Source organism: Alteromonas nitratireducens (assembly GCF_040812025.1).
Lineage (GTDB): Bacteria > Pseudomonadota > Gammaproteobacteria > Enterobacterales > Alteromonadaceae > Alteromonas > Alteromonas nitratireducens.
Genome location: NZ_JBFNPK010000012.1, coordinates 57672 through 106304 on the forward strand (window position 1 = coordinate 57672; position 48633 = coordinate 106304).

At 52.8% G+C, this 48633-nt stretch carries 51 protein-coding genes (1 of these 51 cut by a window edge); 35 read left to right on the top strand and 16 right to left on the bottom strand.

Annotated elements, in window-relative coordinates; genetic code table 11:
- A protein-coding gene (gene nadE, locus AB1N33_RS11500; protein ID WP_411271692.1) for an NAD(+) synthase crosses the window boundary here: on the top strand, positions 1–283 show its end. It extends 551 nt beyond the left edge of the window; 283 of the gene's 834 nt are visible here — the last part of the coding sequence; its start codon lies beyond the left edge, outside the window; it ends in the stop codon at positions 281–283.
- A 6-nt stretch (positions 284–289) separates the two neighbouring features.
- Positions 290–628, top strand: a complete 339-nt coding sequence (locus AB1N33_RS11505) for a P-II family nitrogen regulator (protein ID WP_411271693.1) — start codon at positions 290–292, stop codon at positions 626–628.
- A 52-nt stretch (positions 629–680) separates the two neighbouring features.
- Here the strand turns inward: AB1N33_RS11505 and AB1N33_RS11510 are convergent, their stop codons facing one another.
- Together AB1N33_RS11510 and ygfZ are read right to left on the bottom strand one after the other, a co-directional pair.
- Complete coding sequence (locus AB1N33_RS11510; protein ID WP_411271694.1) at positions 681–1163, bottom strand: FKBP-type peptidyl-prolyl cis-trans isomerase; 483 nt, start codon at positions 1161–1163, stop codon at positions 681–683.
- A 55-nt stretch (positions 1164–1218) separates the two neighbouring features.
- Positions 1219–2214, bottom strand: a complete 996-nt coding sequence (gene ygfZ / locus AB1N33_RS11515; protein WP_411271695.1) for a CAF17-like 4Fe-4S cluster assembly/insertion protein YgfZ — start codon at positions 2212–2214, stop codon at positions 1219–1221.
- Positions 2215–2372: 158 nt separating this feature from the next.
- Between ygfZ and AB1N33_RS11520 the strand changes: the two genes are divergently transcribed.
- The 3 genes from AB1N33_RS11520 to AB1N33_RS11530 are packed head-to-tail and all read left to right on the top strand — an operon-like array spanning position 2373 to position 3929.
- Complete coding sequence (locus AB1N33_RS11520; RefSeq protein WP_411271696.1) at positions 2373–2624, top strand: FAD assembly factor SdhE; 252 nt, start codon at positions 2373–2375, stop codon at positions 2622–2624.
- Positions 2602–3063, top strand: a complete 462-nt coding sequence (locus AB1N33_RS11525; RefSeq protein ID WP_411271697.1) for a hypothetical protein — start codon at positions 2602–2604, stop codon at positions 3061–3063. The genes AB1N33_RS11520 and AB1N33_RS11525 overlap by 23 nt, the downstream gene beginning before the upstream one ends.
- 17 nt (positions 3064–3080) lie before the next feature.
- Complete coding sequence (locus AB1N33_RS11530; RefSeq protein WP_411271698.1) at positions 3081–3929, top strand: MaoC family dehydratase; 849 nt, start codon at positions 3081–3083, stop codon at positions 3927–3929.
- A gap of 1 nt (position 3930) precedes the next feature.
- Here the strand turns inward: AB1N33_RS11530 and nadB are convergent, their stop codons facing one another.
- Entirely contained in the window at positions 3931–5613 is a 1683-nt protein-coding gene (gene nadB / locus AB1N33_RS11535; RefSeq protein ID WP_411271699.1) for an L-aspartate oxidase, read from the bottom strand.
- 195 nt (positions 5614–5808) lie between these two features.
- On the opposite strand from nadB, the gene rpoE reads away from it, so the two are divergent.
- The 10 genes from rpoE to AB1N33_RS11585 all read left to right on the top strand — a co-directional run bounded on the left by rpoE (position 5809) and on the right by AB1N33_RS11585 (position 14629).
- Positions 5809–6387, top strand: a complete 579-nt coding sequence (gene rpoE, locus AB1N33_RS11540; protein WP_411271700.1) for an RNA polymerase sigma factor RpoE — start codon at positions 5809–5811, stop codon at positions 6385–6387.
- Positions 6388–6461: 74 nt separating this feature from the next.
- A complete protein-coding gene (locus AB1N33_RS11545; RefSeq protein ID WP_411271701.1) occupies positions 6462–7064 on the top strand; it encodes a sigma-E factor negative regulatory protein in 603 nt (200 codons plus the stop codon).
- 7 nt (positions 7065–7071) lie between these two features.
- Entirely contained in the window at positions 7072–8121 is a 1050-nt protein-coding gene (locus AB1N33_RS11550) for a MucB/RseB C-terminal domain-containing protein (RefSeq protein ID WP_411271702.1), read from the top strand.
- Positions 8118–8570 carry a SoxR reducing system RseC family protein gene (locus tag AB1N33_RS11555; protein WP_411271703.1) on the top strand — a complete coding sequence of 151 codons (453 nt, stop codon included), beginning with the start codon at positions 8118–8120 and terminating at the stop codon, positions 8568–8570. The genes AB1N33_RS11550 and AB1N33_RS11555 overlap by 4 nt, the downstream gene beginning before the upstream one ends.
- A gap of 291 nt (positions 8571–8861) precedes the next feature.
- Entirely contained in the window at positions 8862–10658 is a 1797-nt protein-coding gene (gene lepA, locus AB1N33_RS11560; protein WP_411271704.1) for a translation elongation factor 4, read from the top strand.
- The gene (gene lepB / locus AB1N33_RS11565) at positions 10658–11563 is read left to right on the top strand and encodes a signal peptidase I (protein ID WP_411271705.1); all 906 of its coding nucleotides are present in this window, start codon (positions 10658–10660) and stop codon (positions 11561–11563) included. Before lepA ends, lepB begins: the two co-directional genes overlap by 1 nt.
- Positions 11563–12249, top strand: coding sequence for a ribonuclease III (gene rnc / locus AB1N33_RS11570; protein WP_411271743.1), 687 nt, complete (start codon positions 11563–11565; stop codon positions 12247–12249). The genes lepB and rnc overlap by 1 nt, the downstream gene beginning before the upstream one ends.
- Positions 12236–13153, top strand: a complete 918-nt coding sequence (gene era, locus AB1N33_RS11575) for a GTPase Era (RefSeq protein ID WP_411271706.1) — start codon at positions 12236–12238, stop codon at positions 13151–13153. Before rnc ends, era begins: the two co-directional genes overlap by 14 nt.
- A 42-nt stretch (positions 13154–13195) precedes the next feature.
- Complete coding sequence (gene pdxH, locus AB1N33_RS11580; protein WP_411271707.1) at positions 13196–13834, top strand: pyridoxamine 5'-phosphate oxidase; 639 nt, start codon at positions 13196–13198, stop codon at positions 13832–13834.
- Positions 13835–13846: 12 nt separating this feature from the next.
- Positions 13847–14629 (top strand): TatD family hydrolase, encoded by a 783-nt coding sequence (locus AB1N33_RS11585; protein WP_411271708.1) that lies wholly within the window; start codon positions 13847–13849, stop codon positions 14627–14629.
- Here AB1N33_RS11585 and AB1N33_RS11590 read toward each other — a convergent pair.
- Positions 14603–15259, bottom strand: coding sequence for a hypothetical protein (locus AB1N33_RS11590; protein ID WP_411271709.1), 657 nt, complete (start codon positions 15257–15259; stop codon positions 14603–14605). The two genes, AB1N33_RS11585 and AB1N33_RS11590, sit on opposite strands and share 27 nt — an antisense overlap.
- Positions 15260–15369: 110 nt before the next feature.
- Here AB1N33_RS11590 and serB point away from each other — a divergent pair, with 110 nt between their 5' ends.
- Positions 15370–16398 carry a phosphoserine phosphatase SerB gene (gene serB, locus AB1N33_RS11595; RefSeq protein ID WP_411271710.1) on the top strand — a complete coding sequence of 343 codons (1029 nt, stop codon included), beginning with the start codon at positions 15370–15372 and terminating at the stop codon, positions 16396–16398.
- On the opposite strand, the gene AB1N33_RS11600 is transcribed toward serB, so the two are convergent.
- The gene (locus AB1N33_RS11600; RefSeq protein ID WP_411271711.1) at positions 16399–18927 is read right to left on the bottom strand and encodes a PilZ domain-containing protein; all 2529 of its coding nucleotides are present in this window, start codon (positions 18925–18927) and stop codon (positions 16399–16401) included. It lies immediately after the preceding gene.
- Positions 18928–19096: 169 nt separating this feature from the next.
- Between AB1N33_RS11600 and radA the strand changes: the two genes are divergently transcribed.
- On the top strand, positions 19097–20464 hold the full coding sequence (radA, locus tag AB1N33_RS11605; protein ID WP_411271712.1) for a DNA repair protein RadA: 1368 nt from the start codon (positions 19097–19099) through the stop codon (positions 20462–20464).
- Here the strand turns inward: radA and AB1N33_RS11610 are convergent.
- Positions 20440–20853, bottom strand: a complete 414-nt coding sequence (locus tag AB1N33_RS11610; protein WP_411271713.1) for a PilZ domain-containing protein — start codon at positions 20851–20853, stop codon at positions 20440–20442. The two genes, radA and AB1N33_RS11610, sit on opposite strands and share 25 nt — an antisense overlap.
- A gap of 161 nt (positions 20854–21014) precedes the next feature.
- The gene (gene ettA, locus AB1N33_RS11615) at positions 21015–22685 is read right to left on the bottom strand and encodes an energy-dependent translational throttle protein EttA (protein ID WP_411271714.1); all 1671 of its coding nucleotides are present in this window, start codon (positions 22683–22685) and stop codon (positions 21015–21017) included.
- Positions 22686–22899: 214 nt separating this feature from the next.
- Between ettA and lpxD the strand changes: the two genes are divergently transcribed.
- The 10 genes from lpxD (at position 22900) to AB1N33_RS11665 (ending at position 31485) form a co-directional block, all read left to right on the top strand.
- Complete coding sequence (gene lpxD, locus AB1N33_RS11620; protein WP_411271715.1) at positions 22900–23931, top strand: UDP-3-O-(3-hydroxymyristoyl)glucosamine N-acyltransferase; 1032 nt, start codon at positions 22900–22902, stop codon at positions 23929–23931.
- 216 nt (positions 23932–24147) lie between these two features.
- Positions 24148–25407: a serine hydroxymethyltransferase gene (gene glyA, locus AB1N33_RS11625; RefSeq protein ID WP_411271716.1), complete on the top strand. Its 1260-nt coding sequence runs from the start codon at positions 24148–24150 to the stop codon at positions 25405–25407.
- 53 nt (positions 25408–25460) lie between these two features.
- Positions 25461–25910, top strand: coding sequence for a transcriptional regulator NrdR (nrdR, locus tag AB1N33_RS11630; RefSeq protein ID WP_411271717.1), 450 nt, complete (start codon positions 25461–25463; stop codon positions 25908–25910).
- 25 nt (positions 25911–25935) lie between these two features.
- Positions 25936–27054, top strand: a complete 1119-nt coding sequence (gene ribD / locus AB1N33_RS11635) for a bifunctional diaminohydroxyphosphoribosylaminopyrimidine deaminase/5-amino-6-(5-phosphoribosylamino)uracil reductase RibD (RefSeq protein ID WP_411271718.1) — start codon at positions 25936–25938, stop codon at positions 27052–27054.
- Between the two features lie 18 nt (positions 27055–27072).
- On the top strand, positions 27073–27735 hold the full coding sequence (locus AB1N33_RS11640; RefSeq protein WP_411271719.1) for a riboflavin synthase: 663 nt from the start codon (positions 27073–27075) through the stop codon (positions 27733–27735).
- 21 nt (positions 27736–27756) lie between these two features.
- The gene (gene ribBA / locus AB1N33_RS11645; protein WP_411271720.1) at positions 27757–28857 is read left to right on the top strand and encodes a bifunctional 3,4-dihydroxy-2-butanone-4-phosphate synthase/GTP cyclohydrolase II; all 1101 of its coding nucleotides are present in this window, start codon (positions 27757–27759) and stop codon (positions 28855–28857) included.
- 228 nt (positions 28858–29085) lie between these two features.
- Positions 29086–29559, top strand: a complete 474-nt coding sequence (gene ribH, locus AB1N33_RS11650; RefSeq protein ID WP_411271721.1) for a 6,7-dimethyl-8-ribityllumazine synthase — start codon at positions 29086–29088, stop codon at positions 29557–29559.
- 12 nt (positions 29560–29571) lie between these two features.
- Positions 29572–29994: a transcription antitermination factor NusB gene (gene nusB, locus AB1N33_RS11655; protein ID WP_411271722.1), complete on the top strand. Its 423-nt coding sequence runs from the start codon at positions 29572–29574 to the stop codon at positions 29992–29994.
- Between the two features lie 43 nt (positions 29995–30037).
- Positions 30038–31003, top strand: coding sequence for a thiamine-phosphate kinase (thiL, locus tag AB1N33_RS11660; protein WP_411271723.1), 966 nt, complete (start codon positions 30038–30040; stop codon positions 31001–31003).
- Entirely contained in the window at positions 31003–31485 is a 483-nt protein-coding gene (locus AB1N33_RS11665; protein WP_411271724.1) for a phosphatidylglycerophosphatase A family protein, read from the top strand. The genes thiL and AB1N33_RS11665 overlap by 1 nt, the downstream gene beginning before the upstream one ends.
- Before the next feature lie 41 nt (positions 31486–31526).
- On the opposite strand, the gene dxs is transcribed toward AB1N33_RS11665, so the two are convergent.
- The 3 genes from dxs to AB1N33_RS11680 are packed head-to-tail and all read right to left on the bottom strand — an operon-like array spanning position 31527 to position 34603.
- Positions 31527–33392: a 1-deoxy-D-xylulose-5-phosphate synthase gene (gene dxs / locus AB1N33_RS11670; RefSeq protein ID WP_411271725.1), complete on the bottom strand. Its 1866-nt coding sequence runs from the start codon at positions 33390–33392 to the stop codon at positions 31527–31529.
- A gap of 38 nt (positions 33393–33430) precedes the next feature.
- On the bottom strand, positions 33431–34321 hold the full coding sequence (locus AB1N33_RS11675; protein WP_411271726.1) for a farnesyl diphosphate synthase: 891 nt from the start codon (positions 34319–34321) through the stop codon (positions 33431–33433).
- A gap of 33 nt (positions 34322–34354) precedes the next feature.
- Positions 34355–34603, bottom strand: a complete 249-nt coding sequence (locus AB1N33_RS11680; RefSeq protein ID WP_411271727.1) for an exodeoxyribonuclease VII small subunit — start codon at positions 34601–34603, stop codon at positions 34355–34357.
- 274 nt (positions 34604–34877) lie between these two features.
- On the opposite strand from AB1N33_RS11680, the gene pomA reads away from it, so the two are divergent.
- Positions 34878–35639, top strand: coding sequence for a flagellar motor protein PomA (gene pomA / locus AB1N33_RS11685; RefSeq protein WP_411271728.1), 762 nt, complete (start codon positions 34878–34880; stop codon positions 35637–35639).
- Positions 35640–35641: 2 nt separating this feature from the next.
- Entirely contained in the window at positions 35642–36589 is a 948-nt protein-coding gene (locus tag AB1N33_RS11690; RefSeq protein WP_411271729.1) for a flagellar motor protein MotB, read from the top strand.
- A 23-nt stretch (positions 36590–36612) separates the two neighbouring features.
- On the opposite strand, the gene AB1N33_RS11695 is transcribed toward AB1N33_RS11690, so the two are convergent.
- From AB1N33_RS11695 to AB1N33_RS11715, 5 genes are read right to left on the bottom strand one after another with little or no spacing between them, the layout of a single operon-like run.
- Entirely contained in the window at positions 36613–37866 is a 1254-nt protein-coding gene (locus AB1N33_RS11695; RefSeq protein ID WP_411271730.1) for a class I SAM-dependent methyltransferase, read from the bottom strand.
- On the bottom strand, positions 37866–38603 hold the full coding sequence (locus tag AB1N33_RS11700; protein ID WP_411271731.1) for a DUF1365 domain-containing protein: 738 nt from the start codon (positions 38601–38603) through the stop codon (positions 37866–37868). Before AB1N33_RS11700 ends, AB1N33_RS11695 begins: the two co-directional genes overlap by 1 nt.
- A complete protein-coding gene (locus AB1N33_RS11705; protein WP_411271732.1) occupies positions 38600–39865 on the bottom strand; it encodes an NAD(P)/FAD-dependent oxidoreductase in 1266 nt (421 codons plus the stop codon). The genes AB1N33_RS11700 and AB1N33_RS11705 overlap by 4 nt, the downstream gene beginning before the upstream one ends.
- A 14-nt stretch (positions 39866–39879) precedes the next feature.
- Positions 39880–40599: an SDR family NAD(P)-dependent oxidoreductase gene (locus tag AB1N33_RS11710; RefSeq protein WP_411271733.1), complete on the bottom strand. Its 720-nt coding sequence runs from the start codon at positions 40597–40599 to the stop codon at positions 39880–39882.
- Entirely contained in the window at positions 40596–41027 is a 432-nt protein-coding gene (locus tag AB1N33_RS11715) for a nuclear transport factor 2 family protein (RefSeq protein ID WP_411271734.1), read from the bottom strand. The genes AB1N33_RS11710 and AB1N33_RS11715 overlap by 4 nt, the downstream gene beginning before the upstream one ends.
- A 152-nt stretch (positions 41028–41179) precedes the next feature.
- On the opposite strand from AB1N33_RS11715, the gene AB1N33_RS11720 reads away from it, so the two are divergent.
- From AB1N33_RS11720 to AB1N33_RS11730, 3 genes are all read left to right on the top strand, one after another.
- The gene (locus AB1N33_RS11720) at positions 41180–41755 is read left to right on the top strand and encodes an LON peptidase substrate-binding domain-containing protein (RefSeq protein WP_411271735.1); all 576 of its coding nucleotides are present in this window, start codon (positions 41180–41182) and stop codon (positions 41753–41755) included.
- A 117-nt stretch (positions 41756–41872) separates the two neighbouring features.
- Positions 41873–42484, top strand: a complete 612-nt coding sequence (locus AB1N33_RS11725) for a sigma-70 family RNA polymerase sigma factor (RefSeq protein WP_411271736.1) — start codon at positions 41873–41875, stop codon at positions 42482–42484.
- Positions 42477–43157, top strand: a complete 681-nt coding sequence (locus AB1N33_RS11730; protein ID WP_411271737.1) for a ChrR family anti-sigma-E factor — start codon at positions 42477–42479, stop codon at positions 43155–43157. Before AB1N33_RS11725 ends, AB1N33_RS11730 begins: the two co-directional genes overlap by 8 nt.
- Before the next feature lie 31 nt (positions 43158–43188).
- Here AB1N33_RS11730 and AB1N33_RS11735 read toward each other — a convergent pair whose 3' ends face one another.
- The gene (locus AB1N33_RS11735) at positions 43189–43956 is read right to left on the bottom strand and encodes an outer membrane protein assembly factor BamD (protein ID WP_411271738.1); all 768 of its coding nucleotides are present in this window, start codon (positions 43954–43956) and stop codon (positions 43189–43191) included.
- 169 nt (positions 43957–44125) lie between these two features.
- Between AB1N33_RS11735 and rluD the strand changes: the two genes are divergently transcribed.
- The 3 genes from rluD (at position 44126) to clpB (ending at position 48508) form a co-directional block, all read left to right on the top strand.
- Positions 44126–45109: a 23S rRNA pseudouridine(1911/1915/1917) synthase RluD gene (gene rluD, locus AB1N33_RS11740; RefSeq protein ID WP_411271744.1), complete on the top strand. Its 984-nt coding sequence runs from the start codon at positions 44126–44128 to the stop codon at positions 45107–45109.
- Positions 45106–45828 carry a peptidoglycan editing factor PgeF gene (gene pgeF, locus AB1N33_RS11745; RefSeq protein ID WP_411271739.1) on the top strand — a complete coding sequence of 241 codons (723 nt, stop codon included), beginning with the start codon at positions 45106–45108 and terminating at the stop codon, positions 45826–45828. Before rluD ends, pgeF begins: the two co-directional genes overlap by 4 nt.
- A gap of 103 nt (positions 45829–45931) precedes the next feature.
- Positions 45932–48508 (top strand): ATP-dependent chaperone ClpB, encoded by a 2577-nt coding sequence (gene clpB / locus AB1N33_RS11750; RefSeq protein WP_411271740.1) that lies wholly within the window; start codon positions 45932–45934, stop codon positions 48506–48508.
- Positions 48509–48633 lie beyond the last annotated feature (125 nt).

Here is a 48633-nt window from a genome sequence, read left to right on the forward strand (position 1 = left end):
CTGTGATCTTGCGCCGTTATTCGGGCTGAGCAAGCGTCAGGTCAGGCAGATTGCAGAACACCTCGGCGCACCGCAGAACATTATTACCAAAGCCCCGACTGCTGACCTTGAGTCTCTGAACCCGCAAAAAGCCGACGAGCAGGCGCTCGGTCTGACATACGACCAGATTGATGATTTTCTGGAGGGTAAGCCGGTGTCGGCAGAGGTGGAGGAAAAGCTGCTTTATATCTACCGTCGCACACAGCACAAACGTGTGCCTATTCCGACCATTTACGATGAGTAAACACCCATGAAAAAAATAGAAGCAATCATTAAGCCGTTTAAAATGGATGATGTCAGAGAAGCGCTGGCGGAAGTGGGTATCGCCGGTATGACGGTGACAGAAGTCAAAGGGTTCGGCCGTCAGAAAGGACACACTGAACTGTACCGTGGCGCTGAGTATCAGGTCGATTTTTTACCCAAAATTAAAATTGAGCTGGTGCTGGATGATGACCGCGTTGATGCGGCAATTGAGGCGATAGCGTCATCCGCGAAAACCGGTAAAATTGGAGACGGCAAAATTTTTGTTTATCCCGTAGAGCGGGCGATCCGTATTCGCACCGGTGAGCAGGACGAGGACGCAATCTGATTGGTTAGCTGGAAAGCCGGGCTGGCTGCCCGGCTAAGATCCGTTATGCTGACTAGTGGCCGCTGGTGCCATCTGGTCCGTGTGCATGACCGTGCTCTAGTTCTTCAGCGGTCGCCTCGCGAACATTGATAACTTCAATATCAAACGTCAGTGGTACGCCCGCCAATGGGTGATTACCGTCCACGACCACCTCGTCATCGGTCGTCTCCACCACAATCACAGACTGCTCACCCTGCGGTGTTGTGGCACGAAATGACATACCAACTTCGACATCCATGCCGTCAAACATGGATTTAGGCACGCGCTGTACCAGCGCATCAACGCGCTCGCCGTAGCCTTTTTCAGGTGCAACAGAGACACTGAAACTGTCACCTTTCTGGCGTCCTTCCAGCGCATCTTCGAGACCTTCGATCAAAAAGCGACGGCCGTGCAGAACCGTTAACGGATCCTTGCCTTCAGATGAATCGAGCAGCGTTCCGTCTTCTGCGGAGACTTTGTAATGAAGAGTGACGACGCTGTCGGCAGTAATTGTCATAATAAATCCTATCTTTTTGGCGGCACAGGCCGCGGTGAATGAGTAACGCGATACGTTACGCCTTTCTGACTGACGAAGTATGCTGCTCAATGGTGTAGGGCAGTGTATGTGGTGTCATCGTCACGTCAGGGGTACCGGCAAGCCGATGCGCATCGTGCTCGCCGGTATCGTTGGCCAGTACGGCCATCAACCACGTTTCCTCTCCCAGCGTAGCACATCGTATGACGTTCCCGCCACGTCGCCAGTTGTCGCCGAGCTGCTTTTCCAGTGTATCTCCGGCGTGTACAGCGAGGGCTGCAGGTACCCGGAAAATGTAGGCGGCCCGCTTGTTCTTGCCCAGAAAACGGGTTCTGGCAATGACTTCCTGCCCCATGTAACAGCCTTTATCAAAGTCTATGCCGTTAAGTGCCTGCACATTCATCATTTGCGGCACGTACTCGCTGATCGCAGGCTCACTGATTGCCGGGATACCTGCCTCAATGCCCAGTGCATGAAAAACCGGAGTGGCATATTCACTGATGCTGTCACCTCGCCCGGCAAAAAACGCGTCAGCTGCCGCCTGGCCCTGCGTGGTCAGGACAAACCGGTATGCACCACGCAGTCGCGTAGGATAGGCAAGGCCGTTTTTGCCCCGGATTATGTTGGCATGGTCGGCATTCGACGTGCTGCCAAACACGGCGTCAAGCAGCGCCGGTGCCAGCGCATGGCTGACCAGAAGCTGGCTATATCCCGCCTCCTGGGTCATCTCCACTTTTGAAAATACGCCGTATTTCTGAAGCTGGGCGAGACTGTGTTGTGCAGCATCCTGACCCGTCAGTAACAGTATGGCATCGTCATAACGAACCACGTCCATCAGCGCCCAGGTTTTGCCTTTATTATCGCAGTGCGCGCCGAACCGGACTTCATCGTCGGTGAGTTTATTGATGTTGACAGTCAGTTGTCCGTGCAGATACTCGTTACGCTGGTCACCCGTCACAGTAATACACCGCTGATCGGTCAGGCGAATAAAAAAGTGTTCCGATAGTGCATCCAGACGTAAAAGTGGGGTCATGACAACTCCTGACAATCAAACAATTATGATGACAGTTAACATGGGTGCCATCTCAGAAATTACAAGCATAGAAGCAAGGGCAACTGATAAAAAGGGCAGTGATCGTTATTGTTCTGTCATGGTATGCTATCGCGAAAATTAAGAAGGTTAATGCAGTTATGTTTACACCAAAGCGTCTTGCGCGACTGAAATGGGCCTGCCGCCGCGGCATGCTCGAACTGGATGTGTTGCTTGGGCCGTTCGTTGATGAAGCGTTTAACGACCTGAGTGACGAAGACAAAGAAATCTTTGAGCGCCTGCTGACCTGTGATGATCCCGACCTTTATGCATGGTTTATGGGGCATCAGAGCTGTCCGGATCCTGCACTGGCGGGCATGGTGCGCACCATTGTCGACCGGGTCAGGGTTTAGTTTTACGGTTAGCCCTGCGCCCTGGCGGCGTTATCTGCCGCTGATGCCCTGCGTCGCGCTGGTATTTGCCTGTGCCGGTCTGCCAGAAATGACGCTAACCTACATCAGTACAGCATGGCTGTGGAGCGGATGTCTGACTGTGGTGACCGCCTGCAGCGCGTGGGCATTACTTACCAGGGAAGTCCGTCCACGGCGCTGGCGTGTAAACCAGAGCGGATGGCTGCGATATCACAATAACCACTGCGTGCATGGAGTCTCTGACTGGTATCGTGTAGCCCCGGCTTCCCGCATCACCTCATGGGGGCTCTATGTCTCGCTGACCGGCGCAGAGAGTCCGCAGCGCGATGTCAGCCTGAGCTTCTGGCTGTTCCCTGGTGAGGTGCGCGAGCAGCACTTCCGTCGCCTGAGCCGAATGATATTGCATTCTACGCACCATTAATGGAAAACCTGTAACATATGATGTCGTTATATTTGCGTGCACTCACAAAGCGCGCCAATACCATTGAGTTAACTCAGTTTAAAAGCCCGCGCTTACCGCAGCGTATTTATACGCGCCAGTTCCGTTTTGACCCCTCGCATTACCAGCGTTACTGCAGGGTAACAGGCTGGACGCGCGAACAGGAGCTGCATCCCTGCTATCTGCAGGTAGCCACTCTGCCACAACAGCTGACCTGTTTGCTGGATAAGAAAAGCCCGTTTGCGCCGGTGGGGCTGGTGCATATTGAAAATGACATTACCCTGCTGGGGGATTTTGACCGTGCGCAGCCTGCTGAGGTGCGGGTCAGGTACCTCGATGTTAAGCCACACGCGTTGGGTTGGCTGGTCATGGTGGAAGTGGTAGTACTGCAGAATGAGAAAGCCGTTTATTGTGCCCAAAGTGGGTATCTCAACCGTGTGCGGGCGGCGCACGTGGCGCCGCGTCAGAAAAAGTCCGTGGCAGACAGGCGCCCGCTGCCGGATGGTCAGGCACTTGCAGAGATTGTCGCAGATACCGGAGCCGGGCGGCGTTATGCGGCGGTATCCGGAGATTACAACCCAATACACCTGTTTGGCGTGACCGCACGGCTGTTTGGTTTTAAACAGGCGATAGCACATGGTATGTGGACGCTGGCACGCACGCTGGGCGTGCGGTTATGTGCCGGTGATAGCGAACATGAGCCGCTGCCAAAGATCATACACTGTCAGTTTAAGCGTCCGTTATTCCTGCCTGGGCATGCCACCGTGATGCAGGCGGACAGTGACGCGGGTGAACACCTTGTGGTCATGTCCGGCAACACCGTTTATCTTGACGTGACCACACGCTGATTCAGGTGGTGAGCGTGCCTGGTTCAGGCAGCTTACGGGATTTTTCCGGAACCAGAATAGTCGGTGCCGGATCAGGCAGCTTGCCGGGGTGATCCAGATTGTAGTGCAGTCCCCGGCTTTCCTTTCTCTGCATCGCGCAGCGCACGATGAGTTCCGCAACCGTCACCAGATTGCGAAGCTCAAGCAGATTATTGCTGACCCGGAAATGCGCGTAGTATTCGTGAATTTCCTGTTCGAGCAGCAAGATACGCCGCATTGCCCGTTCCAGTCGTTTGTCGGTGCGAACAATACCGACGTAGTCCCACATGAACAGCCTCAGTTCATGCCAGTTATGCTGAATGATGACTTCTTCATCAGAATTGCTGACCTGACTTTCATCCCATGGTGCTACCGGTTCATCCAGCGTGACCTCAGGCAGGCGGCTGACAATGTCCCGGGCAGCAGCACAGGCAAATACCACACACTCCAGCAATGAGTTTGAGGCCATGCGGTTAGCGCCGTGCAGACCGGTGTAAGCACATTCTCCAATCGCGTAGACATTTTCCAGATCGGTTCTGGCGTTGAAGTCGGTCATCACACCGCCACAGCTATAGTGTGCAGCAGGCACAACCGGAATGGGTTCGCGGGTAATGTCGATACCCAGTGAACGACATTTACGGTAAATGTTCGGGAAATGTTTGACAATGAAATCCGCGGGTTTATGACTGATATCCAGGTACATGCAGTCTGCACCCAGTCGTTTCATTTCAAAGTCGATCGCCCTGGCAACCACATCACGGGGTGCCAGCTCTCCGCGCTCATCAAAGCGGTGCATAAAGCGCGTGCCATCTTCGTGACACAGGTAGGCACCTTCTCCGCGCAGTGCTTCAGTGATCAGGAAATTTCTGGCCTGGGGATGATACAGACAGGTTGGATGGAACTGGTTGAATTCCATGTTAGCGACACGGCAGCCTGCCCGCCAGGCCATAGCAATTCCGTCACCGCTCGATACATCCGGATTTGATGTGTACTGATACACCTTACTGCCACCCCCGGTTGCCAGGGCAATGAAGCGGCTGCGAATGACTTCGACATGTTCGCGCTGCCGGTTCCAGACATACGCGCCGGTACAGTAGCCTTTCTGTGATTTGGACGGGATCAGATCAATCGCATTGTAGCGTTCAAAAATATGGATGTTCGGGTGTGCTGAGACTGCGTCGTTAAGGGTTATTTGCAGGGCCTCGCCGGTCGCATCTGCAGCATGCAGAATACGACGGTGGCTATGGCCGCCCTCGCGGGTGAGATGGAAGCGTTGCTCGCCGGCCTCGTTGGTCTCGGTATCAAATGGCACGCCGAAGCTAATCAGCCAGCTCAGCGCCTCTTTAGCGCGTTCTGCGGTGAACCGCACCGCCGCCTCGTCGCACAGCCCGGCACCTGCATTAAGGGTATCCTGAACATGCGCATCAATAGAGTCCTGCTCGTCGAAGACAGCAGCAATGCCACCCTGGGCATAGCGTGTTGAGCCCTCGTTGCGGTCACTTTTGCTCAGAACAATTACCTGACAGTGGTCTGCCAGCCGAAGCGCAAGGCTGAGGCCTGCTGCACCGCTACCAATGATGAGCACATCACAGCGATGTTCTACAGCATGGTCGTGGTCGCCGGTTGTCTGCGAGTGTGAAGATAGTGAAGACGGCGCTGATTTCATGTATTTTTATAACAATCTACTATTGCAACGGTTCGGCAAGTCTAAAGGATGGGCGCTAAAACACAATGTTCCGCGCTATTCTGAGTAAAACTTTTAATTTTTTTAATAAAAAATCGAACTTTCCTGAATCAAGAACGTCTACACCACTGCTTGCGAGGGCTATTGTGTGGTGGAAGTAAAGGAGTAATGGCTCGAATGAGCGAGCAGATAAGCGACCAGCAGCTGGTTGAGAAAGTACAAAAAGGTGACAAAAACGCATTTAATCTGCTGGTAACCCGCTATCAACACAAGGTCATGCATCTGGTGTCGCGGTATGTAAAAAATACCGGCGATGTTGCTGATGTGACGCAGGACGCGTTTATCAAAGCGTACCGTGCGTTGCCCAACTTTCGTGGTGACAGCGCGTTTTATACCTGGCTTTATCGCATTGCTGTGAACAGTGCGAAAAATTATCTGGTTGCGCAGGGCAGAAAGCCGCCAGCCAGTGACGTAGATGCTGACGAAGCCGATTATTATGAAGGCAGTGACGCGTTGAAGGAGCAATCGACGCCCGAACGTAGTCTGCTGTCAGATGAATTACAGGAAACCCTGTTTCGTGTGGTTGAAAAATTGCCGGACGATTTACGTATGGCAATTACCCTGCGCGAAATCGAAGGGCTGAGTTATGAGGAAATCGCCAGTGTAATGGCGTGTCCGGTCGGGACGGTAAGATCACGTATCTTCCGTGCCCGCGAAGCAATTGATAAAGTAATACAGCCGCTGTTGGAAAGTTGAACTTTATAAAAATGAAGCTGACTAATAGCTGTGTTAGGGTTGGTAATGATCATATGCGATCAGGAAAGTAAAATATGACGCAACAGCAAGAAAAATTGTCCGCATTCATGGATGGTGAAATCGATGGTGATCACATCATCGACGACATTTCCGCTAATGAAGCGTTACAAGCGAAATGGCGCCGATACCATGTGATCCGGAGCGGATTACGTAAAGAAGCGTCGGTAGGAGCGCATCTGGATATTACCGCAAACGTTGCCGCGATGCTGGAAAATGAACCTGCCATTGTTGCGCCTAAGCGGTCGCGCTGGCGTTCAGTGCCGCTGGTCAGCAACGTGATCCCGTTCGCGAAACAGTCCGGACAGTTTGCGGTCGCTGCGTCTGTGGCTGTTGCCGTTATTCTGGGGGTGCAGCAGTTAAACCAGCCGGCACCAACTGAACCCTTTATGACGGCGCCGACGGTAGGACCACAGGGTGGACTGGCACCGGTCAGTCTGGAACAAACCCGGACACTGCCGCGCAATGATATGAATGCGGTGCTTGAGAAAAAGCGTAAAATCAATGCTATCATTGCCGACCACGAACAGCAGGTTCGATTGAAACAGGCCAAAGATGTTGCCGGTGACGACGATACCGGCATGGTAAACGACACGCCGGACAGTGAGCCAAACCAGTAAGGCAGTTATGCAGTTAACCCAATTCCTCAGCGCGTCAGCGGTCTCAGGCCGCTGGCGCGCTTTTGTTTTCAGTGCATTGGCGCTGCTCCCGGGCGTCGGCCTGGCCCAGACTCAGGACGAGGAGGCAGCGCCTCCGGTTAGCGTAGTCAGTGATGAACGCCGGGATCTCAGTACCACTGAATGGCTTCAGCGCCTGGCCTATGTCACCCAGCATCTGAATTTTCAGGTGTCCTTCGTTCAAAGCCGTATGGGCGGGGAAACCATCCCGTATCTGTGGCGACATGCGCGGCTGGAAGACGGTCAGGCGATGGAACAGCTGAATTTACAGAACGGCCCTGGCCGTGAATTGATTCGTGTTGGCGATGTGGTCAGCGTGTTCGAACCTGACGTTCCGCCGTACAGTCTGCGTTCAGAGCATATCAGTGGTCCCATACCCAGTGAGTTGCTGTACCATCCGGAAGCGCTTAAAGCCGGCTATGAGTTTGTCAGCGTAGGGCGGGCACGTGTTGCCGGACGACCAGCGCAACAAATTCGCATTGTCAGCCGCGATAACAGCCGGTTTAGCTATCAGTTGTGGCTGGATGAAGAGACCGGCATGTTGTTAAAGCTGAATATGCTGGATTTACAGGGCGCGCTGCTTGAGCAGATCCAGGTTACCTCACTGAGTATTCAGGATAGGCCGCATGATTATTTTTCTCGCGTAAACCCCGCTTCTTTGCCCAAGCCCATGGCAATGACCCCCATTCAGCCGCGCCCTCATGCCTGGGAGGTAGATTATCTGCCCAGCGGAATGGTTGAAGTCAGACGGGATATTCGCCGACTGGCACTGACCGGTCAGGTGGTAGAGTACAAAATGTTCAGTGACGGTCTGGTTGACGTGTCAGTTTACGTTCAGCCCGCTACCGACGCGCTGGGCACCGATCTGGTACTGCGTCATGATCTGAATACCTTCCTGACACTGACGGACGGGAAAGCTCAGGTCACCGTGGTGGGTGAAATTCCGCTGAAAACCGCGAATGCGATTGCCACATCGCTGTCATCGAGGCCGCCACAATGATGGTAGAAACCGCACGCGTGATTGCGGTTGACGGTGATGAGATTACCGTTGAAGCCGCGATCAAGACGACCTGTAATGCCTGTCAGGCGCAATCCGATTGTGGAACCGGTGCTATCGCGAAAGCCATCGCACCAAAATCACAACAACTGACGTTTAAAACCCCGGTCGCAGTCAGCGTGGGGGATGAAGTTAATGTCGGTATTCCGGAGCAGGGCATCATGCTCGCGTCGGCGCTGCTGTATGTTGTGCCCCTGCTGGTTCTGGTTATTAGTGCGGTGCTGCTCGAGCGGTGGTTCGGATTGCCGGGTAGCGGGGGGGATCTGGTGGTGTTTGCAGGCAGCTCACTTGCCACCCTTGCATCGTTTGTTGCCATTTCCCGCCATTTGAAAAAAATGGACAAAGGCCGGTTTCAGCCGGTCCTTATCAGCAAGCAGTCACCATCAGAGTAAATACCGGTGGCCGACACCGGTAACCCAGCTTGCCAGAAATTCCTGTCAGCCTCACTCCGATATTCGCTTTTAGCGGCATAAATAGGTAAAATCCACGCGCGTTGTTCCATGATGCCGGAAAAATCCGCGTAATGAACAATGACAACTGATGGCGCTAAGTGGCTGTCAGCAGGCAGACGGCGTGGTGAGTATAACCACATGAGCGCGTGCCCGGGTGGCGTGGCGTGAACATTTGATTATGCTTACAAGCCCTATTTTGTTAATAATTTTCCGCAGGTGTTTTCCAGCTTTATGCAACAATCCCATATTCGTAATTTCAGCATTATTGCGCATATCGACCATGGCAAGTCGACCCTCTCCGATCGTCTTATTCAGCATTGTGGCGGTCTTTCCGACCGGGAAATGGCTGAACAGGTTCTCGACTCAATGGATCTTGAGCGTGAACGAGGCATTACCATTAAAGCGCAGAGCGTGACGCTGAACTACACCGCCCGTGATGGTGAAACGTACCAGCTTAACTTCATTGATACGCCCGGACACGTTGACTTTACCTATGAAGTATCCCGTTCGCTGGCAGCCTGTGAAGGTGCGCTGCTGGTCGTCGATGCGGGACAGGGCGTGGAAGCACAAACCCTCGCAAACTGTTATACCGCCATTGAGATGGATATGGAGGTTGTGCCGGTTCTGAACAAAATTGATTTGCCTCAGGCTGAGCCGGATCGCGTGGCCGAAGAGATTGAGGACATTGTCGGTATTGATGCCGTGGATGCAGTACGCTGCTCTGCCAAAACGGGTGTTGGTATTGAAGATGTGCTGGAAGTGATCGTCAACAAAATACCGCCACCACAGGGTGAGCGCGATGCACCGCTGCGCGCGCTGATTATTGACTCGTGGTTTGACAATTACCAGGGCGTAGTGTCACTGGTCCGCATCATGGAAGGCGAGCTGAACACCAAAGACAAGATCAAGCTGATGTCGAACGGCCAGGTTCATCAGGTTGACAAGCTGGGCGTATTCACTCCCAAAGCACTCGAGACCCAGACCCTGCGTGCAGGTGAAGTGGGCTTTATTATCGCCGGGGTCAAGGACATTACCGGCGCTCCCGTGGGTGATACGATCACGACTGCGCGTAATGCTGCCGAGACGCCGCTGCCAGGGTTCAAGAAGATTAAACCACAGGTTTACGCCGGTATTTTCCCGATAAGCTCAGATGATTATGAAGATTTTCGTGACGCCCTGGCCAAGCTCAGCCTGAATGATGCGTCACTGTTCTATGAGCCTGAAAGCTCTGCCGCGCTGGGCTTTGGCTTCCGTGTTGGTTTCCTCGGCATGCTTCACATGGAAATCATCCAGGAGCGTCTTGAACGTGAATATGATCTGGGGCTGATTACCACCGCGCCGACGGTAATTTACGAAGTGGTGACAACTAAAGGTGAAACCGTCAGCGTCGATAACCCGTCAAACCTGCCGCCGGTCAACGAAATTGCTGAGATCCGCGAGCCGCTGGTTGAGGCGAATATTCTGGTGCCGCAGGAATTTCTCGGTAACGTGATCACGCTGTGTGTCGAAAAACGTGGCGTACAGACAAACATGACCTACCACGGAAAACAGGTCGCGGTTACCTATGAACTGCCGATGGCTGAAGTGGTACTGGACTTCTTTGACCGTCTTAAATCAACCAGCCGTGGCTTTGCGTCACTGGATTATAATTTTAAGCGTTTCCAGGTGTCTGACATGGTGCGGGTGGATATCCTGATTAATGGCGAACGGGTGGACGCGCTGGCAATGATCACACACCGTGACAATGCCCAGTCACGCGGTCGCGAGCTGGTTGAAAAACTACGCGAGCTGATTCCGCGTCAGATGTTTGATATTGCCATTCAGGCTGCTATTGGTAACCACATTATTGCGCGCTCTACCGTTAAGCAACTGCGCAAAAACGTGATTGCGAAGTGTTACGGTGGTGACGTCAGCCGTAAGAAAAAGCTGCTGCAGAAGCAAAAAGAAGGGAAGAAGCGAATGAAGCAGATTGGTAATGTGGAATTACCGCAGGATGCATTCCTTGCCGTGCTCAAGGTAGGTAAGTAATGGCTAACTATTTTTCCCTGCTGCTGGTTGCTCTGACACTGATTACCGGTCTGATCTGGCTGCTGGATAGTCTGGTGTTTGCGCCAAAACGTAAAGCGCGTCTGCAGGCAACCGCAAGTTCTGAGGGCGCGGCATTTGCCGAGGCGCCGCCACCGCCGTACCTGGTGGACACTGCGCAGCAAATTTTTCCGGTGATTGCTTTTGTTCTGGTATTACGCTCATTTCTTTATGAGCCATTTCAGATCCCGTCGGGCTCAATGATGCCGACGCTGCTGGTGGGCGACTTCATTCTGGTTGAGAAGTACGCCTATGGTATAAAGGATCCGGTGTTTCGTACCAAGCTGATTGAGACCGGAACGCCTGAGCGTGGTGATGTGGTGGTATTTAAATACCCGGAAGATCCGAATATTGACTACATCAAGCGTGTTGTTGGTTTACCGGGGGATACCGTGGTTTATCAGAACAAACAGGTATTGATTAAACCATCGTGTGAGCGTGAGCCAACGCGCTGTGATACGCTTGAGCCGGTTGCCCTTGAATTTGTATCTCGTGGTGACTTCGTACAAAACATGGCGCCGCTGATGCGCTATACCGAAACCCTCGGTAACGTGACACATGACATTTTACGCCATCCGTTGCGCGACATTCCGCCCAGCCACTTCTTCACTCAGCCGGGGACGCGCAGCAATGAGTGGATTGTGCCACCGGGCCATTATTTTGTGTTAGGTGATAACCGCGACAACAGCCGCGACAGCCGTTTCTGGGGTTTTGTGCCCGATGACAACCTGGTAGGGCAGGCAGTCGCAATCTGGATCAGCTTCGAATTTGAACGTACTGCGGACAGCTGGTTGCCAAGCTGGGTACCGACCGGCGTGCGCTTTGAGCGTATAGGTGGCATTGAGTGATGCAGGGCATCGACACGTTTGCACCGCTCTACAAAGCGATTGGTTACACCTTCAGCGATACCGCGTTATTAACGCAGGCACTGACACACCGCAGTGCTGCTAAAAAGCACAACGAACGCCTGGAGTTTCTGGGTGACGCCATCCTGGGGATGGTCATCGCAGAAAAGCTGTTTGCCACCTTTCCGGATGTTCCTGAGGGGAAACTCACGCGCATGCGCGCTACGCTGGTCAAAGGGGAAACCCTGGCCGAGCTGGCTCGGGAAGCGTCAATGGGACCGCTAATTAAACTCGGTCCCGGTGAGCTGAAAAGTGGCGGGCACCGCCGTAGCTCGATTCTGGCTGACGCGGTTGAGGCGGTGCTGGGCGCGATTTATCTTGAAGCGGGGTTTGAGACGACCCGTGATGTGATCCTGTCGCTATGGAAATCGCGGATTGAACAGCTTGATCCTAATGCTCATCCAAAAGACAGTAAAACCCGTCTGCAGGAATTTCTGCAGTCAAGAAAACGCCCGCTGCCCGACTACGATGTGTTATCTGTGACCGGTAAGGACCACGACCAGACCTTTACCGTTTCCTGTCAGGTTTCACTGCTGGATTCGCCGGTAACCGGCACCGGTAACAGCCGTCGTAAGGCCGAGCAACAGGCCGCCAAAAAAGCACTGGAGGCACTCAGTGACAAGTTCTGAACAGACAACCTATTGTGGTTTGGTCGCCATCGTCGGACGCCCTAATGTGGGCAAGTCGACCCTGCTTAACCGTCTGCTCGGGCAAAAAGTGAGTATCACGTCACGCAAGCCGCAGACTACACGGCACCGTATTCTGGGTATTGATACCGAAGGCAACCGCCAGACCGTGTACGTCGATACGCCCGGACTGCACAAAGAAGAAAAGCGCGCGATTAACCGTTACATGAACCGGGCTGCCTCAAGCTCACTGGCTGATGTGGGCGTGGTACTGTTTGTGGTCGAAGGCACCCGCTGGACCGACGATGATGAGATGGTGCTGAATAAGGTGAAAGCGTCAGGATTGCCGTGCTATCTGATCGTCAATAAAGTCGACAAGGTCGAGGATAAAGAAGCCCTGATGTTGCAACTGCAGAGCCTGTCGCAGGAACATACCTTTGAGCATATCGTGCCGGTCAGTGCTAAGAACGGTAAAATGGTGGATGACCTGCGTGAGCTGGTGTTTGCGAGTTTGCCGGAGAGTGCGTTCTACTTCCCCGAAGACTATATAACTGACCGTTCCAGCCGCTTTATGGCCGCAGAAATCATTCGCGAAAAGCTGATGCGTTTTACCGGCGATGAGCTGCCGTACGCAACCACGGTAGAAATTGAGCAATTCAAGCAAACCGAGACCGGCGTATTTCGTATCAGTGGTCTTATCCTGGTTGAGCGCGAGTCACAAAAACGCATGGTCATCGGTAAAGGTGGGAAACAACTGAAAACCATTGGTGAACAGGCTCGCAAAGATATGGAAAAGCTGTTCGATACCAAAGTGTTTCTTGAGCTCTGGGTAAAAGTTAAGCAGGGCTGGGCCGATGATGAGCGCGCGTTGCGTTCACTCGGCTACGATAACGATACTATGCTCTGATAATGCGTTGCTAAGGCGCCACGGATACGAGGGTGAGTGATTATGGCTATTTCTGATATGCGTCGGCAGTACTCGATGGGAACACTGGATGAGGCAGATTTAACCGAGCATCCGATAACCCTGTTCAAACGCTGGCTGGATGATGCGATTAAGGCAGATATTCCTGATCCGACCGCAATGACGGTGGCGACGGTCTCAGAGGACGGCCAGCCTTCACAGCGGATTGTGCTGCTTAAGGAAGTGGATGAGCAGGGCTTTGTCTTCTTTACCAATCTGGGCAGCCGAAAAGCAAAAGAGCTGTCGGCTAACCCCAAAATCTCGCTGCATTTCCCCTGGTTTTTCATGGAGCGTCAGGTGCGTGTCTGCGGCACGGCCGAACGCATGTCGCTGAAAGAAAACGCGTCGTACTTCTTCTCGCGTCCCAAAGACAGCCAGCTCGCGGCGTATGCGTCACGTCAGAGTCAGCCCATTTCGACCCGAGAGCTGTTAATGACGCAGTTCAGCCAGTTGAAACAGAAGTTCGCCGACAAAGCCTTGCCGGTACCGGATTTCTGGGGCGGATTTCGGATTCGCCCGCACCAGATGGAATTCTGGCAAGGCGGAGAGCATCGCCTGCATGACCGTTTCGAGTTTAATCTTGAGGCGGATGGCAGCTGGACACATCAGCGCCTGATGCCCTGAGCCGGCGCAGGCATGATAGACAGTCACTGCCATCTCGACCTCAACAGTTTTGCCCAGGACGTTGATGACGTTCTGCACCGCAGCCGTCAGGCCGGTGTTACCCGTTTTCTTATCCCCGGTACCACGGAGTCAGGCTGGCGACGACAGGCTGTGTTGGCCGAACAGCATGACGATATCGACATTGCGCTGGGCCTGCATCCGTATTTTCTTGCCAGTGACGATAGCGCACTCAAAGCCCAGCTCATTGCCCTTGAGCATGCGCTGGCGTCACCGCCCGCTGCGCTGGTCGCAATCGGTGAAACGGGGATCGACGGCGTCGTTAATGTGCCGGTAGCGTGCCAGATGACGGCGTTGCAACGTCAGCTTGAGCTGGCACAGGCGACAGGACTACCGGTAATCCTGCACCATCGTAAAAGTCACCATTTGCTGCAACAGGTATTAGCGACATCGCGTTTTACCCAAGGCGGCGTTATCCATGCGTTTTCCGGCAGTATCGACATCGCCCGGTTTTATATCGACCAGGGTTTTTTGCTGGGCGTTGGTGGCACGGTTACGTATCCGCGAGGAGAGAAAACCCGACGAAGTCTGGCGTCGGTATCACTCGAACATGTGCTGCTAGAGACTGACGCGCCCGATATGCCGATGTGCGGGCGCCAGGGAAAGCGTAACTCACCTGAATATCTTGGTGATGTCGTACCGGTGCTGTCGAGGGTGTTTGAGGTCAGCGATGATGCCGTCATTGCGCAGACCACAGCGAACTATCATCGCTTATTTCGACGCCATTTCAGCGCGTAACTTACGTAAATGACGCAGATACCAGTATTTGCTTTTGTAAATGCCGCGGGTCAGATAAATCGCCACCAGTACTGCCAGCAGGATAATGCCGGTAACCAGTTTCACCAGCTGTTGCCTCAGTGCATCAGGCTGGGCCAGCGTCAGTTCCCTGTCCATCAACAACTGCAGGTAGCCTGCAAGCTCGCCCTGATCATTGCTGATATTGCGCAGGAAGGTAACCGGGGAGGCGGCCAGCATAGCCGGACTGACAAGATCTGCCTTGTCGCCGGCGGTTGCGAGTTGTTCGCCCCGTGCATTATAAACGGTAGCGCTGATGACAAATGGATCCTGATTGACCACGTCAAGCAGCGCATCAATCGCCTTCACGTCGCCATTGCTGGTTGCATCCCTGAGCAGAGCCGCATACTGAAAACTCAGCGCGGTGCCGGGCTGCGTCAGGTGAAGACGACTCCACTGACTATGGTATTCGGTGATAAGCCCATACAGCGCAACAGCAATGGAGAGCGCACCGGTAATCACCAGCAAGTGGATGATCCGCTTGAGTACAGTGAAACGCGTATGTCGCCGGCGCGACTGCAGGCGGCGCCGGTTTGACTGATCATACGGTGCGGATTGTCCAGTTGACGGCATAACACGCCTTCTCCGGGAGAGTGAAACCATACGGTCAAGCTAGGTGAAATTAAAAAAAAAGCCAAGTGTTATTTCACTTAGTACAGGCATTCGCTAGGATGTCGGCTTTGATGTTTTTACAGACAGACTGTACCTCCATGCCAGATAACCTTGCTTTTTCTTGTGCCCGGGATGCCGGCGCGTTTTTTAGTGCAGCACCAAAAACATACGATACGGCGCGTCAGGAATGGCTGCCTGGCGAACACGCTCCGTCTGACGCAAACGCCGTCCTGACCGTGTTTGGTCAGGCCATCAACCAGGCAATGCTTGAACACGTCATCAGCGCGCTGAAAGAAACGGTTGTGTGCCATCAGGTGCGTTGTCATTCTTTACATGGTCACTATGGTGACAGTGTGTTTGTTATTACCTGTTCTGTCGCTGATGTCGCCGCCGCAAAAGCAGCATTGCACCCGCTGGCAGACCGCTGGCGTATTGAACTGGTACTGCAGACAACCCAGCCAACCTTGTCCTCACCCGGTTTGCTGGTGATGGACATGGACAGCACCCTGATTGAAATGGAATGTATTGATGAGATTGCCAAGCTGGGCGGTGTCGGTGATGAGGTGTCTGCGGTAACCCTGCGTGCTATGCGGGGCGAACTGGATTTTAAAGCCAGTCTGCTGCACCGGGTCTCCTGTCTGAAAGGCATCGATACCAGTCTGCTGGCCGCCCTGCGCGATAGTATTCCACTGATGCCGGGCGCGGCCTTACTGATTAATACACTGAAAGCCAACAACTGGCGAGTGGTGCTGGCGTCAGGCGGCTTTACGTATTTTGCGGATTATCTGTGTGAACGCCTGGGACTTGATTTGGCCGTATCGAACACCCTGGCTGTTGAGGATGGCAGACTGACGGGTGACGTAATTGGCGAGATTGTGGATGCGTCGAAAAAAGCGGAGATTGTGCGCACGCAGGCCGCTGCCTGGCAAATTCCGCATAGTCAGACTATTGCGATGGGCGATGGCGCTAACGACCTGACAATGATGGCAACGGCAGCACTGGGCGTGGCGTGTCACGCCAAACCCAAGGTCAACCAGCAGGCCGATGTTGCGATTTTGCGAAGCGGCCTGCACAGCGTGCTGTATCTGCTGGCGCCCTGATCAGGACTGCAGCAGGGCTTCGATACCGTTTTTCTCGAGCGGGCGCTGCAGGGCAGGCTCGCGATTCTTTTTAATTTCTTCCTGGGCAAAGCCAAAGCGTGTCATCACCTCGTCGGTGACATCAATGAGATGGGCGCAGGCGGCAATACTCCAGAGCTTCTGTTCCAGCTCTTTGGCACGGTGAATGGCATACACACTGACGTAATTGATCTCGGACTGAAGCTGGTCCATATCGGGTTTGCCGGTTGTGGTCAGCATCACGTGCACAGCAATAAACTGGCCACGACTGATGGCTTCCTGAATAAACGCACGGCGCTGGTCATCAGAACTGAACCGGTTTGAGAAGCGCGGGATCACCGCCAGGCGTTTATCATTCTGTGACGGGTCAAATGCCACGTAGAGTTCCTGCCGTATCGGCATGTTTTCAACGCGAACCTGTTTCACCCCATGCTGCACAAATGGGGTGTCCAGTTTGCGGTCACGGAACATGAATTCCAGGTTGAGCTTGTCTCTGTCGGCATGGTGGGTTGCCAGACGGGTCAGTCGGTCATCATGCTTGCCCACAATGCTCACTTCCGGCACGTAGCGCACGCCTTCCTTGCTCAATACAAAAGACAGGGACGTCGCATTGCGCGCGTTAATAACCCTGAGTGCATGCCCGATACCCGGGATCTCTTCCTCATCCGGATAGGCTTTCAGCGAATGCCGGTTGCTCTTTATCAGATCATCAAAGAAATGCCGTGCACTCTGACCCTGCTCGCCCGGTACCGATTTGAGGTGCAGAATGTTTTTCTGGGCGTTGTAATACACAATATTGTATTGCAGCGCCATCACATCATGACTCTTGGTCAGCGCCTGCAGTTTTGGAAATCCAACCTCGACCACGCTGTCGGTGTCATCGGTAAAATCATCAAGCAGTTCGATGCGCAGGCCATGCACAGAAATATCGTCGCTGATCCCTTTGTACTTTCTCAGGCTGCCTTTGACGTTAACCAGAATATCCGAGCGCAACTGGTAACGGGACTCCAGGCGTTGCTCTTCAAACTTGTAGCGAAAGGCTTTGATTTCAGCCGGGGGACGATTGCGAGCGTGACCAAACACCCTCAGATGACTGATTTTGTCGCGGTTAAAGCGTGTCTGGCTGTAGGTATGCTGACCGTCAAGCGACGTCACATCAGTAATATGAATCAGCACCCGCAGGTTTTTAAGTCGCGCCATCAGACGCGGGGCCGGTGGTGAATTGAGCCGTTTAATTTTCGTGCCGACACTGTCTGGTATTGAGAGCGGCGCGTGAGCCTGGTCAGGTGACATGTCGGTCATGACCACTTTGAATACCCTCCAGCTTACTTTCCTGGAACCAAACCCGAAAAACACCGGCTTCAGCAGACTTTGCTTGTTGAGTTCTTCCAGCGATGCGGAATAAAAATAGACTTTGTCGTTCTGCAGGTGTGTGAAGCAATAGACAAACGTTTCCCGCAGCGCTTCCGGTTTAACTGCCAGGGCCTGCATGCGGCTGGCTGAGAGCAGATATCCAAGCCGACAGTTTTCCTGCTCATCCTGCCAGTAGTCGATGATCTCCCGGTTCACATCATTCAGCATGGCGAAGCGGGGGCGCATGACGGTATCAACGACATCCACATACACGGGGAGTGTCGGACTGCGCGGGGAGAAGTACTGTTCACATGACTTATTGATGATGGCATCAATAGTATTGTTCATGTTCACTTTATAGCGACGTTTATTACCGAAGATAAAGTTCTCAAGAAACTGGTCAAAGGCGGCATTCGGGAACTCTTTGGCGCGCCGCAACGCAATGTACTGAATGTCCTTTTTGCGCATGATTTTTACGATGGTATAGGCAATGCCATTTTTCTTGTCCATCGCAAATTCTTCTTCAAAGCCGCGAAAGTGCACGCTGACCCGTTCATTTGGTTTAAACAGCGATTCCTTTGTCAGCTTGACCTGAATTCCCTCTGTTGACACATCGACGGTGATGCCCCGTACCGAATGGTTGCTTTCGTTTGAGAGCTCCACGGCGACAGCAAAGTTCATGCGTTCATTCTGACGCTGGGAGTAATGCAGCAGGTTTATCACCGGCACGGTGTATTTACTCATCATGGCAGCGGTTTTTGCCGCCGGATCATTTTCTTCTGCCTGCTGTTGTTGTTCAGCACGTTCACGCTGAACCCGGAAGTTATTCTCAGTTTTCTGGACGGCCTCATACACGCCAAAGCTGTAATGGCCAAAAATGCGGATCTGCTGTTCAAAGACGTCAATGGCAACAGGATCAAGGTAATGTTTGATGCCGTCGTATTCGTAAAGGCGGCAGTCACCATCAACCTGGCCGCGCAGGTCGATAGAGCGCATGCACGGCTTAGCAAGGCGCTTCACCTCCATCTTAATGAGGAAGCGCTTTTCTTTGGGAAGATCACCGGCAACCTGGCTCAGAATCTGATTAAACTCAGGTTCGTTTACCATAGGTTTGAGTTGCTCGATTATTTCGGCGTACTGCTCAAGATCCTGACTCATTTAGACATTTTACCGTTTATGCTGTTCTTCTTATCGGCTGCCTTTAAAAAAACCGTACCCGGTTTCTATCGCGGGGCGCAGGCCGCGTCTTTTTCGCTGAGGACAGTGCCATCCGAACCGCCTCAATGGTAGGATAGCGCGTCTTAAAGATCAGAGATACCGTTTCGTTATGGCAAAACGCAAATCCGCTTATGTCTGTGCAGATTGCGGCGCAGAATTTCCTCGCTGGCAGGGCCAATGCAGTGAATGCAAAGCGTGGAATACCATTTCAGAGTTTGTAATTTCACCGGCACGTTCATCTTCCCCGACCGGCTTCAGCGGTTATGCCGGGCAGACGACAGCGAAAATTGAACGGCTTGACAGCATCGACCTGCAGGCGTTGCCACGCTTCAGTTCGGGCTTCAAAGAACTCGACCGGGTGCTGGGGGGCGGAATTGTTCCGGGCGCGGCGATGCTGATAGGCGGGTCGCCCGGCGCTGGAAAAAGTACCTTATTGTTACAGGTCATGTGCAAGCTGGCTGCCAGTGAATCAGCACTGTATGTTACCGGGGAGGAGTCGCTGCAGCAGGTAGCGATGCGCGCGAAACGGCTTGGGCTGCCGGACGACAAACTGATGATGCTGGCCGAGACCAACGTGGAAACCATCTGCCAGCTCGCGCTTGAGCAAAAACCCAAAATTATGGTGATTGACTCAATTCAGGTTATGCACGTGGCAGATGTTCAGTCTGCGCCTGGCAGCGTTTCCCAGGTACGCGAAAGCGCTGCTTTCCTGACCCGGTTTGCCAAACAACACCATATCGCCATGTTTATCGTCGGCCATGTGACAAAAGACGGCAACCTGGCAGGCCCGAAGGTGTTAGAGCACTGTATTGACAGTTCGATGATGCTGGAAGGGGAGAGTGACAGCCGTTATCGCACGCTGCGCAGTCACAAGAACCGCTTTGGAGCGGTTAATGAACTGGGCGTGTTTGCAATGACAGAGAAGGGCCTCAAAGAAGTCAGTAACCCATCGGCCATTTTTCTGAGCCGCGGTGAGCAGCAATCACCGGGCTCCAGTGTGATGGTGATCTGGGAAGGCACCCGGCCCCTGCTGGTTGAGATCCAGGCGCTGGTGGATTACTCGCAAATGGCCAATCCCCGGCGGGTTGCAGTTGGGCTTGAACAGAACCGTCTTGCCATGCTACTGGCGGTGCTGCACCGTCACGGCAATGTGCAGATGAATGATCAGGACGTGTTTGTTAACGTGGTGGGCGGTGTGAAGGTGGCCGAAACCAGTGCCGATCTTGCGCTGTTGTTATCAATGGTATCAAGTTTCAGAAACCGCGCTTTGCCTCGCGAGCTGATTGTGTTTGGCGAGGTGGGCCTGGCCGGTGAGATACGCCCGGTGCCTAATGGAACTGAACGCATTATTGAGGCGGCAAAGCACGGCTTTAAACGTGCCATCGTGCCCAAAGCCAATGCGCCGAAGCAGCCGGTAGCGGGATTAACCGTGATCCCGGTCGCGCAGTTGTCTCAGGCGCTCGATGCTCTGGAGTAAATCGCATCAACCAGCGCATCAAGATCGCTGTCTGACAAGGCCATGTCCCGGCTGTTGAGCTCAATCAGCCGGCGCAGCGCTGAGACGCTGTCAATATCACCACGCGCGACGCGACAGCCCAGCATCACCTCGTCATGGCGTGAATCGGTCTGACGGTATAACTGTTCAATATCCAGGGTGATGAGCGGGCTGTCTTTGTTCAGCCTGAAGCTGGCGGTGTAGGGGATATGACTGTCAAACGGCAAAGCCTGCAGACTCGCCTCGCTCGCACTGAGGCGAATGCCTTGTAGGGAAATGTCCTTGACGGTCACCGGCACACTGATTGCCTGGTGCGAGAGAACACCCTCAATATCGAGCTTCACTCTGTGGAAATGTCTTTTATCTGACACGATACCCCCCGTAGCGTCCGGGTTGACGGATCCTCACTTGTGGGTAACGTCAGCGGGCGCCAATTTCTGCCTCACTGTCAGTATTAGCGAGATAAGCGGGTAAATTCAATACATTTAGATGAAAAAAAGGCATGCCGGGTGGCATGCCTTTGTGACGGGATTTACTTTTTGCTGATACGTTTGTACTTCAGACGGTGTGGCTGCACCACATCCTCGCCGTACTCTGATTTAAGCCAGCTTTCGTAATCACTGTAGTTGCCTTCGAAGAAATTAATCTTGCCTTCATCGCGGTAATCCATGATGTGGGTCGCGACGCGGTCAAGGAACCAGCGATCGTGCGAAATTACCATCGCACAGCCAGGGAATTCCAGTAGCGCGTTTTCCAGTGCCCGCAGTGTTTCAACGTCAAGATCGTTGGTCGGTTCGTCAAGCAGCAGCACGTTACCGCCGGCTTTCAGCAGTTTCGCCAGGTGTACCCGGTTACGCTCACCACCGGACAGGTCTTTAATAAACTTCTGCTGATCGGTGCCTTTAAAGTTGAAACGGCTGCAATACGCACGGCTGTTAATTTCAAAGTTACCAATGCGGATGATGTCCTGATCATCGGAAATTTCTTTGTACACCGTGTTGTTTTCGTTCATGTGATCGCGGAACTGCTCAACACTGGCAATATCAACGGTATCGCCAATATCGATGGTGCCCGCATCAGGCTGTTCCTTTCCGGTCAGCATACGGAACAGCGTAGACTTACCGGCACCGTTCGGCCCGATAATACCGACAATTGCACCTTTCGGAACACTGAAGTTCAGGTCGTCAATCAGCACGCGTTCGCCATAAGATTTTTTCAGTCCGCTGACTTCAATGACCTTGTCGCCCAGACGCTCGCCGGGTGGAATAAACAGTTCATTGGTTTCGTTACGCTTCTGGTAATCACCGGTAGACAGTTCCTCAAAGCGCGCCATACGGGCTTTGCTTTTCGCGTGACGTCCCTTCGGGTTAGATCGTACCCATTCCAGTTCCTGCTTAATCGACTTCTGGCGCGCCGACTCAGTGCGCTCTTCCATTTCCAGACGCTTTTCTTTCTGCTCAAGCCAGGAAGAATAGTTGCCTTCCCACGGAATACCCTGACCGCGGTCCAGTTCCAGGATCCAGCCAGCAACATTGTCGAGGAAGTAACGGTCGTGGGTAATGGCCACCACGGTGCCCTCGTAGTCATGCAGGAAACGCTCGAGCCAGGCAACTGATTCTGCATCAAGGTGGTTAGTCGGTTCGTCAAGCAGCAGCATATCGGGTTTCTCAAGCAGTAACCGGCACAATGCTACACGACGGCGCTCACCGCCGGACAATTTGCTGACCTCGGCATCCCAGGGTGGCAGGCGCAGGGCATCGGCCGCGCGCTCCAGCGCATTCTCCAGGTTGTGGCCATCTTTGGCCTGAATGATCGCCTCGAGTTCTCCCTGTTCTTTTGCCAGCGCATCAAAGTCGGCGTCTTCGGCTGCGTATTCCGCGTAAACCTCATCCAGACGTTTCAGCGCGTGCGCAACATCAGCGACCGCCTCTTCAATATTCCCGCGCACATCTTTGCTTTCGTCCAGATGCGGCTCCTGCGGCAGGTAACCAATTTTCAGGCCGGGTTGTGGACGGGCTTCGCCCTCAATGTCGGTATCGACACCCGCCATGATGCGCAGCAGCGTGGATTTACCCGCGCCGTTGAGACCGAGCACACCAATCTTGGCGCCCGGGAAAAAGCTCAGACTGATGTCTTTCAGGATCTGACGATTGGGCGGAACAATTTTTCCTACCCTGTGCATACTGTATACGTATTGTGACATGGATTGTCCTTGCAATGCTGTGAATGCGTTTAAAACAATGGCGGTAGTTTAATCCTTATAGTGGCGGTTGTCGTCGTTAAGCCTGCATTTCGACCATCAGTTGACGAAAAATTATTCACCCTGTCCGTGCCATATGAAGTTTGAAGGGCTTTTCGCGTCATTTTTTACTATTATGCGAACCACTTATCGTTACAAAGACCGCACAGGAATTGAGATGACGGGATTAGAAAAACGCAGTTACAGCCTTGCAGAACTGGCAAAACACGTGGGCGGAGAAGTTCACGGTGACGCCGGTATTCAGATTTCTGCCGTAGGAACGCTTTCCGGCGCACAGGCGCACCAGATTTCTTTTCTGACCAATCCGAAGTACAAGACCCAACTGGCTTCAACTCAGGCCGGCGCGGTTATCCTGCATGAGAAAATGCTGACAGACGCCCCGTGCCCGGCACTGGTTGTGAGTAACCCTCATGCCGCGTTTGCACGCATCAGTCAGTTGTTTGATACCACCCCTGCGGTTGCCAGCGGTATCGCATCCACGGCGGTGATTGCGCCGTCAGCAAACATTGGCAGCAATGTGTCGCTGGGACATCATGTGATCATCGAAGACAACGTAGTATTGGGTGATAACGTCGAGATTGGTGCCAACACGGTGATCCGTCGTGGCACGCGTATTGGCGAAGGCAGTGTCATTCATCCGAATGTGACTATCTACCATGATGTGACAATTGGTAAGCGTGTCACGATTCACAGCCAGACGGTGATTGGCGCCAGTGGTTTTGGATACGCCAATGACAAGGGCGTATGGCTGCCTATTCCTCAGACCGGCTCGGTGGTCATCGGCGATGATTCACAAATTGGTGCGAGCAGCAGTATTGACCGCGGTGCGATGGAAGATACCGTCATCGGCGTGAACGTGATTATCGATAATCAGGTCCAGGTGGGACATAACTGTATCATTGGCGACCATTCGTGCATTTGCGGCGCGACGGGCATTGCAGGCAGCTGCCATATCGGCAGGCATGTCATCATTGGCGGTGGTGTTGGGATCAACGGGCATATCAGTATTTGTGACAATGTGCAGGTGACCGGATACACCATGATTGTTCAGGATATTACAGAGCCGGGCGTGTATTCGTCAGGGCAACCCGCCATGCCAAACACCGACTGGCGCAAAAATGTAATTCGCCTGCGCCAGATCGACGGTCTGTATCAACGCGTGAAAACACTGGAAAAACAGTCTGGCTAACCAGTAAAGTGGCATGGACATCTGTCAACAAAGGGTGCCATGCCGCAATCAGGTCAACAGACCACAAAGCGGTATACATAGCGCCCAAAATGACTAGAATAGGCAACCAGTCAAAAGTTGCTGTCTGTTGACGTGTCATCAGTTATCAGCAGGCCGGGGCGGGGAACACTCCAACGTCCTTCGCAGGCCAAATCTAACCGCAGTTAAGGAGCCTCCATGTTACCTCGTGAAATGAACATTGCTGACTTTGATCCCGAACTGGCCAGTGCCATGGCAAAAGAAGTTGAGCGCCAGGAACAGCACATTGAGCTGATCGCGTCAGAAAACTACTGCAGCCCCCGGGTCATGGAGGCACAAGGCTCGCAGTTAACCAACAAATACGCGGAAGGCTATCCGGGTAAGCGTTATTACGGCGGTTGCGAGTATGTTGATATTGTTGAGCAACTGGCCATCGACCGTGCAAAGCAGTTGTTTGGTGCTGATTATGCGAACGTTCAGCCGCATTCAGGATCGCAGGCTAACTCTGCGGTATTTATGGCCCTGCTGGAAGCCGGTGACACCGTGCTGGGTATGAGCCTGTCAGAAGGCGGACACCTGACGCACGGTGCCCACGTTAACTTCTCTGGTAAGACCTACAACGCCGTGCAGTACGGTCTGAACCATGACACCGGTGAAATTGATTACGAGCAGGTCGAAGCACTGGCGCTGGAACACAAACCAAAAATGATCATTGGCGGTTTCTCTGCCTACTCTGGCATCGTCGACTGGCAGCGTTTCCGTGCGATCGCAGACAAAGTCGGTGCGTACCTGCTGGTCGATATGGCGCACGTCGCCGGTCTGGTCGCGGCGGGCGTGTATCCTAATCCACTGCCGCACGCGCACGTGGTTACCACCACAACCCACAAAACCCTGGCGGGGCCACGCAGCGGGCTTATTCTGTCGTCCTGTGGTGATGAAACGCTGTATAAGAAGTTTAACAGTGCCGTGTTCCCGGGTAATCAGGGTGGTCCACTGTGTCATGTGATTGCAGCTAAAGCGGTGGCCTTTAAAGAAGCGCTGCAGCCTGAATTCAAAACCTACCAGCAGCAAGTGGTTAAAAACGCCAAGGCAATGGTTGAGGTAATGAAGGCGCGTGGTTATAAAATTGTGTCTGGCGGCACCGAAAATCACCTGTTCCTGCTTGACCTGATCGACAAAGACATCACAGGTAAAGACGCGGACGCTGCGCTTGGCCGAGCTAACATTACCGTTAACAAAAACTCGGTACCTAATGATCCGCGTTCACCGTTTGTGACCAGTGGCCTGCGTATCGGCAGCCCGGCAATTACCCGCCGCGGCTTTGGCGAAGAGGAAGCGCGTCAGGTTGCCACCTGGATGTGTGACGTACTCGACAACATGGGTGACGAAAGTGTTGTTGAACGCGTTAAACAGGAAGTCATTGCACTGTGTGCAAAATTCCCTGTCTACGCGGCATAATGAACTTATCGGCACACCGTCCTGGTGTGCCATTAGCCTAACGAGGACGAACCATGTTTTGCCCCTTCTGTTCTGCGCAGGAAACGAAAGTCATTGATTCCCGGCTGGTCGCGGAAGGACATCAGGTTCGTCGTCGCCGGGAATGCGTCATTTGCCATGAGCGCTTTACTACATTTGAAAGTGCCGAACTGGTGATGCCCCGCGTCATTAAGCGGGATGGTTCCCGTGAACCGTTCAATGAAGAAAAACTCAGGGCGGGTCTGCAACGCGCTCTGGAAAAACGCCCGGTCAGCACAGAAAGTATTGAACAGTGTATTTTGTCGATTAAATCTAAATTGCGGGCAACCGGTGAACGTGAGGTCGAAAGCCAGTTTATCGGCAATCTGATCATGGACGCACTGAAAGAGCTCGACAAAGTCGCATACGTGCGCTTTGCCTCGGTTTACCGTTCATTTGAAGATATCCGCGAGTTCGGTGAAGAAATTGCCCGGCTTGGTGATTAATCCGCCGTCTCCCTTAACGGAGTAAATGTTGACGAATCCTGCTGAACGCGATTATTTCTGGATGGCGAAAGCCATACAACTCGCCCGGCGAGGTCTGTATACCACGTCGCCAAACCCCCGCGTCGGCTGCGTTATTGTTGATAGCACCAATACCCTGATAGGAGAAGGTGCGCATCTTCAGGCAGGCACGGCCCATGCGGAAGTACATGCACTGCAACAGACCGGACAGCGTGCAGCGGGTGCCACGGCTTACGTTACCCTTGAACCGTGCAGCCATTTTGGGCGTACTCCTCCGTGCGCCGATGCATTGGTGAAAGCGGGCGTACAGCGTGTTGTCGTTGCAATGACAGATCCCAATCCTGCGGTCAGCGGCCGCGGAATACAGCGGTTAAAAGACGCGGGCATTGACGTTGTCACTGGCGTGATGACCCGGGAGGCGGCCGCATTAAATCCAGGCTTTATCAAACGCATGACCACCGGAAAACCGCTGGTTACCGTCAAAATGGGGATCAGTCTGGATGGTAAAATTGCGTTATCAAACGGCGTGAGTCAGTGGATTACCGGTCCGGAAGCGCGCCGTGATGTGCAGCGTTTACGGGCCCGCAGTTGTGCCGTTCTGACCGGCGCAGGGACCGTCAGGCATGATAACCCCAGTTTGTTAGTCCGCCCTGAGCAGGCCATGTTTAGCGAATATCCGCTCGACATCATCAGGCAACCTGCCAGGGTAGTGGTAGAAGGCGTTAGCCCGCTGCCTGATGCCCGTCAGTGTTTTGATGACGGCTTCAAAACGTATCTGGTTACGACTGATGCGTCGAGGACCGCGGGTGATGCGACGCCACTGGTTGTAGCGGCGCGAGATGGCAGGCCTGATATCACAGCGCTGGTGCAGAAACTGGGTGACCTGCAGTTTAACGAGGTGCTGGTTGAGGCGGGGCCGGGTCTGGCAGGAGCGCTGCTTGCGGCCGGTGAAGTTGACGAGCTGATCTGCTACCAGGCACCTAAGGTTTTGGGGGATAAGGCGCAGTCAATGCTGATTCTGCCCGACTACAGGACGCTGGACGAGGCACCGCTGTTGACCTTAAAAGACACGCGCAGACTCGGGCAGGACATCAGACTACACTATACTGTCGCATCGCCTGCGTAACGCATAAAAGAGGACCCTATGTTTACCGGAATCATTGAAGCAACTGGCACTATTTCAGCGATGGACCGACGCGGCGAAGATGTTCGCCTTACGGTATCGTCCGGCACGCTTGATATGAGCGATGTTAAACTGGGCGACAGCATTGCCACCAATGGCGTATGTCTTACTGTCACTGAGATGGGCGACAATTATTATTGCGCGGATGTGTCAGCGGAAACCCTGCGATTAACCGGCTTTGCCGATTATGCCACGGGCAGCGAAGTGAATCTCGAGAAAGCCATGCGACCGACCGATCGGTTTGGCGGGCATATCGTATCAGGACACGTAGACGGTGTCGGGACCGTATCAGAGCTGATTCATCACACCGATTATGTTGAAATCTGGATTGCTGCCCCGACATCACTGGCGAAATACATTGCCCATAAAGGCAGTATCACAGTAGACGGCATCAGCCTGACGGTGAATAAGGTGGATGGGAATGCGTTCATGCTGTGGATCATTCCGCATACATTAAAAGAAACGGTTATCCGTCATTATAAAAAAGGCACACGTGTGAATCTGGAAGTAGATTTAATTGCACGTTACCTGGAGCGACTGATGCTTGGCGACGCCGCCGCAGAAAGTGACAAGAAGGATATCTCACTGTCTTTTCTGGCAGAGCACGGCTTTTTAAAAAAATAAACCCTATAAGAAACTCACACTATGGCACTGAATACACCTGAAGAAATTATCGAAGACATCCGTCAGGGCAAAATGGTTATCCTGATGGATGATGAGGATCGCGAGAATGAAGGCGACCTCATCATGGCGGCAGAGCATGTCACTCCCGAAGCCATCAATTTTATGGTGACACACGCTCGCGGACTGGTGTGTCTGCCTATGACCCGGGAACGCTGCCAGCGCCTGAAACTGCCGCTGATGGTGGACAAGAACGAGGCGCAGTTCTCAACCAACTTTACGGTCTCTATTGAGGCTGCAAAAGGCGTCACGACCGGTATTTCGGCGGCGGATCGCGCGACCACCATTCTGGCAGCATCAGCCAAAGATGCCACTGCCGCAGATATTGTACAGCCCGGGCATATTTTCCCGCTGATTGCGAAAGACGGGGGAGTACTTAACCGCGCAGGACATACAGAGGCCGGTGTCGATCTGGCGCGTCTGGCAGGCTGTGAACCGGCCGCCGTGATTGTGGAGATTCTGAATGACGACGGCACGATGGCGCGTCGTCCACAGCTAGAAACCTTTGCAGAAAAACATAATCTCAAAATCGGTACGATTGCAGACCTCATTGAATACCGTAACCTGAATGAAACCACGATAGAAAAAGTGGCAACCTGTCAGTTACCGACCGAGTATGGTGAGTTTGAGCTGCATACCTACAAAGACAGCATCGATAACCAGATCCATTTTGCCCTGAAAAAAGGCGAGATCAGTGACGATACGCCAACACTGGTGCGCGTGCATCTGCACAATACGTTCAGTGATTTGTTAGGGTCAACCCGCGGCATCAACCGGTCCATGACGCTGCCTGAAGCAATGCAGCGTATTTCTGAAGAAGGTGGTGTGCTGGTGCTGCTGGGTAAGGAAGAACACCTGGAAAATCAGGTGAAGCGCTTTGCTGCGGAAGACAAGGGTGAACAGCCAGCCGGTGCAAGCTGGCAGGGCTCATCCCGCACTATTGGTGTGGGAAGCCAGATTCTGGCATCCCTGGGCGTGAAGAAAATGCGCCTGCTGAGCAAGCCCATTAAGTACCATGCTCTGTCCGGCTACGGCCTGGAAGTCGTCGAATATATCCACGATTGAGCAGGGCCAGCCGGCCAGCCGTCGATGCCTGGCCGGTAGCAGACTCTGTTCAGAAACACGCCGTGAACCCATCCATGGGGGCTCTCCAATCGCATCCATGCGATTGGAAGGTTTCTGAACAGAGTCTGCTACCACCCAGGCTTGTGACGGATGGCCTGATAACTATTCAATTTAGTTTGTGTGAAGTTGTGATATACTTCGCGCCGTTTTTTCTCGAGGATGACAACCATGCAGGTAATTGAAGGTAATATCAGAGCAACGGGCAAGAAATTTGCCATCGTCGTGTCACGCTTTAACAGCTTTGTCGTTGAGAGCCTCCTTGAAGGTGCGCTGGATACACTGGAGCGTCATGGTGAGGTGGGCGATGAAGATATTACCCTGGTGCGTGTACCAGGTGCCTATGAGTTGCCAGTGGTTGCCAAAAAGCTGGCAGAAAAAAAGCAGTTTGATGCCATCATTGCGCTTGGTGCAGTCATCCGCGGTGGTACGCCACACTTTGATTTTGTTGCCGGCGAATGCAACAAGGGTCTGGCTCAGGTATCGCTGGAATACGGCGTACCTGTGGCATTTGGTGTGATTACCACCGATTCTATCGAGCAGGCCATTGAGCGTTCAGGCACCAAAGCGGGCAATAAAGGCGCCGAAGCGGCACTGGGTGCCCTTGAGATGGTTAATGTTATCGACGCTGTAGAAAAGCTATAAGGCTGGCAGAAAGTGAAAGTATCCGCACGTCGTAAAGCGCGTGAACTCGCGCTGCAGGGAGTTTACTCGTGGCAAATGAGCAAAAACCAGATTGATCAGGTTGAGCTTGCCATTGCCACATCCAATGATATGCATAAAATCGATATGGCTTACTTCCAGGCGTTACTGCGTGGGGTGGCGAAAAATGCCTCTCATCTGGATAACACCATCAAGCCTTATCTCGGCCGCTTGCCAGAAGAGCTGGATGCCATTGAGAAAGCGATCCTGCGCATTGCCACCTTTGAGCTCACTGAACGTATGGATGTGCCATACCGCGTTATCATCAACGAGGCCATCGAACTGGCCAAAACGTTTGGTGCAGAAGAAAGCCATAAATTTATTAACGGCGCACTCGATAAAGCGGTCCGTACGCTTCGCAAGGACGAGCGCGATTAAGCCGCTCGTTATCATGCCGTTCAATTACAGTTAAGTCATCATTGTGAAAGAGTTTGATTTAATCGGCCGCTATTTTGCTAATGGCGGCTATCAGCGCAAGGACGTCGCTGTGGGTATTGGCGACGATTGTGCCATTACCCGTGTTCCTGAGAATCAGCAACTGGCGGTGACCACCGACACGCTGGTAGGTGGTGTTCATTTTCTTACCGACGCGCCGGCAAAATCGGTCGCTTACAAGGCGGTTGCAGTTAATCTGAGCGATTTGGCCGCGATGGGCGCGGAACCTGCCTGGATCAGTCTGTCGCTGGCGATGCCAGAGGTAAACGAAGAATGGCTTGAAGATTTCGCCGAAGGGCTTTACGACCTCACGCAATTCTATTCGGTACAGCTGATTGGCGGTGACACCGTGAAAGGGCCGCTATCCATGACCATCACTGCGCAGGGGTTTATTCCGCCTGGCGCTGAGCTGCGCAGAAACGGTGCTAAACCGGGTGACTGGGTTTACGTTACCGGCTCGTTAGGCGATGCCGGTGCGGGTCTGGATATACTCAAAAATGCACTGACTGCGTCACCTGAAGCCCATGACTACCTGATTAACCGGCATCTTTTTCCGACCCCTCGTGTGGCGGTAGGTGCGGCGCTACGACGCATTGCCAGTGCCTGTATTGATGTCTCAGATGGTCTGCTCGCTGACTTGTCTCATATTCTGCGCGCATCCGGCTGTGGCGCTACGCTTCATGTTGACCGCCTGCCGCTCTCCCGCGCGATGCTCGATACCGTGTCTGCCGAACAGGCAATTCAGTATGCGCTGACTGCGGGTGACGACTATGAACTCATTTTTACTGTCGGTGAAGAGCAGAAGGGCAGCCTGGAAACCTCGCTTAGCAGCACCAATGTGAAGGCCACCTGTATCGGTCAGTTAACCGGAAACAGTGAACAATTTGAGCTGCGGTATAACGACGAACGCTTCCAGTTACCCGCATCACTCGGCTACGAGCACGCGTTCTGATGGCAGAGGATCCGCGCCAGCGCCTGACAATGACCAATCCTGTCCATTTGCTGGCTGTCGGGTTTGGTAGCGGTCTGATACGCTTTATGCCCGGCACCTGGGGCTCGCTGGCTGCGGTGCCGCTACTGCTGTTGATGGCCGGTATGTCTGACGTCTGGTATGTGGCGATTACGCTGGTCAGTTGCGTGGCAGGCGTTGCCATTTGTGGGCGGGCTGCTGAGGCGATGAAAGTGCATGATCACGGCGCGATTGTCTGGGACGAAATCGCCGGCATGATGCTGACGTTTCTGTTTATTCCTGTTCACCCCTCGTCGCTGGTCGCCGGATTTATCCTGTTTCGCTTCTTCGATATTGTGAAGCCCTGGCCGATAGGTGTCATCGACAAGCATGTGCACGGCGGTGCCGGTATTATGCTTGATGATATCGTGGCAGGTCTGATGGCGTGCGGTTCACTGCACCTGATTGCACAGTTTCTTGTATAACGGCGACAACTGACGCGCAAACAGCGCGTCAGCGTCGTGACTTACTTATTCAGAATACCGGCGACTGCAGCAACAATACCGTCGGTGTCCAGTCCCAGTTCTGCGTACATTTCCTGCTGTGTGCCCTGCAGAATAAAGCTGTCAGGCAGTCCCAGGGTCAGTACTCTTATCAGCGTACCGGTATCCTGCAGATGCTCGATGACAGCGCTGCCAGCGCCGCCCATACGGCAACCATCTTCCAGCGTTACCAGCAGGTCGTGGCCGGCGGCTGCCTGTGCGATAGCGTCGGCATCCAGGGGTTTAACAAAACGCATATCAATCAGAGTAGCGTCCAGCGCATCGGCTGCTGCCTGCGCGTAAGGCAGCAGGGTACCAAAGTTCAGAATCGCCACCTGTTTGCCTTTGCGGAGTGTGCGCGCTTTGCCCAAAGCCAGTTCCGTCATCGTCTCTGGTGGCGCAATACCGGTGCCTGAACCGCGCGGATAGCGAACAGCGGCGGGCTGGTTTGCTTTATGGCCGGTATAAAGCATGTCGCGGCATTCGGTTTCATCACTGGGTGTCATGATGATCATGTTGGGAATACAGCGCAGGTACGCAATATCAAATGCGCCCTGATGGGTAGGGCCGTCCGCGCCGACAATGCCGGCACGGTCAATGGCAAACAGAACCGGCAAATTCTGCAGTGCCACGTCATGAATCAACTGATCATAGGCGCGTTGCAGGAACGTCGAGTAAATCGCGACCACCGCGTTGTAGCCTTCTTTGGCAAGACCTGCACCGAAGGTAACCGCATGCTGCTCAGCAATGGCAACATCGAAGTATTTATCCGGGTGCTGCTGGGAAAACTTCACCATACCCGAACCTTCACGCATGGCGGGCGTGATGGCCATCAGCTTAGGATCATGGCATGCCATATCACACAGCCACTGGCCGAAAATTGCTGAAAAGGTCGGTGCTGATGGCTTGGATGCCGGCAGCGCGTTATCTGCGGGATTAAACTTGGGTACAGCATGAAATTTAATCGGATCTTCTTCAGCAACCGCATAACCTTTGCCTTTACGTGTGACCACGTGCAACAGTTGCGGGCCTTTAAATTTACGCATATTACGCAGCGTGTCGACCACGGCATCCACATCGTGACCATCAATAGGGCCAATGTAGTTAAAGCCGAGTTCTTCGAAGATAGTACCGGGCGCGACCATGCCTTTTAAGTGTTCTTCAGCACGGCTGGCAAACTCACGAATAGGCGGTACATTACTCAGTAACTTCTTGCCTCCATCGCGAATCGTGTTAAAGAAGTTACCGGTCAGCAGACGAGCCAGGTGGCTGTTGAGTGCGCCAACGTTCTCCGAAATGGACATTTCGTTGTCATTAAGCACCACCACCATATCTTTATTAATGTCGCCTGCATGGTTCATGGCTTCAAAGGCCATGCCCGCGGTCATCGCTCCATCGCCAATGACGGCAACCACTTTTCTGCCTGCATTTTCGCGCTCAGCTGCGACAGCCATCCCCAGAGCGGCACTGATAGACGTAGACGAATGACCGACAGCAAAGGTGTCATACTCACTCTCTGGCGGCCAGGGGAAGGGATGTAAACCGTTCTTTTGTCGAATTGTCGACATTCGCTCAGCACGTTCGGTAAGGATTTTGTGCGGATACGCCTGGTGACCGACGTCCCAGATCAACCGGTCAAACGGCGTGTTATACACGTAATGCAGGGCAACAGTCAGTTCCACGGTCCCAAGCCCTGACGCAAAGTGGCCACTGCTCTGACTGACACAGTTCAGTAAATATTCTCGTAATTCATCAGCCAGCGTACGCAGCTTTTCCTGCGGCAGTTTACGCAACTGCTCAGGGGATTGGGCCAGCGCCAGTGTCGGGTAGTGCTGTATATCTAAACTCATTGTTGTTGTCTTTGTGATTACTTGCGAGCAGCGCAGTGTCAGTGGTCGCGTTTTACCATCAGTTCACTGAAGGCAACCAGCAACTCTGTATTGTAAGGTAAACCCTCCAGCGCTTGAAGTGCTGCATGGTGCAAACGGACCAATTCCTGCTTTGCTTTTTCCATGCCCAACAGGGCGGGGTAGGTATTTTTGCCCAGCGCCTGGTCGGAACCTGCAGGCTTACCGGTAAGATGACTGCTTCCTTCTACGTCGAGGATATCATCCTGAACCTGAAACGCCAGACCAATAATATCGGCAAAGCGGATAATTGCGCTGGCATGCGCCTCCTCGATGGATGCACAAACGGCCGTGGTCATTTGCGCACAGGCCTTAAGCAGAGCGCCGGTCTTGAGGTTGTGAAGTTGTGTCAGTGCATCGGCGCTGATGTGTTTGCCGGTTGCATCCAGATCAATTGCCTGACCACCACACATTCCTGAATAGCCCGCGGCACTGGCCAGCAGACTGACCAAATCAATTCGACGGCTATGGGCATAAGTACTTAGCGGCGCGTCACAAAGGACGGTAAATGCGAGGGTCTGTAGCGCATCGCCAGCAAGGATCGCCGTGGCTTCGTCGAAGGCGATATGGCAGGTTGGCTGTCCCCTTCGCAGATCGTCATCGTCCATGGCCGGCAGGTCATCATGTACCAGCGAGTAGGCATGGATACATTCAATGGCGGTGGCAATGGCTTCACTGTCTGCGTCGGCCAGACCAATGGTTTCGGCGATAACATGAACCAGCAGCGGACGCATGCGTTTGCCACCCGCCAACAGCGCATGTTGCATCGCAGCCTTAAGCCGTGGAGCGTGATTATCGAGGCGGTCCAGATGTTCAAGAAGGGCTTTATCTGTTGCGCTTTTAACGCGCGCTTGTAACGCCGAGATTGTCATAGCAATCAGACCCGGTAATGCATCATGTTGTGATTAGTCGTTATTGTCCGCGCTGTTGTCCAGCGGAACCAGCGTTTCTTCACCGTTTTCATTCAGCAACAGGCTGACTTTTTGCTGTGCCTGCTCTAAAGACTGCTGACTCAGTCTGGACAGCTGAATACCGCGCTCAAACTTTTGCAGCGCTTCATGCAGCGGCAGCTCGCCGTTCTCCATGTCATCAACAATGCGTTCCAGTTCGGCCAGGGTTTCTTCGAAGGTGGGGGACGATGTGTCGTTGCTCACAATCGCGCAATCCTTATCAGTCGTTGAATACGGCGCACCTTAACCGAGGGGGGGGCAGGGGGTCAAATGGTTTGTGGGGGCAAGATTGCCTTATGACGCTGTGTAGGTCAGAATCATCAAAGGCGATCCCAGTTAGTTATTGGTATCACAGGTAAAATGTCGCAGGTTGTTATAGAAATCCTGCAATGTGCCGATAGAATAACAGTCTGTAGACTGATTAGCAGCAAATGACTGTGCACCGCCGGGTGTGCCTGCGATAGAAGAGGATGAGTGAGTGGATTTAGCAACCGTCATTGGAATGTTAGGGGCAATCGGTTTCGTGGTCATGGCCATGGTCATGGGCGGAAATATGGCCATGTTCATCAACGTCCCGTCAATTCTTATCGTCTTTGGGGGGTCGTTGTTTGTTGTGCTCTCGCAATTCACACTTGGCCAGTTTTTTGGTGCCGGAAAAATTGCTGCAAAAGCCTTCCTGTTTAAGATTGACTCCCCGGAATCCCTGATCGAAAAAATCGTAGAAATGGCCGATGCTGCGCGTAAAGGCGGGTTTCTTGCGCTGGAAGAAGCGGAAATTGAAAATCCCTTCATGCAGAAAGGTGTCGACATGCTGGTGGATGGCCATGACATCGAAGTGGTTCGTGAAACCCTGACAAAAGACATCGCCATGACCACCGAGCGGCATGAGTTTGGTGCGGCTATCTACAAAAATATGGGAGATGTGGCACCAGCAATGGGCATGATTGGTACCCTGATTGGTCTGGTGGCCATGTTGTCAAACATGGACGATCCCAAAGCTATCGGCCCGGCGATGGCAGTTGCCTTGCTAACCACCCTGTATGGCGCGTTTATGGCCAACGTTGTGTGTTTGCCTATTGCGATCAAGCTGAATAACCGCGCGCAGGAAGAAAAGCTGAATCAGAAACTGGTGCTTGATGGCATTGTGGGGATCGCGGACGGACAAAACCCGCGCGTGATTGAAGGGATCCTGAAAAATTATCTGGCTGCCAGCAAACGCGGCGCGACAGAGGAAGAGTAATCATGGCCGAGCAGGAAGAAGAATGCCCCAAATGTCCCCCTGAGGGACTGCCTGCCTGGATGGGGACATTTGCCGATCTGATGTCGCTGCTGATGTGCTTCTTTGTTCTGTTGCTGGCGTTCTCTGAAATGGACGTACTGAAGTTCAAGCAGATCGCCGGTTCGATGAAGTTTGCGTTCGGTGTACAAAACAAGATTGAAGTAAAAGATATCCCGAAAGGCACCAGTGTTATTGCTATGGAGTTTCGTCCGGGACGGCCGGATCCCACGCCGATTGAAACGATCCAGCAGCAAACCATAGAAATGACCGAGCAAATGCTTGAGTTTCAGGCCGGTGATGAAGATTCGGCTGGAGGTCGTCAGAAACAACGTGGGAACCAGCGTGGCGGTCAGTCCCAGCAAACGGCCAGTGAGCAGGCTGCATCATCGCAGCAAAGCAGTGATGAAGCGGAAACCAGCGAGCTGATGAAGAAAGTTGCCCAGCAGTTGCAGAAGCAAATCCTGGATGGATCGATTGAAATGGAGTCGCTGGGTCAGCAACTGACAATTCGCATCCGTGAAAATGGTTCGTTCTCGGCAGGGTCGGCCTTCCTGCAGCCACAGTTCCAGCCAATCCTGCGACGCATTGGTGAATTGTTGGCAGATGTACCTGGTGAAATAGTGGTGTCAGGCCACAGTGATGGTCAGCAGATATCCAATGAACTATACAGTTCGAACTGGGATTTGTCGTCTCAGCGTGCGGTTGCCGTGGCAGAGGCTATGCGCCGGGCCGACGGGTTTGACGAATCGCGGATGGCGGTGGTGGGGAAAGCAGATACGCAGCCGCTGATTGAAAATGCAGTAACGGCCGACGACCGTGCCCGCAACCGGCGTGTGGAAATTACCATTAACCAGGGTAAACCGATGCTGTCAAAACCTATTTCAGTGCTGGAAGAACAAGGCCAGCAATAATGCTGGCCTTGTTTATTGTTCGCTTAGCGCGTGATGGCGGTGCGGTAGTGGGGTTTACTCAGCAGTAGCTGAACCGTACTGATCGTCCGCTCAAGGAACCCTCCCTCGCAATATTTCAGATAATACGTCCACATACGCATGAACCGTTCATCGTAGCCGTCATCCATGAGCGCATCACGGGCCGAATTAAATGCGAGATACCAGTCGTTCAGCGTTTTCGCATAATCCAGACCGATATCCTGCAGGTCGCGGACACTCATGTCGGTGAAACGTTTCAGGTGTGCGTTAATTTCGTACTGGGACGGCAGAAAGCCACCCGGGAAAATGTATTTCTGAATAAAGTCTACGCTATTCGCGTAGCTGTCATAGCGGCGGTCATCAATGATTATGGACTGCAACAGCATGAGTCCATCGTCCCTGATCAGTGAGGAGCACTTTTCAAAGAAATTTCCGAGGTATTCTTTACCTACCGCTTCGATCATTTCTATCGACACCAGTTTGCTGTAACTGCCTTCAAGCAGACGGTAGTCCTTCTTCAGCAATGTGATTTTGTCTTCCAGTTTTTCACGGGCGATCCACTGCGTGGCGTAGGCAAATTGTTCTTCCGAAATGGTGGTGGTCGTCACCTTACATCCGTAGTGCTTCGCCGCGTACACAGCGAGGCCCCCCCATCCGGTACCAATTTCAAGCAGGTGGTCATCTGGCGTCAGTTGTAACTTATCGCAGATGGTACGAAGCTTGTGATTTTGTGCTTCTGACAGGCTCGCATTAGGGTCGGGATAAATGGCAGAAGAATACATCATGGTGTTGTCCAGAAACCGCGAATAGAGGCGGTTTCCAAGATCGTAATGCGCTTCAATGTTCTTCTTAGCCTGCTTGCGTGTGTTGCGGTTGCTCAGGTGCTGAAGCTTCATGAGCGGCATAGACAGCCATTTAAACTTTTTCTCCCAGGCATCAAGCATGGGCAGGTTACGGGCAAATATCCGGATCACGGCGGTCAGGTCGTCAGACGTCCACAGGCCGTTCATGTAGGTCTCACCGGCCGCAATACTGCCACCAAACATAAACTGGCGGTAAGCAGACGGGTCCAGAATGTTGACGTTGGCTCTGAGATCGGAGTCCGCATCGCCGAACTGGCCGACTTTCTCCCCGTTTTCAAACAGGGTGATACATCCCATCGGTAAAATACTCAGACACTTAAAAAATAAGCCGCGGTAAAAGCGTGTTGCCACAGAAACACGCTGCTGTTGGGTAATTACGGATTCACCTTGTGACATTATCTTTCTTCCTGACTTGCTTTAGGGTGAGGGTAGACCGGTGTTCGTTTCAGCCACAGTTTTAAGGCCTGCCAGTAAATACCGGTTACCGTCTTGAGCGTCATACTTGGCGTTCGTTTCATTACGTGTTGTAAAGACGCCGAGTTCAGTGACATTTTTTTCATGTTAATACCCGCTGTGAACTCCTTGTCCTGGCGCACGCAATCCATGGCCAGGGACAGCGTATCGTCGGGGGACGTTATCCGCCACTGATACGCCATGTCCATGGGATTAAACGGGGAAACATGAAAGGCTTTCTGCGTTGGGTGCTGGGTAGCGAGGTCGACCAGGTAATGATGGCGTTCATTCCAGGGAGTATTACTGACCTCGGCGAGCATATGACTGAAGGTGCCATCGGCCTGCCGCAAAAAGTAAAAATTAACCGGACTGAAGTAAATCCCCAGCATCCGGATGTTACCAAGAAAAAACACATCGCCATCGAGCGGGGAACCATGTAGTTCGCTCATTCTTTGTTTTACCGCCTCAGACAGAGGCAGCGCAGGATCACCCAGGTAATCGGTGCGCCTGAACTCGGCCAGGGCTCGATGTTCACTGGAGAAATGACGAATGCTGGTCGACAGAGAAGCGAGTTCATCCAGCTTCAGCCAGAACATGTAGATGCGATAGTCAAAGCGGTGTTGTGTCGGTCGAAAGCGCTGATGAAAGACCACGCCGTCGTACAATGCACTCTCCGTCACAATGATGCTCCAAAACGGCCCGCGACATCCAGTGCGCTTCTTACGCCATCTTCGTGAAATCCGTTATACCAGTAGGCACCACAAAAATGCAGATTGCCTTTTCCGCAAATTTCGTCGCGCCGTTGCTGTGCGGCCAGTGACGCCTGGCTGAACTGCGGGTGGGCATAGCGGTAATGTCCTAAAATACAGCGTTCGTCAATGCTGTCAGTGTCATTCAGTGTGACACAGTAGGTTTTCCTGACGTCCAGGCGCTGCAGGATATTCATGTTGTAGGTGACTGTTGCAGGCCGGTGCTGCTCCTGCGCCGGGTCATGCAACCGGTAGTTCCAGCTTGCCCACGCCCGCCTTCTTTTCGGTAGTTGGCGTATATCCGTGTGCAGCACAACATCATTCATGGCGTAGGGAATGGCGCCCAGAATCGCCTGTTGTGCTTCGGTTGGCTGTGACAGCATTGCCAGCGCCTCATCGCTGTGACAGGCAAAGATAACGTGATCGTATACGTCGGCGTCTCCGCCGCTGGTAGTGACCTGCCAGCCACCGTCTGTTTTTTCTACCTGTCTGACCGGACTCGACAGACGGATACGATCCTTAAAGCCTGCAGTCAACGGCGCAATATATTGTTTAGAGCCTCCTTTGATCGTATGCCACTGAGGACGGTTGGTAATATTCAGCAAGCCGTGATTGTGGAAAAACTTCAGGAAAAACGTGAGCGGGAAGGCACGCGTCTGCGCCAGGGTTGAAGACCATATCGCAGCGCACATTGGCAGAATGTAAAAATTAGCAAAGTCAGCGCCCAGGCCAAGCTCGTCAATACAATCGCCCAGAGTCATACCGTTGGTATCGCGGCCTGATTCCAGCATGGTTTTGCAGGCATTATTAAAGCGAACAATATCCCGTAGCATTTTCCAGAAGCGCGGGCGAAGCAGGTTTCGTCGTTGTGCAAACAGGCTGCTCAGGTTGTTGCCGTTGTATTCAAGGTTTGCAACCGGACTCGATACGGAGAAACTCATTTCGGTTGGCTGATAGTCAACGCCAAGCTGGTTCATCAGCGCAATGAAATTAGGGTACGTCCAGTCGTTAAAGACGATAAACCCAGTATCAATATTCAGTGGCACACCATCTTCATCGATGGTTTTGGTTGCCGTATGCCCACCAATATAATCATTTGCCTCGTAGACGGTAATATCATGCTCGCGGTGAAGCAGATATGCACTCGTCAGGCCAGCAATGCCCGTCCCGATAATTGCAATGCGTTTTGTCATGTTCTGCTGATGTCCTACTGCTTATCTCTCATTAAAATGGACAGCCGGCGTTTAAGCCACGCCGGAAGACTACTCATAGTTCTTAATATCCAGCCAAACGCGGATGGAAAAAATATGCTGCGATGCTGACCGGCAATGCCATCGAGCATGGCTTTGGCGGCATCTTCTGATGAGATGATCATTGGCATTTCAAAATCGTTTTTATCGGTAAGCGGCGTTTCAACAAATCCCGGAGAGACGGTCTGAACAATGACACCCCGACGGGACAGATCGACATCCAGGCTTTTGGTAAAGTAATACAACGCAGCCTTACTTGCCCCATAGGCTTCGGCGCGGGTAAACGGAAACAGTCGCGCCATGCTGTCAACAATCACCAGTTGTTTTCCCGCTGTTAATGACGGCAACAGTGCATCGACGCAATTGATAACGCCGAAAAAGTTGGGCTCAAACACGCGGCGAAACATCTCAGGCTCAAAATTGTTAAGGTCAACATACTCACAGGTACCGGCATTCAGTACGGCAATATCAGGAGAGTGTGCAGCGAGCGCCTGACGTGTGTCTTCGAGGTCCGTTACATCAAAGCGGCACCCTGTAATATTCGGATGCTGAGCCATATCGTCCAGCGCCGACTGATTCCGGCCGCAGGCGATAACCTGATAATGGTTGTCTGCTGCATGAAGGGCAAGCGCCCGCCCGATGCCTGACGTGGCACCGGTAATAAGTATTGTTTTCATATCGCCAGTCTCTTTTTCACTCTTTTGACTGCCCAGCCGAGTAATGGAATGTGTTCATAGACCATTTGTCCGAGATCATAATAGTCGCGATGGTAGGTGATCCTGTCATCGCTGACCTTAAGCTGTGTGATGCCATCAAGCACAATCGGAGTGGCTGATTGTCTGACTTTCAAGGTCATAGTCCAGGTGACGATGTAGTCAATGTTCTCGGCGTTTTGCTGGGTCGGTATGGTGTTACTGATGGCAAACCGGCACGATTCAGCCTGAACCAGGAGCGCCTCAAAATACCGGATGACCGACTCAATACCCTGGTGCGTCTGAATCGGGTCGATGAACAGGATGTCGTCTGCGTAAAGCTGTCGCAGGCGGTCCGGCGTTACGCTGGTAAGCTCTTCATACAATTCGCTAAAACGGGAAAGTACTGACATTATGAAAGCATTTGGTTGTTTGCCTCTGATTACATGAAAACTTTACCGGCGGATCAGTCAGTTGAGACCCAAGTGTGAAAATTTTTCACATTCGATCCAAAAATCTACACGGGTCGTATAGCCAGCAAATGGTTATTTTGTCGTCGCAAATAATGGATCAGTACGAATTACCCTTGTTTCCACTATCAGCGCATTTGCTCCCCGGGGGGCGAATGTCCCTGCGTATTTTCGAGCCGCGTTATGTCAGGATGGTCAAGGAGGCGTGCGCCTCTGGTAAGGGATTTGTCATGTGTATGCTCAATGCCAGAGGAGATAAAGAGGCGAACGAACACATCTTTCCGATCGGCACTTACGCTGAAGTGATTGACTTCGATCTGCTTGAAGATGGGTTGCTTGGCATAAAGATTGCTGGGATCCACAGCGTTGAGGTAACCGATATCCGAACAGAACATGATGGATTGCGAGTCGGAAAATGTGAAACCGTGCAGCCCTGGTGTTGTGATATCTCACCTCAACAAATCGCGCCTATGGACGAGCGGCTACAAGAAATTTTTGAACGGTATCATGAGCTGGGAGCGATGTACGACAATCCTGCGTTTGATGACCCGGTATGGGTCATGCACCGCTGGCTGGAGCTCCTTCCCGTTGATGCAAGACAGAAACAGCATTTTCTGCAGCAGAAAGATTGCAGAAAATTAATGAACTATCTGTCTGCTCTCATCGAATAAACGGGTATGATTTGTGTGAGGTTATACCTTACGCATGTTCAGTAACGAAGATTTAGTACCGTCTTGTGCTGCTGTACATAGAGAATCTGAAACCCATCGGAAAAACGGACAGGTCATATGTTAGTTGGAATTCCACTGGAACAAAGCAACAGTGCAGTAAAGCCAAAAGATTGTGCAAACGAGATGTCTGATTATATCGTGAAGGTCGCAGAAACTCGTTGTAAAGCGTCGTTTGCGAGAGTCTTTAACTACTTCGCACCGCGCCTGCGCTCTTATGCCCTTAAACAGATGGGGAATGAGGCGCTGGCGATGGAACTGGTGCAGGACACGATGTCGAATGTGTGGCAGAAAGCCCATCTGTTTAACGCAGAGAAAGGGTCACCATCGACATGGATCTTTACCATCGCACGGAACATCCGTTTCGACATGCTCCGTAAGCTGCAAAATCGTAAAGAAGATGTTTGTTCAGATGACTTATGGCCAGTGCTGTGTGAACAGACTGCTGATGTTAACGAAGCCTCTCTGGATGAACAGGTTACCCTCGAACAGATTGGTTTCATGTTTGAGTCTTTACCAGCAAAGCAGAAGGCGGTGATCGAATCGATTTATATTGACGGAAAGTCGCAGCAGGAAGTGGCCGATGAGCTTGATATTCCGCTCGGCACCGTGAAATCACGCACCCGCTTAGCGCTGCAACGTTTAAAAGGTATGCTTCACGACAATGATTAAGTTTCATCCCCGCTCTGAGCAGCTTGTCGCTTTTGCTGAGGGCACTCTGGCACCCGTCGAGTCGTTAATGGTGTCGGCACACTGCGATATGTGCAGTGTCTGCCGCCGGCGGGTGGCGCTTGAAACTGATTTACTCGCAGAGTCTGTCGACGAAACGGACGTAACAAGCATGGCGGACGGGTCTGCTTTCGAGTCTATGCTGGCAGATATTCTGACGCAGCCTGTGGCTGACACCCGTGATATTTCCTGTAGCCCGAAGAAAGACGCTGTGATTGAGCTTGATGGTCGTAAGTTTACGCTGCCGCACACGTTGGCGCGTTACACCCAGCGCATGGGCAATTGGTCAAGCCTTGTTGGCCGGCTGTGGCAGGCCCCGGTTGATCTCGGTAATCAGGGTGTGGCGAATTTTATCTACATGGGCAGTGGCGGAAGCGTGCCGGAACATACCCACCGCGGTACGGAATATACACTGGTGCTGGATGGTGAATTCAGCGACGGCCTGCATACGTACGATACGGGCGACTTTATCTACCTGGATGGTGAGCACACGCATGCGCCGCGGTCAGATGCGTCTGAGGGATGTCTGGTATTCAGCATCGTTGATCAGCCGCTGCATTTTACTTCCGGTATTGCCAGGCTGCTGAACCCCTTCAGTCATCTGTTTTTTCGCTAATAAAAAAGGCTGCCTGAGGCAGCCTTTTTTGTCATCCAATGAATTCACTGTCGGGATAGTTGAGTTTCAGTGTTTTCATGGCGTTATTTTTCAGTTCTTCCAGCCCAAGCTGATCGTAGCTTGATACCATGATCTCCAGTGCTTGCTGGACTTGTGATGAATCCGGGAAATGTTCAATCACGTAACGACCGCGGTTCGCGGCTGCGACGAACGCCTCCCGACGCATATAGAAACGCGCAATCGCAATTTCGTATCGCGCCAGGCGTTCTTTGATGTGTAGCATACGTTTGCGCGCATCAGCAGCGTACTTGCTGTCGGGATACTGCTCAATCAAACGACGGAAGTCATCAAAGGCCTGTCGTGAACTTGCCGGATCACGATCAGCCCGGTCGATATTAACCAAATCCTGAAACAGATTGCTGTCTGACTCCATGTTGGTCAGGCCACGCATGTAATAGGCGTAATCCACATCTGAGTGGTTTGGATTGAGGCGAACAAAGCGGTCAATCGTTGCCAGCGTTTCGTCGGTTTTACCTGACTTATAGTAGCTGTAAATCAGATCCAGCTGTACCTGATGTGAGAGAGGACCAAAGGGATAACGTGAGTCAAGTGAACTCAGCGTCGTTGCTGCGGTGCCAAAATTTCCGGATTCCATGCTGCGTTTTGCACTGTCATACAGCTGTTGAGCACCCATGTTGGCCAATGCGGCCTTCTCTTCGTTATCCGAAGAACTACTGCATCCGCTCAGTGATATGGCTGCACCGAGCAGAAGGGGGCCTAATATTCTTACTGACTTCATAATAATGTTTTCTTTCCTGCTAAAAACAGTGGATTTATCGCCGTCTTTGCTGGCCGGGTTGGCTATTCTAACCACTCAGCGTACGTATGACCATACAATTTCTTAAACAGTCCGGTTAATGGACGGATTCCTTGTTATAATGCGACTTTTAAAAGCAACCTCCGATGTTATGACGCAAGCAGAAGATAAAATTGTACTGGAAGCATCAACAGAGCCGGCACATTACGGTCAGCGGTTAGATCAGGTTTTGGCGGATTTGTTCCCGGATTTTTCCCGTTCTCGCATGAAAACCTGGATCCAGGAAGGGCAGGTCAGCATTAACGGTGAAACCGTCACCGTCCCCCGTCAGAAAATGCTTGGCGATGAAACCATAAAAATTAACGCGACGGTAGAAAAACAAGTCGTCAGTGAGCCTCAGGCCATCGCACTGAATATTGTCTATGAGGATGACGATATTCTTATTATTAATAAACCAGCGGATATGGTCGTGCATCCTGGAGCGGGCAATCCTCGCGGTACGCTCCTTAACGCGTTGCTGGCCCACGTGCCTGGCATTGATAAAGTGCCTCGTGCCGGTATCGTACATCGCCTGGATAAAGATACTACCGGGTTGATGGTTGTGGCGAAAACGCTTCAGGCGCAGACGCATCTGGTGGATCAGTTACAAAACCGGGTTATGAGTCGTGAATATGAAGCGCTGGTAATGGGAACCATGGTGGCCGGCGGAGTGGTTGATGCACCGATTGGTCGTCATGCTACTAAACGCACGTTAATGGCAGTACGGGAATTCGGAAAACCGGCCGTGACGCATTACCGGGTGATTGAAAAGTTTCGTGCCCATACTCATGTCCGTCTTAAGCTGGAGTCCGGCAGAACGCATCAGATCAGGGTGCATATGACTTACATCAAACATCCGTTGGTGGGCGATCCGGTGTATGGCGGCCGGCCACGTTTGCCTAAGGGGGCAACGGAGAGCTGCGTCAACGCATTAAGACAGTTCCGCAGACAGGCGCTGCATGCTGCACAATTGTCGCTATTCCATCCTCGTACCGATGAATGGATGACCTGGCAGGCGCCTTTACCTGACGATATGGTGGCGCTGATTGACAGCGTACGGGAGGATACCCGCGAGCACGCGGACGAACCGCTGTGACACTCCCACTGATATCTCCGGCATGGTCAGCTCCGGCAAACATCGAAGCCTACGCGACAACGCGCCTGGGCGGGGTGAGTCTGCCACCATACAATGCCCTTAACCTTGGTGCCCATGTCGGAGACGCGCCCGGCGCGGTTCAAACAAACCGTGCCGCGCTTCCATACGCCGATGCAATCACCTGGCTGAACCAGACACACAGTAACAAGGTAGTGATGCTGCCTGGCAATGACATCAATGGCGATGCCGCGATAAGCCGCACGCCGGGCGTTTTCTGTGCCGTTATGACAGCTGACTGTGTGCCGGTTATTTTGTGCGATAGTGATGGTACCGAAGTTGCCGCTATTCACGCCGGTTGGAAAGGCCTGGATAGTCAGATTATCCGTGCGACAGTAGCCGCAATGACTGCGCCGGCGGAAAAACTTATGGCGTGGGTTGGGCCTGCGATCAGTAAAGCGTGTTATGAAGTCGATCGCGAACTTGCTGAACGTTTTAAGGAGTGGCCGGACGCTGTCGCGTTTACATCAAAAGACAAAGGCGTGATTGATCTCGCTCAGATAGCCGCACAGCAGCTGAGAAGCGTTGGCGTTGGGGCTATCTGCGACAGCAAGCACTGCACCTACACTGAAGATGAGTTATTTTTCTCCCACCGGCGTGCCAGTCATCAGGGACTGGCGACTACCGGCCGTATTGCGACGGTTATCGGGATCCGTCCCTGATTTTGCGCTAAATCAATCAACCGGCTTTCGATAACATCATCGACTTGAATACTTGTTGAACAGTACCCATAAATTATTAAACATTTTTTAGGGGATACGAGTCATGCGATTAGACCGATTTACCAGTAAATTCCAAATGGCGATATCAGACGCCCAGTCTCTTGCGCTGGGGCGTGATCACCAGTTCATCGAACCGGTGCATCTGATGACCGCGATGCTCAACCAGCAGGGCGGCTCCGTCCGGCCGTTGCTTGATCAGGCAAACATTAATGCAAACGCGCTGCGCTCAGCGCTGAGCGAGGCAATTGAACGCCTGCCCAGGGTTGAGGGTGTCGGCGGTGATGTGCAGTTAAGTAAAGACAGCGGCATTCTGCTCAATCTGTGCGACAAAATTGCCCAGCAGCGCAAGGATGAATACATAACCTCAGAAATCTTTGTGCTCGCGGCGCTGCAGGATAAAGGCAAGCTCGGCGATATTCTCAAAGAGCTGAATGTCACCAAGGAAGCGGTAGAAAAGGCTATCGACAAAATGCGTGGCGGCCAGAAAGTCACAGATCCTAACGCCGAAGACGTGCGTCAGGCACTGGAGAAATACACCACGGATCTGACAGAACGTGCGGAGCAGGGCAAGCTGGATCCGGTCATTGGGCGTGACGATGAGATCCGCCGGACCGTTCAGGTGTTACAGCGCAGAACCAAAAACAATCCGGTGTTGATTGGTGAACCTGGTGTGGGTAAAACCGCGATTGTTGAAGGGCTCGCGCAGCGTATTATCAATGGCGAGGTGCCCGAGGGTCTGAAAGATAAACGGGTACTGGCGCTGGATATGGGCGCACTGGTCGCTGGCGCAAAATATCGCGGTGAGTTTGAAGAGCGTCTTAAGGCCGTGCTCAACGAACTGGCGAAGGAAGAAGGACGTGTGATCCTGTTTATCGATGAGTTGCATACCATGGTCGGGGCCGGCAAGTCCGATGGCGCAATGGATGCCGGTAACATGCTGAAGCCGGCTCTGGCGAGAGGCGAGTTACACTGTGTCGGCGCAACAACCCTCGACGAGTATCGCCAGTATATTGAAAAAGATGCGGCGCTGGAGCGTCGTTTCCAGAAAGTGCTGGTGGATGAGCCGAGTGTCGAGGATACCATCGCTATTCTGCGCGGACTGAAAGAGCGCTATGAGCTGCACCATTCCGTTGACATCACAGACCCGGCAATCGTCGCGGCGGCAACGCTGTCGCACCGTTATATCAGTGATAGGCAGCTGCCTGACAAAGCCATTGATCTGATTGATGAGGCAGCATCCAGTATCCGCCTGCAAATTGATTCCAAACCGGAAGAAATGGACAGACTGGAGCGTCGGATCATCCAGCTTAAACTGGAAGAACAGGCACTGGCCAAAGAGACCGACGATGCAAGTCACAAGCGACTTGAGATTATTGAGCTTGAACGTGAACAGCTGGAAAGTAAGTACGCAGACCTAGAAAAGGTCTGGCAGGAAGAGAAAGAAGCGATGCAGGGCACCCAGTCTATCCGCTCTGAACTGGAGCAGGCGAAACTGGATCTGGAAATAGCACGCCGTGCATCAGACTTAAACCGCATGTCAGAACTGCAGTACGGCCGGATCCCTGAACTGGAAGCCAGATTAGAGAGAGCGGCTGAAAATGAAACACGCGAAACCCGGTTGCTCAAAAACAAGGTGACTGATACTGAAATCGCCGACGTTCTGTCTCGCTGGACCGGTATTCCGGTGGCAAAAATGCTGGAAGGTGAGCGTGACAAGTTACTGCGTATGGAAGAAGTGCTGCATAAACGTGTGGTAGGTCAGGATGAAGCGGTTGTCTCGGTTGCTAATGCCATCAGGCGCTCGCGTGCGGGACTGGCAGATCCGAACCGTCCGATAGGTTCTTTCCTGTTTTTAGGACCGACAGGGGTAGGTAAAACCGAGCTCTGTAAAGCGTTGGCAGGTTTCCTGTTTGATACGGAAGACGCCATGGTGCGCATTGATATGTCAGAGTTTATGGAAAAACATTCTGTAGCGCGCCTGGTTGGTGCGCCTCCGGGGTACGTTGGATATGAGGAAGGCGGGTACCTGACCGAGGCGGTCAGACGCAAACCGTATTCGGTGATCCTGTTGGATGAAGTCGAGAAAGCACATCCTGACGTGTTTAATATTCTGCTGCAGGTACTTGACGACGGGCGCCTGACCGACGGCCAGGGGCGAACTGTCGACTTCAAAAATGCGGTGGTGATTATGACCTCTAACCTTGGCTCTGACATTATTCAGGATAAGCATGAGGAGAGTCAGTACAGTGAAATGAAGTCGATGGTGATGAACGTGGTAGGGCAGCATTTCCGTCCCGAGTTTATTAACCGGGTCGATGACATTGTTGTGTTCCATCCGCTGGGTAAAGAGCAAATCAAGTCGATTGCCAAAATCCAGCTGGCATCACTGCGCGCGCGCCTTGCCGACAAAGGCTATAAGCTGGAACTGTCTGGTGCAGCTATGGACAAGCTGGCTGAGGCCGGGTTTGACCCGGTATTCGGGGCGCGGCCACTGAAGCGGGCTATTCAGGTGCAAATTGAAAACCCGCTGGCACAGAAGCTGCTGTCGGGAGAGATTATGCCTGAGTCGACCATTCGCATCAGCGTTACTGGTGATGACTTTGAAATAATAAGTGAGTAATAACCCTGACTAGTCCTGATATAAGTTGACACTTATTTCAGTTTAAAGCGCCCGGTGAACTTCATCGGGCGTTTTGTATTTTAGGGCCAGATGCGGCCTTTTCTCATTATAAATCGCGACAGACT

What these genes read in the sequence shown, in the direction of transcription:
- AB1N33_RS11505 (WP_411271693.1), top strand. Translation starts at nt 290, where the DNA reads ATGAAAAAAATAGAAGCAATCATTAAGCCGTTTAAAATGGATGATGTC.
- AB1N33_RS11510 (WP_411271694.1), bottom strand. Translation starts at nt 1,163, where the DNA reads ATGACAATTACTGCCGACAGCGTCGTCACTCTTCATTACAAAGTCTCC.
- ygfZ (WP_411271695.1), bottom strand. Translation starts at nt 2,214, where the DNA reads ATGACCCCACTTTTACGTCTGGATGCACTATCGGAACACTTTTTTATT.
- AB1N33_RS11520 (WP_411271696.1), top strand. Translation starts at nt 2,373, where the DNA reads ATGTTTACACCAAAGCGTCTTGCGCGACTGAAATGGGCCTGCCGCCGC.
- AB1N33_RS11530 (WP_411271698.1), top strand. Translation starts at nt 3,081, where the DNA reads ATGATGTCGTTATATTTGCGTGCACTCACAAAGCGCGCCAATACCATT.
- nadB (WP_411271699.1), bottom strand. Translation starts at nt 5,613, where the DNA reads ATGAAATCAGCGCCGTCTTCACTATCTTCACACTCGCAGACAACCGGC.
- rpoE (WP_411271700.1), top strand. Translation starts at nt 5,809, where the DNA reads ATGAGCGAGCAGATAAGCGACCAGCAGCTGGTTGAGAAAGTACAAAAA.
- AB1N33_RS11545 (WP_411271701.1), top strand. Translation starts at nt 6,462, where the DNA reads ATGACGCAACAGCAAGAAAAATTGTCCGCATTCATGGATGGTGAAATC.
- AB1N33_RS11550 (WP_411271702.1), top strand. Translation starts at nt 7,072, where the DNA reads ATGCAGTTAACCCAATTCCTCAGCGCGTCAGCGGTCTCAGGCCGCTGG.
- AB1N33_RS11555 (WP_411271703.1), top strand. Translation starts at nt 8,118, where the DNA reads ATGATGGTAGAAACCGCACGCGTGATTGCGGTTGACGGTGATGAGATT.
- lepA (WP_411271704.1), top strand. Translation starts at nt 8,862, where the DNA reads ATGCAACAATCCCATATTCGTAATTTCAGCATTATTGCGCATATCGAC.
- lepB (WP_411271705.1), top strand. Translation starts at nt 10,658, where the DNA reads ATGGCTAACTATTTTTCCCTGCTGCTGGTTGCTCTGACACTGATTACC.
- rnc (WP_411271743.1), top strand. Translation starts at nt 11,563, where the DNA reads ATGCAGGGCATCGACACGTTTGCACCGCTCTACAAAGCGATTGGTTAC.
- pdxH (WP_411271707.1), top strand. Translation starts at nt 13,196, where the DNA reads ATGGCTATTTCTGATATGCGTCGGCAGTACTCGATGGGAACACTGGAT.
- AB1N33_RS11585 (WP_411271708.1), top strand. Translation starts at nt 13,847, where the DNA reads ATGATAGACAGTCACTGCCATCTCGACCTCAACAGTTTTGCCCAGGAC.
- AB1N33_RS11590 (WP_411271709.1), bottom strand. Translation starts at nt 15,259, where the DNA reads ATGCCGTCAACTGGACAATCCGCACCGTATGATCAGTCAAACCGGCGC.
- serB (WP_411271710.1), top strand. Translation starts at nt 15,370, where the DNA reads ATGTTTTTACAGACAGACTGTACCTCCATGCCAGATAACCTTGCTTTT.
- AB1N33_RS11600 (WP_411271711.1), bottom strand. Translation starts at nt 18,927, where the DNA reads ATGAGTCAGGATCTTGAGCAGTACGCCGAAATAATCGAGCAACTCAAA.
- radA (WP_411271712.1), top strand. Translation starts at nt 19,097, where the DNA reads ATGGCAAAACGCAAATCCGCTTATGTCTGTGCAGATTGCGGCGCAGAA.
- ettA (WP_411271714.1), bottom strand. Translation starts at nt 22,685, where the DNA reads ATGTCACAATACGTATACAGTATGCACAGGGTAGGAAAAATTGTTCCG.
- lpxD (WP_411271715.1), top strand. Translation starts at nt 22,900, where the DNA reads ATGACGGGATTAGAAAAACGCAGTTACAGCCTTGCAGAACTGGCAAAA.
- glyA (WP_411271716.1), top strand. Translation starts at nt 24,148, where the DNA reads ATGTTACCTCGTGAAATGAACATTGCTGACTTTGATCCCGAACTGGCC.
- nrdR (WP_411271717.1), top strand. Translation starts at nt 25,461, where the DNA reads ATGTTTTGCCCCTTCTGTTCTGCGCAGGAAACGAAAGTCATTGATTCC.
- ribD (WP_411271718.1), top strand. Translation starts at nt 25,936, where the DNA reads ATGTTGACGAATCCTGCTGAACGCGATTATTTCTGGATGGCGAAAGCC.
- AB1N33_RS11640 (WP_411271719.1), top strand. Translation starts at nt 27,073, where the DNA reads ATGTTTACCGGAATCATTGAAGCAACTGGCACTATTTCAGCGATGGAC.
- ribBA (WP_411271720.1), top strand. Translation starts at nt 27,757, where the DNA reads ATGGCACTGAATACACCTGAAGAAATTATCGAAGACATCCGTCAGGGC.
- ribH (WP_411271721.1), top strand. Translation starts at nt 29,086, where the DNA reads ATGCAGGTAATTGAAGGTAATATCAGAGCAACGGGCAAGAAATTTGCC.
- AB1N33_RS11665 (WP_411271724.1), top strand. Translation starts at nt 31,003, where the DNA reads ATGGCAGAGGATCCGCGCCAGCGCCTGACAATGACCAATCCTGTCCAT.
- dxs (WP_411271725.1), bottom strand. Translation starts at nt 33,392, where the DNA reads ATGAGTTTAGATATACAGCACTACCCGACACTGGCGCTGGCCCAATCC.
- AB1N33_RS11675 (WP_411271726.1), bottom strand. Translation starts at nt 34,321, where the DNA reads ATGACAATCTCGGCGTTACAAGCGCGCGTTAAAAGCGCAACAGATAAA.
- AB1N33_RS11690 (WP_411271729.1), top strand. Translation starts at nt 35,642, where the DNA reads ATGGCCGAGCAGGAAGAAGAATGCCCCAAATGTCCCCCTGAGGGACTG.
- AB1N33_RS11695 (WP_411271730.1), bottom strand. Translation starts at nt 37,866, where the DNA reads ATGTCACAAGGTGAATCCGTAATTACCCAACAGCAGCGTGTTTCTGTG.
- AB1N33_RS11705 (WP_411271732.1), bottom strand. Translation starts at nt 39,865, where the DNA reads ATGACAAAACGCATTGCAATTATCGGGACGGGCATTGCTGGCCTGACG.
- AB1N33_RS11710 (WP_411271733.1), bottom strand. Translation starts at nt 40,599, where the DNA reads ATGAAAACAATACTTATTACCGGTGCCACGTCAGGCATCGGGCGGGCG.
- AB1N33_RS11715 (WP_411271734.1), bottom strand. Translation starts at nt 41,027, where the DNA reads ATGTCAGTACTTTCCCGTTTTAGCGAATTGTATGAAGAGCTTACCAGC.
- AB1N33_RS11720 (WP_411271735.1), top strand. Translation starts at nt 41,180, where the DNA reads ATGGATCAGTACGAATTACCCTTGTTTCCACTATCAGCGCATTTGCTC.
- AB1N33_RS11725 (WP_411271736.1), top strand. Translation starts at nt 41,873, where the DNA reads ATGTTAGTTGGAATTCCACTGGAACAAAGCAACAGTGCAGTAAAGCCA.
- AB1N33_RS11730 (WP_411271737.1), top strand. Translation starts at nt 42,477, where the DNA reads ATGATTAAGTTTCATCCCCGCTCTGAGCAGCTTGTCGCTTTTGCTGAG.
- AB1N33_RS11735 (WP_411271738.1), bottom strand. Translation starts at nt 43,956, where the DNA reads ATGAAGTCAGTAAGAATATTAGGCCCCCTTCTGCTCGGTGCAGCCATA.
- rluD (WP_411271744.1), top strand. Translation starts at nt 44,126, where the DNA reads ATGACGCAAGCAGAAGATAAAATTGTACTGGAAGCATCAACAGAGCCG.
- clpB (WP_411271740.1), top strand. Translation starts at nt 45,932, where the DNA reads ATGCGATTAGACCGATTTACCAGTAAATTCCAAATGGCGATATCAGAC.